Here is a 54,626-nt window from a genome sequence, read left to right on the forward strand (position 1 = left end):
TAACGACGCAGCACGACCCTAAAGTCTCGCGCTACACGCCGAGCCGCCGCCCGCATGTCCCTTCATCCAACCAACAATGAGAAAGAACCGCACCGGCGCCGATCCACCCCTCCCTTTCAGGAAGGATTTTTTTCGGTTCCGATGTAGCGGTAAACTGCGTTCCGCTAGAGAGCGAAGCGCCGTTGACGAGGGGCTATCTATGGCGGGAGGGCCGGCCCGTCAACCGCGTTTTGCAATTTTGTTGCGGCGCTCGACAAAAGCCCCGAAAACCGGGCTTTCTTAACGCCTCTCCGGGCATAGCCGCGTTCGGTACAACGGGAGAATCGGGTGTCTGCGATTCGTGAAGGCGTGGAATCGGGCCGCGAGGCGAGGGAATCGGTCAGTGGGATGACCGCCCGCATCCGCAGTGCGGTGATCTGGCGCTCCGGCAGCCAGATCGTCGGACAGATGGTTATGTGGGCGTCGACCTTCCTCGTGCTGCGCCTGCTGACGCCCGGCGACTATGGCCTGTTCGCGATGACCCAGGTGGTGATCGGCCTCGCCCAGCTGATGAACGGCTACAGCTTCGCCTCCTCGCTGGTGCAGGCCGAAGAGCTGGACGAGGTCCGCGCCGGCCAGGTGTTCGGCGTCCTGCTGCTGATGAACGGTGCGATCGCGCTGGCCCAGTTCCTGGTCGCCCCCCTCGCCGCAGTCTATTTCCATCAGCCGCAGCTAACCGCCATCCTGCGCGTGCAGAGCCTGCTGCACCTCACCACCCCCTTCATCATCATGCCGCAAGCCCTGCTGTCGCGGCGCATCGACTTTCGGACCCAGGGGCGTGCCAATCTGATGGGCGCGCTGGCCGGCGCGATCACCGCCCTCGCCTGCGCGCTGGCCGGGCTCGGCGTGTGGACATTGGTGCTGGCGCCGCTCGCCCTGTTCGGGACGCGGGCGCTGCTGCTCGGGATATTGGGCCGCTGGTGGATCCGGCCGCGCTTCGCCCTGGCCGGCGCCGGGGCGATGCTGGGCTTCGGCGGCACCGTGCTGATCAGCGACATCCTGTGGTTCGTGCAGAACCAGGCCGATGTGTTCATCGCCGGGCGCCGCTTTGACGCCCATATGCTCGGCCTCTATTCGGAGGGGCTGTTCCTCACCCAGATCCTCGTCAACAAGTTCGTGCCGGCGCTGAACGAGGTCGCCTTCCCCGCTTATGCCCGGATGCAGGCCGATCGCAGCGCGGTGGCGTGGAGCTTCGCCAAGGCGCTGTCGATCATCATGCTGGTGGCGATGCCCTTCTATGTCGGCCTCGCGACCACCGCCGAGCCGCTGATCCTGACGGTGATGGGCCCGAAATGGTCCGGCGCAGTGCCGCTCGTCCAGCTGCTGGCCTTCGCCATGCCGTTCGTGACCCTGCATGTCCTCTATCCGCCGGCGACCAATGCGCTCGGCCAGCCAAGGATCGGCGCCATCTCGTCCGCGGCCGGCGCGATCGTCCTGCCGATCGCCTTCTGGATCGGCGTGCCCCATGGCCCGATCGGGATGGCGGCGGCGTGGGTGGTCTCGATGCCGCTGCTGGTGCTGGTGTCATCCAGCCTGTCGCTGCCCGTGCTCGGCCTGAGCTGGGCGCGCCTGTGCCGGGCGGTCTTGCCGCCGCTGATCGCGGCGCTGGCGATGGGCGCGATCGTGGTCGGCGTCGATCGATGGCTCCCCCCGATCGCGCCGCCGCTGCGGCTGATGACGCTCGTGCCGATCGGCGTGCTGGCCTATGGCGCCTTCGTGCTGCTGTTCGCCCGCGATACCGCGCAACAGGCCTTCGCCATGGTGAGGGGCCGCGGCCGGGCCGCAACCCCCTGAGTGATCGCCCCCTGAGCGATCAGGTGCCGGCGATGTAGAGCCGCATCGCCTCGGCTTCCGCCTCGACCCGGTCGATCCGCAGCTTCACCAGATCGCCGATCGAGATGACACCGACGATCACGCCGCCTTCCACCACAGGCAGATGGCGGATGCGCCGCCTCGTCATCAGGGCGAGCGCCGACATGATCTTGGTGTCCCGCTCCACGGTGAGCGCGGGCGAGGTCATCACCTCGGAGACGCGGCGATCGAGCATCGCCGGGCCTTCCTTGGCAAGCCCGTAGATCACGTCGCGTTCCGAGAAGATGCCCTCGACCTGCCCGCCCGCGATCACCGGCACCGCGCCGATGCGCCGTTCCGCCAGCAGCTTCACCGCTTCGCTGACCCGTTGATCCGGCCCGACGGAGATGATCTCCCCGCCCTTGGCCTGGAGTATCGCCGCGATCGTCATGCAGGCCTCCTCTCATGTCGTGCGACCGGTCATTTCCGCCGGCCCACGCAATCATCCCACGTCCATCGGCCGATGAAAAGCCATGCCGACGCCTTATGCCGTGCCGCTCGGGCGCCTCGCCAGTGTCCAGGCCGCCACCGTGGCAAAGCGGACGTCGCCCGACGCGAAAAGGGCGCCGCTCCCGGCAGGAAGCGACGCCCTTTTCGTATCGGCTGTTTTTCTCTCGGCCGTGTCGGCGATCAGGCCGCGACATCCTCCGACGTGGTCGCCCGGCGAGCCCGCCGGCGACGGGGCGCGGGCGCCTCCTCGTCGGCTGCGCCGTCGCCATGACCGTTCGAGCCTTCGTCGCCCGTCGTCGAGAAGGACGGGGGCAGGCGATCGATCTCGATCTTGGGCGATCCCTCGCCGGCTTCGGCTTCGGCCTCGACCTTCTTGCGGGGCGGACGGCCACGGCGCGGACGCGGTGCCTCGGCCTCTTCCGGGGCGGCAGCGGCGGGCTGGCCGACCGGCGCCTGAACAGCGGCGCCCTCCTCCGTCGCGGCAGCGACAGGCTCGCGATAGTCGCGACGCTCGCGGCGATTGCCACGATCCTCGCGATTGCCCCGCTCCTGGCTGGCGCGCTCCGGATTGGCGCGCTCTGGCCGATCCTGATGGCCCTGGCTGACACGCTCCTCGCGATCGCCACGGTCGCGGCGATATGGCGGCGGTGCGGGTTCCTGCTCGCGCGGTTCGGACTCGCCGTTGTCGTAGCCGGTTTCGCCATCGTCGCCGTCGCCGTCGAAATCCTCGTTATCGTAACGCGGACGGCGCTGCTGGTTCGGATTCTGCTCTTCGAAGCGCGAGCGACTCTCGCTCAGCACGCGGAAATAATGATCCGCGAACTGGAGATAATATTCGGTCATCACACGATCGCCCTGGGTCTGGGCGTCACGCGCGAGATTCTTGTATTTCTCGTGGAGCTGGGCGGCGTTGCCACGCGCCCGGTTGTCGATCCGGTTGCCTCGATCATTGCCGTTGTTGGGGCCCCGCACCTGCGGACCGCCACCACGGCCACGGCGACGACCGTTCTGCCGATTGTTGATCAACGTCTGAGAGTCCTCGTTCTACGTGGCCTTGAAAGTCACCACTCCTGCCGGTCGCACATCCGGCCTGTTCGTCCGGGCCATCCCGGCGATTCGCTTGCGCCGTCCGATCCTGTGCGCCGCCCGGCAGATGCGCTTGTTCAGCGTATCATGCCCACGTCGCCGCCCTGTGAGGAGCAGCAGGTCATCGGTTTCGGCATGGGACTACGGCGTTGGAAACATATGTTCCGATGCTGAGTTGCCCCGGTTCCTGAACGACATGTAGTGCGGCCGGAAAGCAAAACCAAGTAAGAAATGCGTTCTATCGACGGGTCGCCACGACACAGCGTTCGCGTCCCGCCAGATCGTGGCGGATATGCACCACCAGCCCTTGCGAAGCCATGAACGAGGCGACCGCCGCGCCCTGCGTGGCCCCGATCTCGATACAGGCCACGCCCCCGGCCACGAGCTGGCCGGGCAGCAGCGGGGCAAGCGCGCGATAATCGTCCAGGCCGTCGGCACCGGCGAAGAGCGCGGAGTGGGGCTCGTGATCAGCGACATCGCCGGGCAGCTGTTCGTCCTCAGCGATATAGGGCGGGTTGCACAGGATCAGATCGAAGAGCTCGCCGGTGCCGCTCCAGCCGCCCTCGATCATGGCGGCGCGGCGCGCCATGCCGAGCGCGTCGGCGTTGCCTCGGGCGATCGCCAGGGCCGGCGGGGAGCGATCGATGCCGACGCCCGTCGCGGCCGGCCATTCGGCCAGCGCCGCCAGCAGCAGCGCGCCGGAGCCGGTGCCGAGATCCAATATCCGTTGCGGGCCGGGAGTGCCCGCGAAATGCGAAACCGCGGCCTCGATCAGCGTCTCGCTGTCGGGGCGCGGAATCAGCACGCCGGGCGCGACGTTCAGCCGGATCGTCCAGAAATCGCGATGCCCCACGATATAAGCAAGCGGCTCGCCCGCGGCGCGGCGGGCCACCAGGGGCGCGAAGCCTTCGGGCACGGGGCGATCGAGGCCGCCCAGCAGCAATGCTTCGCGTTCGATACCCAGCGCGTGGGCCATCAGCAATTCGGCATCGAGACGGGGCGTATCGGAATCGGGGAGACGGGCAGCCGCCTCGCCGATCGCGCGCCGCATATCAGGCGGCGACATCGTCCAGCGCCGCCAGGCGGCTCGCCTCGTCCTCGGAGATCAGCGCGCCGATCAGTTCGTCCATCTGGCCCTGGAGGATTTCCGGCAGGCGATGCAGCGTCAGGTTGATGCGGTGATCGGTGACGCGCCCCTGCGGAAAATTATAGGTGCGGATGCGCTCCGATCGATCGCCCGAGCCGACCATCGACTTGCGCGCGCCGGCCCGCGCCGAGGCCAGCCGCTCGCGCTCCTGCTCGTAGAGCCGCGCGCGCAGCACCTTCATGGCCTTGGCCTTGTTCTTGTGCTGGCTCTTCTCGTCCTGCTGGATGACGACCAGCCCGGTCGGCAAATGGGTGATCCGCACCGCGGAGTCGGTGGTGTTGACCGACTGGCCGCCCGGCCCCGACGAGCGATAGACGTCGATCCGCAGATCCTTGTCGTCGATCTTGACGTCGACCTCCTCCGCTTCGGGCAGCACCGCCACCGTCGCCGCCGAGGTATGGATGCGCCCGCCGCTTTCGGTGACCGGCACGCGCTGGACGCGATGCACGCCGCTTTCGAATTTCAGCCGCGCGAACACGCCCTGCCCGGTGACGCTCGCGACGACCTCCTTGAAGCCGCCCATCTCGGCCGCGCTCGCCGACATCATCTCGACCCGCCAGCCGCGTGCATCGGCGTAGCGCTGATACATGCGGAACAGATCGCCCGCGAACAAAGCCGCCTCGTCGCCGCCGGTGCCGGCACGGATTTCGAGGATTGCCGAGCGTTCGTCGGCGGCATCCTTGGGCAGCAGCGAGATGGCGAGGTGGCGCTCGGCATCGGGCAGGCGCTGCTTGATCGCCTCGGCCTCCTCCGCCGCCATCGCGCGGATATCGGGATCGGGATCCTCATCCATGCCGTTCAGCACGTCCAGCTCCGCCCGCAGCCGCCGGACCTCGGCGGCCGCCACGGCGACCGGCTCGATCTCGGCATAGTCGCGCGACAGCTTTACGAACTGCTCGGGCGGCAGATCGCCGCGCGCCATCGCCGCCTGCAGCTCGTCGCGCCGGCCTTCGATCTGGGCGATGCGGGCGGCGGAAATGGAGGTCATGCGATAGCGACGGGCGGTGACGCCACCAGAGCCGCCAGCCGCTCATCGAGACCGTCCCGATCGTGATCCAGCGTCTTCAGCCTCTCGACCGGCTGCCCATCCACCAGCCGGACGGACAGGATCGCGCGCGGATGGGCCTTCACGGCCTTGTCGAAGCGCTTCTTCACCGCGCCCGTCACCATCGGAATGGCCGAGACATGATGCTGGCGGAATGTCTGCGTGGCGGCGATCGCGTGCCCCGTCGCCGCCTCATCTTCGGCGACGACGATCACGTCGATCCGCTCTTCCTCGGGCGGGGCGATCAGCATGCCCAGCCGCTCGATCCCCGCCGCCCAGCCGACGGCCGGCGTCGCCGGCCCCCCGAGGCTCTCGATCAAGCCGTCATAGCGGCCGCCGGCCAGCACCGTGCCCTGCGCGCCCAACCGATCGGTGACGAACTCGAAGGCGGTGTGGCGATAATAATCCAGCCCGCGCACCAGCCGGGCGTTGCGGGTCCAGGCCACGCCGGCGGCGTCGAGCCCCTTGGTCACGGCCTCGAAGAACGCCCCCGCCTCGCTCGACATATGGTCGTCAATTCCCGGCGCGGCGTCCGCGATCGGGCGATCGCGCGGATCCTTGGAATCGAGAATCCGCATCGGATTCTTGTCGAGCCGGACGAGGCTGTCCTCGGACAATGCATCGCGATGCTGCTCGAAATGCGCGACCAGCGCGGTGCGCCACGCATCGCGGGTCTCGGCATCGCCCAGCGTGTTGAGCTGGAGCGTCACGCCATCCGATATGCCCAGTTCGTGGAGCAGCTGGTCGGCCAGCATCAGCAGTTCGACATCGGCGGTCGGCTCGGCCGCGCCGATCACCTCGGCATCGATCTGGTGGAATTGCCGGTAGCGTCCCTTCTGCGGCCGCTCGTAGCGGAACACCGGGCCATGGGTGGCGAGCTTGAGCGGCGCGAACTGCTGCCAGCCTTCGGTCAGATAGGCGCGCGACAGGCCGGCGGTGAATTCGGGCCTGAGCGTCAGCGAATCGCCGCCACGATCCTCGAACGTGTACATCTCCTTGGAGACGACGTCGGTGGTCTCCCCGATCGAGCGGGCGAACACCGCCGTCGCCTCGAAGATCGGGATTTCGACGCGCTGGAAGCCGTAGAGCCCCCGCACCCGATCGAACGCCGAAGCGACGGCGTGATGACGGCGCGCAGCATCCCCGAGGAGATCCTGCGTGCCACGAATGCGTTGGGGAGTTTCGGGTCGGCTCATGTGGCCGGCGTCCTAACCTAAAACGCGCAAACGGAAAATAACCTTCGCGACCGTGCCAAAAGACGCTTGTGGTTGACATATTCGGGCCGCTATCCCTTCGCGCGCTATGAACATCGATCTCATCCCCATCGGGGCCAATCCGCCGCACGAACTCAACGTCATCATCGAGGTGCCCGTGGGTGGCGAACCGGTGAAATATGAGTTCGACAAGAAATCCGGTGCGCTCTTCGTCGATCGCATCCTCCATACGCCGATGCGCTATCCGGCCAATTACGGCTTCGTGCCGCACACGCTGTCGCCCGATGGCGATCCGCTCGATGCGCTGGTGATCGCACGTTCGCCGTTCGTGCCCGGCTCGGTGGTGCGGGTCCGCCCGATCGCGGTGCTGCGCCTGGAAGACGAGGCCGGTGGCGACGAGAAGCTGATCACCGTCCCCGACGACAAGACCTTCCCTTATTATAGCGATGTCGGCGAGAAGGCTGATCTGCCCGAGATCGTGATGCAGCAGATCGAGCATTTCTTCACCCACTATAAGGATCTGGAAAAGACCAAGTGGGTGCGCATCGGCACCTGGGGCGACGCCGAGGAAGCCAAGGCGATCATCGTCGAGGCGATCGAGGCTGCCCAGAAGGCCAAGGCCGAAAAGGGCGACGACGCCGGCGCGAAGAAACTCTGAAATATTTGAAATAATATTGCGCGCTCTGGACTTGCCGTCCGGGGCGCGCAACAAATGTGACGTTCCCATGTATCGGAGACGTCACTTCCCATGTCATCCATCACCCGCGCGCTCTGTGGCGTCGCTTCGTTTGCGCTGATCGCGTCTGCCGCCCAGGCCCAGCTTCAGCCGGCCACCAACAGCCTTCCCCAGCCGGTCACGATCACCGACACCATCCCGCCCGCCCAGGACGTTCGCTATCCCGGTGGCACCATCTCGCTTGCGGTCGATGCCAGCGACGTGACCCGCGGCATCTTCTCGGTCAAGGAGGTGATCCCGGTTGCGCAGGGCGGCAAGTTCACCCTGCTGATGCCCAAATGGCTGCCCGGCAACCACAGCCCGACCGGCCAGATCGACAAGGTCGCCAACTTCGCCTTCTCGGTCGATGGCAAGACGATCCCGTGGGTGCGGGACACGGTGGACGTCACCGCCTTCCATCTCGATCTGCCGGCCGGCGCCAAGGCCGTCACCGTCAGCTTCCAATATCTCTCGCCGACCACCGGAAACCAGGGCCGGATCGTCGCCACGCCGGACATGCTGAGCCTGCAATGGGATTGCGTCGCGCTCTACCCGGCCGGCTATTTCGTCCGCCAGATCCCGTTCTCGGCCACCGTGCAATATCCCAAGGGCTGGAAATCCGCGACCGCACTCGCGCCGGGCCTGTCGGGCGATACCGTCACCTATCCGACGGTCGATTTCGAGACGCTGGTTGATTCACCCGCCATCGCCGGCCGCAACATGGTGAGCCATGAGCTGGCCCCCGGCGTCCATCTCGATGTCGCCGCCGACCGGCCCGACCAGCTCGTCGCCACGCCCGAGCAGATCGCCCCGCACAAGAAGCTGGTCGAACAGGCGGTCAAGCTGTTCGGCGCCCAGCATTATGATCATTACGACTTCCTCTTCACCCTGTCCGACACGCTGGGCGGCGAGGGTCTCGAGCATCATCGCTCGTCCGAGGATGGCACCGGCGCCGACTATTTCACCGACTGGGCATCGAACGCGCCCGATCGCAACCTGCTGGCGCATGAGTTCACCCATAGCTGGGACGGCAAGTTCCGCCGCCCCGCCGATCTGTGGACGCCGGATTATCGCACCCCGATGCAGGACACCTTGCTCTGGGTCTATGAGGGGCAGACCCAGTTCTGGGGCTATGTCCTGCAGGCGCGCTCGGGCCTCGGCACCAAGCAGGAGATGCTCGATTCGTTCGCGATGACGGCCGCCTATTACCAGAACAGCCCCGGCAAGACCTGGCGCTCGGTGGAGGATACCACCAACGACCCGATCATCGCGCAGCGCCGCCCGAAGGCCTGGACCAGCGACCAATGGTCCGAGGATTATTACGAGGCCGGCAAGCTGGTGTGGCTCGATGCCGATCAGCTGATCCGCGAGAAGACCGGCGGCAAGAAGTCGCTCGAGGATTTCGCCAGGCTGTTCTTCGGCGTGCGCGATCGCGATTGGGGCGTGCTGCCCTACACCTTCCAGGATATCGTGAACGCGCTCAACACGGTGATGCCCTATGACTGGGCGACCTTCCTCAACGAGCGGATCAATGCCCCCGAACCCGCCTTCCCGCTCGAAGGGATCACGCGTGGCGGCTACAGGCTGGTCTATAAGGACAAGCCGAGTGACTTCTGGAAACAGCGCGAAAATGGCCGCAAGATCGCCGACTTCAGCTATTCGATCGGCCTGACCATCGGCAAGGCCGGTGCGATCAGCGGCGTGTTCTGGGGCGGCCCGGCATTCGACGCCGGCCTGACCGCCGGCTCGACGCTGATCGCGGTCGATGGCCGCGATTACAGCAAGGATCTGCTGTCGAGCGCGATCACGGCGGCCAAGGGCGGCAACCAGCCGATCCACCTGCTGGTCAAGCAGAACGACCAGTATCGCGACGTCATGGTCAAGTGGAATGGCGGCCTGCGCTATCCGACGCTGGAGAAGGTCGGCAAGGGCGAAACCGGCCTCGACAAGCTGCTCGCGGCGAAGTGAGGCGCTGAACCGGGAGGGAGCGGTGCCGCCGCCCCCTCCTCTTTCCCGTTTACGCCGCGATCAGTGGCTGACCAGCTTGAGCCCGCCGATGCAGGCGACCAGCCCGAGGATCAACAGCAGCCGGGCCATGCCGAGCGGCTCCTCGAAGAACAGGATGCCGACCAGCACGGTGCCGAGCGCGCCGATGCCGCCCCACACTGCATAGGCGGTGCCCATCGGGATCGAGCGCGACGCGACCTCCAGCAGCCCCATGCTGAGCGCCACCGAGGCGAGGAAGCCGATCGTCCAGCCGGGATTCCTGAACCCGTCGACGAAACGCAGGCAGGTGGTGAAACCGACCTCGCCGAGTCCGCCCAGCAGCAACCAGATCCAGGCCATCGGCCCCGTCCTCCCCACCGAATAATTCGCACGACCGCGCCATGCGGCGCGCTATGCTCGCTGCATGGCCTTCAACCTCCACCTCGGCAAGCGTATCGCGCCGCCGCGCTTCGTCGCCTTCGTGCTGATCCTGATCGGCGGGCTGCCGATCCTGCAACCCCTGCTCGGCTGGCGGGAGGGCGCGATGGCGGCGTTCGATATCGCCGCCGCCGTCTTCCTCGCCTCGGTCTGGCCGCTGCTCCAGACCCCGCACGCCAAGGAGATGCGGGTTCAGGCCAGCCGCAACGATGCCAATCGCGCGGTGCTGCTCGGCGTCACCGGCGCGGTGATGCTGGTGATCCTCATCGCGGTCGGCTCGGAACTGGTCGAGAAGGGCTCGCCCAAGGCGCTGGCGGTGGTGCTGATCGTCGCTACGCTGATCCTCAGCTGGCTGTTCTCGAACATGATCTACGCGCTGCACTATGCGCACATGTTCTACGTCCAGAGCGATACCGACGGCGACGGCCAGAAGGAGGACAGCCGCGGCCTCGATTTCCCCAACACCCAGGAGCCCAATTATTGGGACTTCGTCTATTTCAGCTTCACGCTGGGGATGACCTTCCAGACCTCCGACGTCGACACCACCACCACCCGGGTCCGCATCGTCGCGATCTTCCACTGCCTGGCCGGGTTCATCTTCAACCTCGGCATACTCGCCTTCACGATCAACACGCTCGGCGGCGGCTGAGCGGTCAGCCCAGCGCGGCGATCGCCTGGCGGGTGCGGACGCGATATTCGGCATCGGCATAGCGATTGGTGCCGACGAAGTGGAGGAAGCAGGTCTCCGCCCCGATCGCCTGCTTCCAGTAATTGGCATAGCGGGCATAGGGCAACGGCTGCGTGCCCGGCTCGTTGGCGAGCAGGAAGCTGGAGGCGACCTGCTCGGTGCCCCATTCGCTCCAGCGCTCCTTGCCGACCAGCGCCTCGCCGGCGCACGAGAAGCGCTCGGCCTCGCTTCGTCCCGAAACGCCGCCGCGCGCGAAGCCGGTGAAGCCCGAACAGCCGCGCACATAATGATGCGCCGCCGCATCGGGATAACAGCCGAAATGCGATTCGATCGCCGCCTGGATGTGGGGACGGCCGGCCGGCACCCCATCCGGGTAGCGCCACGCGACGAACGCCGGCAGCGGCAGGAGGCCGACGCCTTCGCTCTCCGGGCCGCCGAGCAGGGTGAAGCTGCGATTGTCTGCGATCGCCGCCAGCACGTCGGGCACGTCGCCGATCGTCACCGTGTCCGAATCGAGCTGGATGACATAATCGTCGGCGCGCAGATCGAGCAGGGTGAGCAGCCGTTCCCAAGTGCCGCCCTGCGGACACAGCCCAGTGTCGACGTCGCGGATCGAGCGGATTGCGGGATCGCCGCAATGATGCGCCAGCACCGCCTTGTCCGCTTCCGTCAGCGAGCCATCGTCGAGGATCGCGATGCGGCCGATCCGCAACCGCGCGTGCAGCGTCTTCACCGCGACCAGATAGGGCAGCAGCACCCGCGTGCCGATCATCGAGAAGATCACCACGCGATCGGCGGTCGGCACGATCGGCGGCGTCCGCAACACGGCGCGGGCGGCGCGCAGATGCAGCGCCTCGCGGCCCTTGCGGAGGATGCGGTCGATCATCGGCCCTGCTTACGGTCGCAGACCTACTTCCCCGTTAACGCGAGGCGGGCGATGCCGTCGGCCTCCAGCCGCCACGGCTGCCAGCCGTCCGAGCGCCGCGCGCCGATCCGTTCGTAGAAGCGCATCGCTTCGCTGTTCCAGTCGAGCACCGCCCAGTCCATCCGCGCGCAACCCCGCGCCAGCGCCTCCTCGGCGAGCGCGACCATCAGCGCCCTGGCGACACCCGATCGCCGTTCCGAGCCATCGACGAAAAGATCCTCCAGATAGAGGCCGGGGCGCCCGGTCCACGTCGAATAGTTGAGGAACCACAAGGCCATGCCGACCGCACGACCGTCGCGCTCGGCGATATGGGCATGGACGTGCCCGCCTTCGCCGAACAGATTCTCGGCGAGCATCGCCGCGGTCGCGACGACCGCATCGGGCTCCCGCTCGAACGCCGCCAGATCCTTGATCATGCGGAGGATTTCTGGCTCGTCGCCGGGCTGGGCGGGGCGGATCGCGACGCTCATCGACCAGCATCCCGCGAAGTTGACGAAGTTGACAGCGAAAGAGGCAAAAAAACGAACTCCTGTCCCACGCCGCCCGGCACCGGCAGCCCCCCCCCGAATCGACACCAGCCCGACCCCGATCCCGAGTGGAAACGAAGCGGCCCCGCAACCCTGACAGGCGAAATCCTACTTTGGAAGGGGGCTAGACATTGGTGGAAGCCGGGCACCCCCAGCCGGCGCCGGTGACTTTCCGTTAAGCAGTCTCCCCCACGCCGGAACGGCAAGGAGGCTTCATGTTCAACTTCACGATCGATCCACATCGCAAACTGATCCGCACGACATTCTCCGGCTTCCTGACCGCCGACGAGGTGATGGAATGGTCACGCCAGGAGCAGGCGGCGGTGGTCGCGATGGGCTGCGGCTCGGGCGGCTTCCTGCTGCTCGTCGACAGCTCGGGCTGCGCGATCCAGACCCAGGAGGTGATCGGCCTGTTCCAGCAGCTCGTCGCGACGTCGGAATATAAAGCCCGCCGCATCGCGATCATGCGCGGCAGCTCGCTCACCCGGATGCAGACCCGCCGGATCGCAGGCGACAAGGATTATATCGGTCACTTCGAGACGATCACCGAGGCCGAGGAGTGGCTGTTCGCCGACATGCCCCGTGCGGTGCTCGGCCGCGCCACCGCCGGGGGCGACCCGAAGCCGGCGGTCAGGGCGCAGGCGGCTCGGAAATGAAGCCGATGCGGCCGTAGAAGCCGGCATGTTTCAGCGTGGTCATGATATCGGCCACGCAGCCATAGGGAATGACCAGCCCGCTCTTGCCGATCAGGCGGATCGCCGCTCCCTTGTCCGGCAGCGCTGCGACCAGCGCGTCCTGCCCCTCGTCGGTGGCGATATCGCCGGTATCGACGCCGTTGACCTGCGGCACGCAGCCCTTGCCATTGGCATCATGGCCGACGAACATCGTCTGCTGGCGCGGCGGCGGCGGCGCCACCGGCCCGACCGCCACCAGCACCGCCCACAACGCCGCGATCACGCGGCCGCGGCGGCCTCTTCCGCGGCGGCCTTGGCGGCTTCGATCTCGGCCGCCTTGGCCTCGACCAGCTTGACGACATGATCGACCATGCCCTCGTCGGCGATGGTGTGGTCGGTGATGCCCGACAGGTAGATCATGTGCTTGCCGTTGCCGCCGCCGGTGACGCCGATATCGGTCTCGCGCGCCTCGCCGGGGCCGTTGACGACGCAGCCGAGCACCGACAGCGACAGCGGCGTCGAGATATGCTTGAGGCGATCCTCGAGCTTCTCGACCGTGCGGATCACGTCGAAGCCCTGCCGCGCGCAGGACGGGCAGGAGACGACGCGCACGCCGCGGGTGCGGATGCCGAGCGCCTTGAGCATCTCGTAGCCGACGCGGACCTCTTCCTCGGGCTCGGCCGAGAGCGAGACCCGGATCGTATCGCCGATGCCGAACCAGAGCAGCGAGCCCATGCCGATCGAGGATTTCACGGTGCCGCCGATCAGGCCACCGGCCTCGGTGATACCGAGATGCAGCGGGCAATCGACCACTTCGGCGAGCTGCTGGTAGGCGGCGACGGCGAGGAACAGGTCGGAGGCCTTCACCGCCACCTTATATTCGTGGAAATCCTTGTCCTGGAGCAGCTTGATATGATCGAGCGCGGACTCGACCAGCGCTTCCGGGCAGGGCTCGCCATATTTCTCGAGCAGATCCTTCTCGAGGCTGCCGGCATTGACGCCGATGCGGATCGCGCAGCCATTGGCCTTGGCGGCGTTGACCACCTCCTGCACCCGCGCCGACGAACCGATATTGCCGGGGTTGATGCGCAGGCACGCCGCGCCGGCATCGGCGGCTTCGAGCGCGCGCTTATAGTGGAAATGGATGTCCGCGACGATCGGCACGCGCGCGGCGCGGACGATCTGCTTGAGCGCCGTGGTCGATTCCTCGTCGGGGCAGGAGACGCGGATAATGTCCACGCCCGCCTCCTCGCAGCGGCGGATCTGGTCGATCGTGCCCTTCACGTCGGTGGTCAGCGTGTTGGTCATGGTCTGCACGCTGATCGGGGCATCGCCGCCGACGGGCACGTTGCCGACCATGATCTGGCGGCTCTGGCGCCGGGTGATGTCGCGCCACGGACGAAGGGACATGGAGATACTCGCGGTTGTTGTGTGCTGCCTCTATAGGCGCTCGCAGGCGGATTGGTAAGCACCGCAAGCATGACAGGACGATGAACTATGGGCTGGACCCTGATGATCCACGGCGGATCGGGCTCGATGCGGCGCGGTCATTTGAGCGAAGCGGCCGACCAGGCCGGCCGTCAGGGCCTGCGCGCGGCGCTCGATGCCGGCGCCGCGATCCTCGGCGGCGGCGGCTCCGCGCTCGACGCGGTGGAGGCCGCGGTGCGGACGATGGAGGATGATCCCGCCTTCAACGCCGGGCGCGGATCGGTGTTCACCTGGGACGGCCGAATCGAATGCGACGCCGCGATCATGGACGGCCGCACCCGCGATGCCGGCGCCATCGCCGGCGCGACCGCGACGCGCCACCCCGTCACCCTCGCCCGCACGGTGATGGCGGAAAGCCCCCATGTCCTGCTGTCCGCGGCCGGCGCCGATGCCTTCTCGAAGGCGCACGGGCTGGAACAGGCCGAACAGGCCTGGTTCGCGATTCCCGAACGCCGCCGCCAGCTCGACGAGATCAAGGCCGACCCCGATGCGCCGTTCGATTCGGACATGAAATATGGCACCGTCGGCGCGGTCGCGGTCGATGAGGCCGGCCATGTCGCCGCCGCCACCTCGACCGGCGGGCTGACCGCCAAGCGCTGGGGCCGGATCGGTGATTCGCCGCTGATCGGCGCCGGCACCTATGCCGACGATCGTGCCGCCGCCATCTCCTGCACCGGCTCGGGCGAGCATTTTATCCGCATCGGCCTCTCCCACGAACTGTGCGCGCGGCTGCGCCTGTCCGGCGATTCGCTGGAGACCGCCGAGGCCGACCTGCTCGCCGAACTCGGCCAGCTGGGTGGCAAGGGCGGCTTCATCGCGGTGACGCCGGATGGCCAGGCGCAATGGTGCTTCAACACGCCCGGCATGTATCGCGGCGTGGTCGGCGATGGCCGGGCGGCGGAAGTGGCGATATACGGGGACGAATAATCTCTGATCCGGGAGCGTCCATGCGCCTGTTGCCGCTTGTCCTCAGCCTGCTGACGATCGCTGCGGCACCGCCCCCCGCCTCCACCCCGCCTCCCTCGCAAATCGCCGCGCATGTGAAGGATGGGCATTTCGATCCCGGCGACTATGGCTGGACACGGGGCGCCTTTCCGGGGGCAACGGCGCAACAGGCCGCCGACTGGAAGGCGATCGACAGCTTCGCCGTGCATTGCGCCGACGACGCACCGCACGATGAGGCGGCCTTGAAGGCGCTGGGCTACGATCATGCGCCCGCCGATTACTGGCGCCGCTATGCCGGCGATGTCTGTGGCGAGGCGATGATGGCCCGCCATCTGGTCGAGGGCTTCAAGGACTGGACGGTGTTCCGCCATGCGCTGGATACCGCTCTTCCAGCCTATCGCACCTATCTGTTCGCCGTGAATCGCGCCATTGCCATAGCGGCGCCGGACGAGGGCGATCTGCGCGATCAACTCCATATCCTCATCATACCGGACCAGATGCTGCGCGAGGCGCTGTCCTGGGGGCAGGGATCGGCCGCCGATGCGCCACCGCTCGATCCTGATGCACGGCGGATAGTATCCGGTCTGCTCTGGCCGGACATCCGGCGCCAGGACCACAGCAATACGGCGTGGCTCAAGGACGAGATCGCGCAGCATGGCTGGCCGACCATCTCGCAGGTCGGCAAGCTGGCAGCGCGCAACGCGTGGCTGCTCGTTCAACATGCCGACGATGATCCGCTCTTCCAGCTGCGGGTTCTGCGCCTGATGGAACCGCTGGTGGCGAAGGGAGAGGTCGATCAGGAAAGCTACGCGCTCCTGACCGACCGCGTGCTCCTGCCGCTGACCGGCAAGCAGCGTTACGGCACCCAATTCACCTGCGACAGCAAAGGCTGGCATCCGCTCGATCTGGAAGACCCCGATCATGTCGATGCCCGCCGCACTTCGCTCGGCATGTCCTCCATCGCAGACAACAAGGCCAGGATGATCCGCCTCTACGGCGCGCATTGTCGCCCCTGAAATTCCAGCCGATATGTCGGTTCGGCAATGTTTTTGACGCGCGGCTGGGCTAGGGCGGCCTGATGACCCGTATCCGCCTGTTGCTCGCTGCCCTGATCGCGACATTCCTCTCCGCATCCCCCGCCGCAGCCTGGTGGGAATATGGTCACCAGACCGTCGCCGCGATCGCGTGGCTGGAGGTGACGCCGCAGACCCGCGCCGGCATCGACCGGCTGCTGCGCCAGTCGAAGCTGCTCGACACGCCGACCTGCCCGGCCAAGACGATCGAGGACGCCTCGGTCTGGCCGGATTGCGTGAAGACGCTCGGCGACAGGTTCAGCTATGCCTATAACTGGCATTTCGTCGATACCGACGTGTGCAAGCCGTTCGATCCCAAGGGGCCGTGCGCCGGCGGCAATTGCGTGATCAGCCAGATCGAGCGCAACCAGCGGCTGCTCGCCAATCCCAGGCTCAACCCCCGCGAGCGGCTGATGGCGCTGGTCTTCCTCGTCCATTTCGTCGGCGATCTGCACCAGCCGCTCCACGCCTCCGAGCGCGACGGCGATCAGGGCGGCAACCGGCTGAAGGTCCATTACGGCGCGATGCCGCACAGCAACCTCCACTCGGTGTGGGACGGGCTGCTCGCCGATCGCGCGATCTCGAGCCCGCCGGGCGACGCGAAGGGCCTGCTGGCCGGCACCACGCCGGACAGCCGCGCGGCGATGGCGCAGGGTTCGGTGGTCGATTGGGCGAAGGAAAGCTGGCTGCTCTCGCGCGACGTCGTCTATCCGGCGGCGCTCCACGGGCCGGCCTGCCCGGTGACGGGGGCGAACAAGGCGCCAGCCGATGCCGGGCTGGACGAGGCCGCCATCCAGAGACTGGTGCCGGTCGTCCGCGACCAGGTGTTGAAGGGCGGGATCAGGCTGGCGAAGATGCTCGACGATGCGTTCGCCGGCCGGGTGTCGCTCAAGCCGAAATATAGCTGAGGCGACAAGGCCCTCTTCCGTCGTTCACGGGAGAGGGCCTTGTCGATGTGCTTACTGCGGCACCACCGTGACGGCGCGGCGATTCTGCGCCCAGGCGCTCTCGTCCGAACCCATCGCCACCGGACGCTCCTTGCCGTAGCTGAGCGTGCTCAGACGATCCGCCGAGACGCCGGCGCTGACCAGGAAGTTCTTGGCGGCGGTCGCACGGCGATCACCGAGCGCGAGATTATATTCGCGGGTGCCGCGCTCGTCGCAATGGCCTTCGATCGTGACGCGCACGGTCGGATGCGCGACCAGCCACTTGGCCTGGGCCGTCAGGATGCCCTGCGCCTCCTGATTGACGTCCGAATGATCGGTGTCGAAGTGGACGGTGTCGGTGCCGACCTGCTGGAGGAAATCCGCGCGCGACCCCGGCACGATGCCGTTGCCGACCGGGCCGCTGCCGACCGGGCCCTGATTGCCCGCATCGCTCGCCGGCCCCGGGGGCGGCGGCAGCTCGGCGGGCTTCTTCTTGGCGCAGCCCGCCAGCGCGATCATCGCGGCGACGGTGACGATCGTGCCCGTGCGGGCCATGGTTCTTGCAGTCATTCCACTCACTCCTTGTTATATGTGCCTGGCCCCTTCTTCACTCGGGGAAAGGCTGCGGGTCGTTTCGCTTGCGGTCAACCCCCGACGAGGAACGCGATTATTTGAGCAACGGCGACCAGGCCGGATCGGACCCGTCGAGCGGTGTCGGAATCTGGCGCTCGTTGACGCCGGTGAGATCGACCGACCAGAGATCGGCCTTGCCCGAGCCCTGGCCGGTGCGGAAGAACATGATGACGCGGCCATTGGGCGACCAGCTCGGCCCCTCATCCTGCCAGCCATGGGTCAGGATGCGCTCGCCGCTGCCATCCGGCGCCATCACGCCGACATCGAAGCCGCCGCCCATGCGGGTGAAGGCGATAAGGTCGCCGCGCGGGCTCCACACCGGCGTGCCGTGGCGGCCGGCGCCGAAGCTGATGCGATGCTGGTTCGATCCGTCGGCGTTCATCACGTAGAGCTGCTGGCCGCCCGAGCGATCGCTCTCGAACACGATCTTCGATCCGTCCGGCGAATAGCAGGGCGAGGTGTTGATGCCGGGCGCGTTGGTGAGGCGCGTCGGCGATCCGCCGCTGGCGGAGACCCTGTAGATCTGGGTGATGCCGCCGATCGACATCGAATAGACGATCGAGCGCCCGTCCGGCGAGAAGCGCGGCGAGAAGGTCATGTTGGGGGCGTCGACCACCAGCTTCTGGGTGCCGGTGGCGATGTTGTAGGTGTAGATGCGCGGGCGGTTGCCCGTGTAGCTCATATACACGATTTCCTGCTGGCTCGGCGAGTAGCGCGGGGTCAGCACGATCGCCTGGCCGTTGGTCAGGAAGTGATGGTTGGCGCCATCCTGGTCCATGATCGCCAGCCGCTTGGTGCGGCGATTCTTGGGGCCGGCCTCCGACACATAGGCGACGCGGCTGTTGAAATAGGGGCCTTCGCCGGTCAGCCGGGTATAGATGGTGTCCGAGCATTTGTGCGCGGCCTCGCGCCATTTGGCAGGCGGCGCGACGAAGCCCTGGCGGGTCAGCTCCTGCTTGGAGAAGACGTCGTAGAGATAGCAGCCGACGGTCAGCGTGCCGTCGCCATTGGCCTGCACGAAGCCTTCCACCAGCGCCGAGGCGCCGGTCGAGCCCCAATAGTCATATTCGGGCGCCGTCACCTGCGGATAGCTGACCGGGTGCGAGCCCGAGACCGGCTTGAACAGCCCCGATCCCTGGAGATCGTTGGTGACGATCTGCGCGACCTGCTGGCCGAGCGCGTCGGTCTGCCCGGCGGCGGTGTGGACGGAGGCCGGCGTCGGCATCACCGGGATCGCGATCGGCATCGGCTGCGAGATGCCGCCATTGATATCCACGACGATGCGCTGACCCGGCAAGGGTCCGGCGCCGGGCGCCGCCTGGGTGGCGGGCACCTGCGCCACGGCGGCGGTGGATGCCAGCAGCGCCACGGCTGCGGTGGTCCAGGCCTTCATCATTCTCTCCCTCTGAATCTGGCTCATTGCATCTGGTCCGGTCTGAAATTGAGGGTGATGTCCTGCCAGCCGCCTTCATAGAGCTCGGGCGGCAGATGGAGCGGCGACGAGCGACGGATCGCGCGGATCGCCGCCTCGTCGGCCTGGCGGACATAGGGGCTGCCGCCGCCGCTCGGATGGCCGACCACCTCGACGTTCGAGACGGTGCCGTCCCGCGCCATGGTGATGTGCAGCGTCGTCACGATCGAGGCGGCGTCGGCGCCGCCCGTCGGCGGATTATAATTGGGCTTCACCTGCTGCTTGATCAGCGCCCCGATGCCGGCGAGCGACTGCGCGCCGATCGCCGATGCCCGCGGTGTGGCGGCCTTGCCGGGCGCCTTGCTCGGCGACAGGCCCTTCAAGAAGTCGGCGCCGAGGCGCGAACCCTTGGGTTTGTCCTTGCCCGGCTTGTCCTGTGGCAGATCCTTCAGGAAATCCGAGGACAGCCCGGTCGCCTTGGTCGGCTTGGCGGGCGCGGCCTTGGTCGGCTTGTCCGGTTTCTCCGGCCTGGCTTTGTCAGGCCTGCTCTTGTCCGGTTTGGCCGGTTTTTCGGGCGCCGGCTTTTCGGGCTTGGGTTTCGGCTCTGGCTTGACCGGCACCGGCTTCGGTTCGGGTTTCGGCTCAGGCTTCGGCGGCGTGGGCTTGGCGGGTGCAGGTTTCGGCGCTGGCGTGGGCGGTGTCGGCCTGGGTTCGGGCTTCGGCACCGGCTCGGCCTTGGGCGGCGGCGGCGTCGGCGTCGTGTCCTCGGGCTGGCCCTGTTCGGGCGCCTGCGAGGGTGCCGGCGCCTCCTGGCTGACCTTGGGCGCGGCCGAGGTCAGCGCGACCTTGTCGACGAACTGCACGTCCATCGGATCGGCGACCGGCGGCTTGGGGACATGCGCCGAGAGCAGGCTGAGCGACAGCAGCACGAACAGGGCGACATGCCCCGCCGCCGCGATCCCGAGGCCAATGCGTTCGGCGCGATCCATGGTCTACGGGCGCTCGCTCGCCTGGGTGGAGACGATCGAGATCTTGTTGAGGCCGGCGCGGTTCAGCTCGCCCATGACCTGCATCACCTTCTCGAACTGGAGCGCGCGATCGGCCCGCAGGAAGACCTGCTGCGGCTCGGGGGCACCGGCGCTCTTGTCGGCGATGGTCTGGAGACGGCCGGGCAGTTCGGCATCCGATACCAGATCGTCATCGACATAGACCTGGCCCTGCTGGTCGATCGAGATCTGGGTCGGCTTCTTGGGCTGTTCGAGCGCCTTGGCGCGGCTGTCCGGTAGATTCACCGGCACGCCGGTCATCAGCAACGGCGCGGTGATCATGAAGATGATCAGCAGCACCAGCATCACGTCGACCAGCGGCGTGACGTTGATCTCCGCCATCGGCGTGCGCCGGCCGCCCCGGCCGCGTTGCGGGCCCATGCCCATCGCCATTATTCCGACTCCAGCTCGCGCGAGAGCGTCGCGTGGAAGCCGTCCGCGAAGCGATGGAGGCGGGCCTCCAGCTTGTTGATGCTGTGGCTGAGGCGGTTGTAGGCGATCACCGAGGGGATCGCCGCGAACAGCCCGAGCGCGGTGGCGAACAGCGCCTCGGCAATGCCGGGCGCGACCACGCCGAGCGAGGTGTTCTGCTGGGCGGCGATGCTGGTGAAGCTTCGCATGATGCCCCACACCGTGCCGAACAGGCCGACGAACGGCCCGACCGAGCCGATCGTGGCGAGGATGTTCAGCCGATCGGCCAGCTTGTCGATCTCGGCGGCGATCGCCGCGCCCATGGTGGTGGTGAGCCGCTCGCGCGTGCCCTCGCGATCGATCTTCTTGCCCGATGTCGAGCGCCGCCATTCGGTGACGCCGGCGCCCAGCACCTTGGCGCTCGGCAGCTCGGAATTGCGATTGGCGGTGTAGAAATTGTCGATGTCCTCGGCCGCCCAGAAGTCCCGCTCGAACTTGGCGGACTTGCGCGCGATGCTCTTGAGGCGGGCGCCGTGGCCGATGATGATCCCCCACGTCCAGACCGAGGCGGCGAGCAGGCCGACCATCACGATCTTCACGACGATATCGGCCTGGAGGAAGAGGGCGAGCGGCGACATGGTCGCGGCGTCGGTCGCCAATTGTGCGTTCATGATATCTCTTCTTCCCCTTGCAGTCGGCGAAATGCGTCGAGCCAGGCTGGCGGTTGCCGCCGCGGCCGCCCCTCCGGTGAGAGGAACGCCGCGGTGACGTCCGCCTCGGCAACCAACAGCCGCCCGCGCATGACTCTCTGCTGAATGACGCAGGAAACCGCCTTGGTATCCATCACCCGGCTGACGATCAGCAGATCGTCCTCCAGCCGCGCCGGCGCCTTGTAGCGGATCGCGAGCTGGGTGATCGCATAGACCCCCAGCCCGCTCTCATGCGCGCCGCGCTGGTCGATCCCGGCGGCGCGCAGCATGTCGGAGCGAGCGCGCTCCATGAAGCGCAGATAATTGGCATGATAGACCACGCCCGACAGATCGGTGTCCTCGAAATAGACGCGGCATGGGAAGCGATGCTCGCGGCCCACGAAACGGCCCGTCGCGGGGCGATCCTCACTCTCGTCCTTAACCATGGCGCCGGCCGGCATAACGGTTCGTCGCAAGGCCGCCAACCCCGACGCTTGACTCCGATGTCACCTAGAGGTTACTTGTCACCTGTGGGTTACACAGGGGTCTATCGATGTCCGAAGCCGATACCGCCGAGAGGATGAGCCGCACGCGCACCACCCTCTTCTATCTCTCCGCCGCCCTTTTCATCCTGATATCAGTGATGGACTTCCCTGTGCGCCGATCGCTCGCATTCACGGGTATCTGGGTGATCTGGGCGATGCTCCTGCTCGCCAACATCGCGGGTATCGGCGGCTGGCTGCACGCGAAGTCCACGCGCCGGCTGATGGAGGACGAGGGCACGCGCGCCAATCGTAGCAAGAGCCTGGCGATCGGCTATTTCGCCACCATGGCGTCCGCCCTGATCCTGACCGTGGTGGTGCGACTGGTGGAGGTCGATGTGCAGACGGCGATCCTCGCCGTGGCCACCGCCGGCATCTCGGCCGCGCTGATTTCCTTCGCCGCGCTCGAACGCCTGTCGATGCGCGATGCCTGAGGGCCTGTCCAATCGCCTGAAGGAGGAGCGTGCGCGGCGCGGCTGGACCCAGGCCGAGCTGGCCGATCGCGCGGGCGTCAGCCGCAAGACCATCAACACCGTGGAGAATGGCGTGTTCATACCCTCCACCATTCTTGCGCTGCGGCTGGCGCGGGTGCTGGCACGGCCGGTGGAGGAGTTGTTCGCGCTCGTCGACGAGGGGTCGGATTAGAGGTCGAACAGGCCGTCCTGCGCGCCCGCCGGCATCGGCAGGCCGAGATGCGCCCAGGCCCGCCCGGTCAGACAGCGGCCGCGCGCGGTGCGGGCGAGCAGCCCGAGCTGGATGAGATAGGGCTCGATCACCTCCTCCACCGTGTCGCGCGGCTCGGACAGGCCGGCCGCCAGCGTCTCGACGCCGACCGGGCCGCCACGATAGATGTCGGCGATCATCAGCAGATAGCGCCGGTCCATCGCATCGAGGCCGAGCACATCGACCTCGAGCCGGGTCAGCGCGGCATCCGCCACCTTCGCGTCGACCAGCGGGTCGCCGGCCATGTGCGCGAAATCGCGGACCCGGCGCAGCAGCCGGCCGGCGATGCGCGGCGTGCCCCGGGCGCGGCGCGCGATCTCGGTGGCGCCGTCGGTCGAGATGTCGAGCGCGAGCAGCCGCGCGGCGCGGCTGACGACGCGCTCCAGCTCGTCCACCGTGTAGAATTGCAGGCGCACGGGAATGCCGAAGCGATCGCGCAGCGGCGTCGTCAGCAGCCCCTGGCGGGTGGTCGCACCGACCAGGGTGAAGCGCGGCAGCTCGATCCGCACCGAGCGCGCCGACGGCCCCTCGCCGATCATCAGATCGAGCACGCGATCCTCCATCGCCGGATAGAGCACCTCCTCGACGGCGGGCTGGAGGCGGTGGATCTCGTCGATGAAGAGGACGTCGCCCTCTTCCAGATTGGTCAGCAAAGCGGCGAGATCGCCCGACTTGGCGATCACCGGGCCGGAGGTGGCGCGGAAGCCGACGCCGAGCTCGCGCGCGACGATCTGGGCGAGCGTGGTCTTGCCGAGGCCGGGCGGGCCGAAGAACAGCACATGGTCCATCGCCTCGCCGCGGGCCTTGGCGGCGCCGATGAACACGCGCAGATTCTCGCGCGCCGCCTTCTGCCCGACGAAATCGTCGAGCGACTTGGGGCGCAGCGCCGCATCGATGTCCTCGGGCTTGCGATCGGCGGCGATAAGGCGGTCTGGTTCGGCCATCGATGTTCCCTAGCCGTTCCGCCGGTGCCGGATCAAGGCGCCGAGCGAGATCAGGGCAGGCGCGCGATCATCACCGGAATCGAATCGCCCTCCACGGCGCTGATCTGGAGGATGTAGGTGCCGGCCGCGAGCTGGAAATCGACCGTCTTGGCGATGCCGGCACATTGTGGCCCTGGCGAATGGGCGATCGAGGCGAGCGGCGTCTGCCCCTTCGCGACGTCGATCCAGCCATGCCCGCCGAGCGCGATGCGATAGGTGCCGGACAATGCCGCGCGGAAGGTGACCAGGCCGCCTTTGTCGTCCGGCCCCGGCGCCTTGCCGAGCGGGACGACGGGCGCGAGTCGATCGAGCGGCACAAGCGCCAGGTCCACCGCCTCGCCGACCGACAGAAGCGGCACCGGGTTGCCACCGAAATGCCCAGCGGCGGCAACCGCATGGCGCTGCGACCAGCCGGCGAGTTCATGCGGCAGGGCGCAGCGTTCGGGCATCGTCTGCGCGATCGCCGGTAGTGCCATCCCGATCGCCAGCATCGTCGCCGCCATCGCCCCGATCACGCGCATCGCATCCCTCCCCTTATTCGCGCCGGCCGATGCCGGCGCTGCATCACGCCTTGGATGCCTTGCGCAGCGCGAGGCGGACCAAAGTATCGAGCGTGGCGGCGTCGCCCAGCTCCTCGGCCGCCGCGCCGACCGCGGCCGACGCTTCGGCCGGGCGGAAGCCGAGATTGGCAAGCGCCGACAGCGCATCGCCCTCGACGCTGCCCTTCGGCGCCGCCGCTCCGCCTGCCGCCGGCCCGAGCGCGGGGCCGGCCTTGTCCTTGAGCTCGGTGACGATGCGCAGCGCCAGCTTCGGCCCGACGCCATTGGCGCGCGCCACCATCGCCTTGTCGCCGGACGCGACCGCGCGGGACAGTTCGTCCGGCGCCAGCACGGTCAGGATGGCGAGCGCGACCCGCCCGCCGACGCCCTGCACCTGGGTGAGCAGCCGGAACCAGTCGCGCTCGGCGACCGAGCCGAAGCCGAACAGCGTGATCGCATCCTCGCGCACCTGCATGTCGGTGAGGATCTTCACCTCGGCCCCGACGCCGCCCAGCGCCGCCAGCGTCTTGCCGGAAAGCTGGACGAGATAGCCGACGCCATGGACGTCGATCACGGCATGATCGCCGGCCGCTTCCGCCAGAATACCGGTCAGCCGTGCGATCATCATGACACTCTCCGCAACATCGCGCGCTGGCTGGCGAGGTGATGGGCATGGGTGATCGCCACCGCCAGCGCATCGGCGGCGTCGGCGCCGGTCAGCTTCACGCCGGGCAGCAGCCGCGCGACCATCGCCTGCACCTGCGCCTTGGCCGCCCCGCCGGTGCCGACCACCGCCTTCTTGACGATCGAGGGATGATATTCGCCGATCACCAGCTCGGCCTGCGCCGCCGCCAGCAGCGCCATGCCGCGCGCCTGGCCCAGCTTCAGCGTGGATTGCGCATTGCTGTTGCCGAGCACCTCTTCCACCGCCGCGCCCTCGGGCCGGTGGGCGCGGATCACCTCGACGATGGCGCCGTGGAGCAGCGCCAGCCGGCGCGGCAGCGGCATCGAGGGATCGGTGCGGATCTGGCCGTTATCGACATGGGCGAGGCGATTACCGTCGGCGCGGATCATCCCCCAGCCGGTGGTGCCGAGGCCGGGATCGAGCCCGAGGATCAGCATGGCGCACGCGCAACCGACCATAACCCGTTCGTGTCGAGCGCCGTCGAGACACGCGCCCCAAGCGCCGCCGCCTGCCGCACGTCCCTCGACTGCGCTCGGGACGAACGGAGCGAGGGCGTCAGGTCGTCGTTCAGCCCAGTTTCTCCATGATCTCGTCGGGCACGTCGTAATTGGCCCACACGGTCTGGACGTCGTCATCCTCGTCGAGCGTGTCGATCAGCTTCATCAGCAGCGCCGCTTCGTCTTCGGAGGTGAGCGTCACCTGGGTCTGCGGGCGCCAGGCGAGCTTGATGCCCTCGGCCTCGCCGAGCACCGGCTCGAGCGCCTTGGCGACCTCGTGGAGCGAATCGATCGCGGTCCAGATCTCATGGCCGTCCTCGGACGAGGCCACGTCCTCGGCACCGGCCTCCAATGCCGCCTCGAACACCTTTTCGGCGTCACCGGCCTTTTCGGGATAGTTGATCAGGCCCATCCGGTCGAACGCATGGCTCACCGATCCGCCGGCGCCGAGATTGCCGCCATTCTTGGAGACGGCGGTGCGGACGTTGGTGGCGGTGCGGTTGCGGTTATCGGTCAGCGTCTCGATGATCAGCGACACGCCGCCCGGCCCGAAGCCCTCGTAGCGGACCTCTTCATAGTTCGCGCCATCATTGCCCGATGCCTTCTCGATCGAGCGCTTGATGTTGTCATTGGGCATCGACTGCGCGCGCGCCGCGATGATCGCGGAGCGCAGCCGCGCGTTCATCGCCGGATCGGGCAGGCCCATCTTGGCCGCCACGGTGATCTCGCGGCTGAGCTTGGAGAAGAGCGAGGAGCGCTTCTTATCCTGCGCACCCTTGCGGTGCATGATGTTCTTGAACTTGGAATGGCCGGCCATCGCCTGCTTCTCTTGTCTGTGACTGGAACTGCCGGCGTCTCTAGGCCGCGGAGACGGGGGGGATCAAGCCCCGCCCCGTCCGGATGCAGGCCGCTGCGGGCCGATCAGCCGAGGCCGAGCGCCGCCTTGTAGGTATCGAGCAGGGCTTCCGCCTCGTCGCGGGCGTTCTTCTCCATCTTGCGCAGGCGCACGATGGTCCGCATCGTCTTGGGGTCGTAGCCCTGCGACTTGGCTTCCAGATAGACGTCCTTGATGTCGTCCTGCATGCCCTTCTTCTCTTCCTCGAGCCGCTCGATGCGTTCGATGAAGAGGCGCAGCTGATCGGCTGCGACGTTGCCGTCACTCATGGGGTTCCCGCTCCCGAATCGAATAAGAAGGCGGCGGGATAGAGGAGGCTCTCCTCCTCCTCAACCCCGCTCCGCCGGCTTCGCGATTCAGGCGGGCGGATTGCGCTTCAGGCTCTCCGCCATGCGGGCGAGCTGCTCCGGAGTCGCGGCGCCCTGATGCTGGGCCTTCCATTCCCCATAAGGCATCCCGTAGACCGCCTCGCGCCCCCGATCCTTGTCGATCGCGCCGTCGGACGCCTCGGCCGCCCAGTCGCCCAGGCAGTTGCGGCAGAAGCCGGCGAGGCCCATCAGGTCGATATTCTCGGCGTCGCTGCGGTGGCGCAGATGCAGCACCAGCCGGCGGAACACCCTGGCGGCCGTCGCATCATCGATGTCGTCCAAATGCATAGCGCTGTCATTCCCGGTTGATCATTGTGCTGCTAGGGCTATGGGCAACGCGCCACCTGCCGACAAGATGACGCTGTCCAAGGAGAGATTATGTCGATCAGCACCAGCGCGTTCGCGCCCCGCAAGCGGAAAGTCCGCGTTCTCGCGACGCTCGGGCCTGCCAGCCGCTCGCCGGAGATGATCCGCAAGCTGTTCGTGGCCGGCGCCGACGCCTTCCGCGTCAATATGAGCCATGGCGCGCATGAGGACCATGCCCAGGCGATCGCGGACATCCGCGCGCTGGAAAAGGAGCTCAACCGGCCGACCACCATCCTCGCCGATCTCCAGGGGCCAAAGCTGCGCGTCGGCACCTTCGCCGACGGCATCGTGACCATCAAGAAGGGCGATGCGTTCCGGCTCGACCGCGACACCACGCCCGGCGACGCCACCCGCGTCTGCCTGCCGCATCGCGAGATCTTCGAGGCGCTGGAGCCGGGCACCCGCCTGCTGGTCGACGACGGCAAGCTGGTGCTGCGCGTGCAGACGGTCAGCCACGACCAGATCGACACGCTGGTCGAGGTCGGTGGCGCGATCTCGGATCGCAAGGGCGTCAACGTGCCCGACGTGGTGGTGCCGCTGCCGGCGCTGACCGAGAAGGACCGCAAGGATCTCGCCTTCGCGCTGGAGCAGAATGTCGACTGGATCGCGCTCAGCTTCGTGCAGCGCCCGGATGATGTCGCCGAGGCGCGCCGCCTGGTCGCCGGCAAGGCGGCCATCCTCTCCAAGATCGAGAAGCCCGCCGCGATCGACCGGCTCGACGAGATCATCGAGCTGTCGGACGGCGTGATGGTCGCGCGTGGCGATCTCGGCGTCGAGCTGCCGCCCGAAATGGTGCCGCCGATCCAGAAGCGCATCGTCGAAACCTCGCGCCGACTCGGCCGCCCGGTCGTCGTCGCGACGCAGATGCTCGAATCGATGATCAAGTCGCCCTCGCCGACCCGCGCCGAGGTCTCCGACGTCGCCACCGCGATCTACGACGGCGCCGACGCGATCATGCTGTCGGCCGAGAGCGCCGCCGGCGACTGGCCCGAGGAAGCGGTGGCGATGATGGACCGCATCGCCATCTCGGTGGAAGGCGACCCCGCCTACAAGGCGCGCATCCACTTCACCGAGACCCGGCCCGATCACACCACCGCCGATGCGATCGCCGCTGCCGCCGCCGAGATCGTCGACACCATATCGGCCGCAACGATCATCTGCTTCACCTCGTCCGGCTCGACCGCGCGGCGGGTCGCGCGCGAGCGCCCCGCGGCGCCGCTGCTGGTGCTGACCCCCGATCTCCAGACCGCGCGCCGCCTCGGCCTGCTGTGGGGCGCCCATGCCGTCCACACCCGCGACATCGACAGCTTCGAGGAGATGGTGGCGAAGTCGAAGCGGATGGCGCTGCGCGCGCGCGTCGCCGGTGCCGGCGATTCGGCGGTGATGATGGCCGGCGTGCCGTTCGGAACGCCGGGATCGACCAACGTCCTCCACGTCGTCCGCCTCACCGGCGACGAACTGCGCGACTATACCGGCAGCGCCGACTGATCCTGCCCGATCCTGCCGGGAGCGTCCGTGCCGATCGCATCGGACGGACGCTCCACTCTGCCCTACCCCATCCTTCTGATTGGCTCAGCCCGCCGGATAGACGGTGAACTGCTCGATCCTGCCCCCCGCCCCCGGCTCGGCGCGCAGCACGATCCGAAGCGTGCGATGCGGGTAGGTCACCCGATATTGTTCCGCGGTGAAGCCCCCGCGCAGGCCATTGCCGGTCTGCACGATCGACTGCGGCGCCCCCAATGGCGCGAGGCTGGCCTTGTAATCGGCGATCGCGGTCGGCGTGAAATAGAAGTTGCCGTTGGTGGTGAACAGCGTGCGATCGAGCCGCCCGGCCCGCAGCATGTCGAACACGGACGTGGCGCGCGCCAACCCGCCGGCCGCCTGAGCATCGGGCTTCGCGTCGGGCAGCACCAGCGCCATCACCTTCTTCGCGATCACCGACTGGGCGTCGCCGAAATCGGCATTGTCGAGGACCACGACCGCCACGCCGTCATCGGGCGCGATCACATTGTCGGACAGGAAGCCGACCGCCTCGCCGCCATGTTCGAGGATGCGGTGCGAACCCCATTGCAGCACGTCGATGCCGAGCCCGTAATGGCTGTCTTCCCCGCTGCTGAGCTTCACCGAGGTCTGCTGCGCGGCATAGCCGGCCTGGCTGAGCAGCTTGTGATCCATCATCCCGATGTCCCACCGGGCGAGATCGCTGGCCGTCATCGCGAGCTGGCCGGCACCAAACAGCCAGCCGGGGGCAGCGGGAGTCGCGACGCGCACCGGGCCCAGCGCATAACGCTCATGCGGCGCTGCATCGGCGGTGGTCATGCCGAAATCCGCGTCCACCGCGCTGGTCATGCCGAGCGGCGTGAAGATGCGCTGCGACAGGAACTGCATCAGCGGCTGGCCGGAAACCGTCTCGATGATCCGCCCGGCGATGACGAAGCCGGTGTTGGAATATTGCCATTGGCTGCCGGGCGGGAAATCCAGCGGCGCCTTGCCCCAGCGCGCGAGAATCGCATCGGGCTTCACCGGATGGGCCATATCGGCGAAGGAAAAGTCCTGCGGCCAGAAATCGCGATAGCCCGAGGTATGGCTGAGGATCTGGCGAATCGTCACATGGTCGCCACTGGTCAGGCCGGGCACATATTTGCCGACGGCATCGTCCAGCGACAGCTTGCCCTCGTCGGCCAGCATCAGGATCGCGGTGGCGGTGATCTGCTTGGAGATGGACGCGATCGGATAGCGCGCATCGGCGACCGCGGGCTTGCCCGGCCCCTGCTCGCCATAGGCCTTGGCGAAGACGATCCGGCCACCCTGCACCACCGCCACCGAGGCCGACGGCACCTGCGTGGTCTTCAGCGCATCGGCGACGACGCGATCGATCGCGCCGGTATCGAGGGGTTGGGGGGCCGAGAATGCGGCGGTGGCCGGCATCAGGGCCAGCGCGGCGACGGTCAGAAGGGCTTTATGCATGGCGGCGAGCCTAGGCACGCCACCCCCTATAGCAAGCCATATCCTTCGAGCGCGCCGCGCAGCGTGGTGGCGTCGCGGAAAAGGTGGCCGGGAAAGCCCGCCTGCTCGCCCGCCGCGATATTGTCGGCGCGATCGTCCACGAACAGCCCCTCGCCCGGCGCCAGGCCGAAACGCGTGAGTGCCAGCGCGTAGATCGCCGGATCGGGCTTGATCAGCCTCACCTCGCCCGAGACGAGGATGTCGCGGAAACGATCGAACAAGGCCGCCTCGCGCGCCCGGAAAGGCGGCCAGAATTCGTGGCTGAAATTGGTGATCGCGTAGAGCGGCACCCCCGCCGCATCGAGATCGGCGACGAGTTCGGCCATGCCCGGCAGCAGAGCCCCGATCGTGTCGCCGAATGCCTCGCCCCAGCGGCGGATATTCTCCGCCTCGTGCGGATAGCGCGCGATCAGCTCCGCCGAGGTTTCGGCGAAGTCGCGGCCCGCATCATGCTGGGTATGCCATTCGAGCGTCGCCACCTCGCCGAGGAAGCGATCCAGCCGGTCGGTATCGGGAATATGCCGCGCGAAAAAGGCGCGCGGATTCCAGTCGACAAGCACGTTGCCGACATCGAACACCACTGCGATGGGCCTCGCCGCGAGCGACGAGCCCATGCTCCCGGAAGCCGGCGAGAAAACGCCGGCCACCGAATCAGCCCTGGCGGGCCTTGAAGCGACGGTTGGTCTTGTTGATGACGTAGGTGCGGCCGCGGCGGCGGATCACGCGGTTATCACGGTGACGTCCCTTGAGCGACTTGAGCGAGTTACGGATCTTCATGGGACTGGCCCTGCTGCTTTCTCTGTGGGCGCGGGGCCCGGAAAAATTGAGGCGCCCGCCTATGAGACACGCGGCCCCGAGTCAAGGCCGCAGCGGGGCCGGCCTATCGTTCAGCCGTTGGAAAGCGACGGCAGATGAAGCAAAAGCGTTGGTCGGAACGTTACATCCCTGCATCCTATCCCGCATCGTCCGCTTGAGAGGCCTGTCATGTCCCATATGCGCATTCCCTTCCGCCTCGCCGCGATGATCGGCGGCACCCTGGCCCTGGCCGGTTGCTCCACCACCGGCGGCCGCCCGACTCAGGTGACCCGCTTCCACCTCGCCCAGCCGATCGCACCGGGCAGCTTCTCGATCGAATCGGTGCCGATGATGGGGCCGGGATCGCCGGTCGCGCCCGACAGCATCGAACTCGCCAGCTATAGCGATATCGTCGCCGGCGAACTGACCCATCTCGGCTTCACCCGCGCCGCTGGCGCCGGTTCGTCCGAACTGACCGTCAGCGTGCTGGTCGATCGCGGCACCCGGCCCGATCCCCATGCCGGCGGCGCGTCGGTGAGCCTCGGCATCGGCGGCGGGGGCTTCGGGCGCCATGTCGGTGGCGGCGGCGAAGTCGGCACCACCATTCCGATCGACCAGCATCCGCGCTTCCTGATCGGCACCCGGATGCAGGTGCAGATCAAGCGCCGCTCGGACGGGACCGCGATCTGGGAAGGCCGCGCCATGACCGAGGCAAAGGGCCAATCGCCGGACGCCTCGCCGCAGGCCGCCGTCGCCAAGCTCGCCCATGCGCTGTTCACGGGCTTTCCGGGGGTGTCGGGAACCACTATCACGGTGAAATGAGCATCCTGATTTCCGCCGCCTTCGACAGCGGCAATATTCGCCCGACCGCCATCCTCGACGACCGCGTGACCCTCGAAATCGCGCACGACAAGGATTCGGACTTCTATCAGTGGTTCCACTTCCGCGCGCTCGGCGTGCGGGGGCGGCCGATCACCTACGCGATCACCAATGCCGGCCAGTCCGCCTATCCGGGCGGCTGGCCGGATTACCACGCCTGCTGGTCCGAGGATCGGGTGACGTGGCGGCGAGTGGCCGACACCAGCTATGCCGACGGCGTGCTGCGCTTCACCCACGAAGCGCAGGGTGATGCGGTGTGGTTCGCCTATTTCGCGCCTTACTCGATGGAGCGGCACCATGATCTGGTCGCCCGGATCGCGGCGCAGCCCGGCGTCGCCCTCGCCTCGCTCGGCCAGACGCTCGACGGGCGCGAGATGGATTGCCTGACGCTCGGCGACGGGCCGAAGCAGGTCTGGCTCTACGCCCGCCAGCATCCCGGCGAATCGATGGCCGAATGGTGGATGGAAGGCGCACTGGAGGCGCTGACCGATCCCGCCGATCCGATCGCGCGCTCACTGCGCCAGAAGGCGACCTTCCACATCGTCCCCAATATGAACCCGGACGGCAGCTATCGCGGCCATCTGCGTACCAATGCCGCCGGCGTGAACCTCAACCGCGAATGGCATGAGCCGACGCCGGAGAAATCGCCGGAAGTGCTGTGCGTCCGCAACGCGATGGACGCCACCGGCGTCGACTTCGCGATGGACGTGCATGGCGACGAGGCGATCCCCTATGTGTTCCTGGCCGGATTCGAGGGCATTCCTTCGCTGACCGACAAGCAGGTCTCGCTCTACGCCGCCTATCAGGACGCGCTCGTCGCCCGCACGCCCGATTTCCAGAAGGCCAAGGGCTATGCGACCGCCGGCAAGGGCTGCGCCAATCTCTCCATGTCGACCAATCAGGTGGCCGAGCGCTTCGGCTGCGTGGCGATGACGCTGGAGATGCCGTTCAAGGATAATGACGATCTCGCCGATGCCGAGTTCGGCTGGTCGCCGGAGCGCAGCAAGAAGCTCGGCGCGGCCTGCCTCGCCGCGCTGCACGACGTGATCGCCCGAATCTGATCTCAAAACCCGTTCCCGCCCGTGGCGGGGATGACGAAGCCATGCGCCTCGGCTAGGCGATGGCCCGAGCTATACGGAGACGCTTATGCCCCGCCTCGTCCTGATCCGCCACGGCCAGTCCGACTGGAACCTCGAGAACCGCTTCACCGGCTGGTGGGACGTGAACCTCACCGCGCTGGGCATCGAGGAAGCCAAGGCGGCCGGCCGGCTGCTGGCGGAGAAGGGCTTCGATTTCGATCAGTGCTTCACCAGCGTGCAGACCCGCGCGATCAAGACGCTCAACCTCGCGCTGGAGGAGATGGGCCGGCTGTGGCTGCCGGTGGAGAAGGACTGGCACCTGAACGAGCGCCATTATGGCGGCCTCACCGGGCTCAACAAGGCCGAGACGGCGGCCAAGCATGGCGACGAGCAGGTCAAGATCTGGCGCCGCAGCTTCGACACGCCGCCGCCGCCGCTGGAAGCCGGCTCGGAGTTCGATCTTTCGCAGGATCGTCGCTATGCCGGCATCCCGATCCCCAATACCGAGAGCCTGAAGGACACGATCGCCCGCGTCCTGCCTTATTGGGAAAGCCGGATCGCGCCGGTGCTGAGCGCCGGCAAGCAGGTGGTGATCTCCGCCCACGGCAATTCGCTGCGCGCGCTGGTCAAGCATCTCTCGGGCATTCCCGACGACGAGATCGTCAGCCTCGAGATCCCGACCGGCCAGCCGATCGTCTACGAACTGGATGACGCGCTGCAGCCACTCGATCGCTATTATCTGAGCGAGCGCTAATTTTCCCCGGAGTCTTGCGCGGAATCGTTGCGGAACAGCGGGGCCGTCGCTAAGCGTCCCGCTTCCTTTTTTCTGCCGGGCAGATCGATGAACGACCAGCCGACCGTGGGCATCATCATGGGCAGCCGCTCCGACTGGGAGACGATGCGCCACGCGTCCGAGACGCTGACCGCGCTCGGCGTGCCGCACGAGACCAGGGTCGTCTCCGCGCATCGCACGCCGGATCGGCTCTACGACTATGCGAAAGCCGCGCAGGGCCGCGGGCTCAAGGTGGTGATCGCGGGCGCCGGCGGCGCCGCCCACCTGCCCGGCATGTGCGCCGCGATGACCGCGCTGCCGGTGCTCGGCGTACCGGTCGAATCGAAGGCGCTCTCCGGCATGGATAGCCTGCTGTCGATCGTGCAGATGCCCGGCGGCATCCCGGTCGGCACGCTGGCGATCGGCAAGCCGGGCGCGATCAACGCCGGGCTGCTGGCCGCCGCGATCCTCGCCACCCATGACGAGGCGCTCGCCGGCCGGCTGGCCGACTGGCGCGCCAGGCAGACCCAGGCCGTGGACGAATCCCCCGAATGAGCATTGCACCCGGTTCGACCATCGGCATCATCGGCGGCGGCCAGCTCGGCCGGATGCTCGCGATCGCGGCGGCCCAGCTCGGCTATCGCAGCCATATCTATGCGCCCGAGGCGAGCGGCCCCGCCGCCGAGGTCTGTGCCGTCTGGACGCAGGGCGACTATGAGAATGCCGACGCGCTGCGCCGCTTCGCCGAAGCCTGCGACGTCGTCACCTACGAGTTCGAGAATCTGCCGGTCGCGGCGCTGGCGCAGACCGAGGGCGTGCGCGCCTTCCACCCCTCCGTCGAGGCGCTGCGGATCGCGCAGGATCGCGCGCTGGAGAAGGGCTTTGCCGGCCGCCACGACATCCCGACCGCGCGCTGGTCGGCGATCAACACGCTGGACGAGCTGCGCGATGCGGTCGCCGGCATCGGCACCCCCGCGATTCTGAAGACGCGGCGCTTCGGCTATGACGGCAAGGGCCAGGTGCGCCTGCAGTCGCCCGACGATGTCGAGGCGGCATGGCAGGCGATCGGCGGACAGCCTGCGGTGCTCGAAGGCTTCGTGCGCTTCGACGTCGAATATTCGGTGATCGTCGCGCGCGGCCGGGATGGCGAGAGCGTGGCGTGGGATGTCGTCACCAACGTCCATGACGACGGCATCCTGGCGCTATCCACGGTGCCGGCCGAGGGGCAGGTCGCGGCCCAGGCCGCCGAAGCCGTGGCGCACAGCCGGCGACTGGCGGATGCGCTCGATTATGTCGGCGTGCTGGCGGTGGAATGGTTCGCCGGCGCGCACGGCCCGATCTTCAACGAGATGGCGCCGCGGGTCCACAATAGCGGCCACTGGACCATCGAGGGTGCCACCACCTCGCAGTTCGAGAATCATATCCGCGCGATCTGCGGCCTGCCGCTGGGATCGACCGCGCTGACCGGCCGCCGCGTGGCGATGGAGAATCTGATCGGCGCACAGGCCGATCGCTGGCCGGCGATCCTCGCCGAGCGCGACGCCCACCTGCATCTCTACGGCAAGAGCGTGCGCCCGGGCCGCAAGATGGGCCATGTGACGCGGGTCACGCTGTAGGAACCATCCTCCCCGAGCCTGGGCTCGGGGAGGACGAGGATCACGCCTTGCGCGTCGCCTTGACCGGGAATTTGCCGAAGGCGCCAGTGTCGATCGTGCCTTCCATCGTATCGCCGTCCAGACGCCCCTCGACCGTCAGCATCATCGGGAAGGGCACCTTCAGCTCCATCTTGAAGGTCACCAGATCGCCGGAGACCTGGCCGTCGGTGACGTCGAGCGACCCCATCGGGCCGCTGTTGGTGCCCGCGAAGCTGCCATCGGGCTTGCTGGTGAGGGTCAGCACCGAAACCTGCTCCCCCATCGGAGACTGGGCCACGCTGTCCCACTGACCGTCGATATCTGCCATCTTGCCATCCTTCCGTTTACGTCAGCTTGATCACGCTCACTGCGCGCCTGTCTACTTTGCCGGCGCCGCCTTGACCACCTCCACCGGCAGCCCGAGCGTATCGAGCTGCGGTTTCACCTTGGCGGCATCGCCCACCACCACCCAGACGAGCTGCTCCGGCTTGATATCCGCCCGCGCCACCGCATTGAGCTCGGCGGTGGTCAGCGCGCGATAGGTGTCGGCGATGTGCGCGTAATAATCGTCGGGCCGCTGGAGCAGATCGTTGCGCTGCATCGCGTCGAGCAGCTCGTTGCCGGTCTCGAAGCTGCCCGGCAGCTGACGGACGCTGCGCTCCACGGTGCGTTCGCGCTCCTCGTCGGTGATGGGCTGGGTGGTCAGAAACGCCTTCATGTCGCCCAGCATCGCCTGGATGGCAGGCCCGGTCTTGTCGGTCTGTACCGGCGCCGCGACCAGATAGGGGATCCGCCCGGCATAGCGCGAAATCCCCGACGAGACGCCATAGGACCAGGCCTTGGTCTCGCGGATGTCCATGTTGAGACGCGACAGGAAGCTGCCGCCCAGCGCATCGTTGGCGGCGATCAGCGGCAGCAGCTCGTCGGTGCCCTTGGCGGTCAGCACCTCGCCCGCCTCGATCACCGATTGCGGAGAACCGGGGCGATCGACCAGCACGATGCGCGGCCGGGGCGCCGGCACCGGCGTATCCAGCGCCTTGGTGCCCGCCGGGCCGACCGCCTTCCAGCCCGCGAAGCGCGCCTCCAGCATCGGCTGGATGGTGGCGAGCGGCAGATCGGACACGATGAAGATGCTGCTGTCCGTCGGCCGCAGCCAGCGATTCTTGTAGGCGACGAGATCGGCCTTGGTGAGCTTCGCCACCGCCGCCGGATCGCCCAGGCCGCCGCCCGGCACCGCATAGGGGTGGCCGGCACCATAGATCAGCCCCGGCAGCATCCGCCCGGCCAGCCCTTCCGGATCGGAGAGCTGGGACTGGATGCCGGCGAGCTGCTCGCCCTTCACCCGCTGGATATCCGCGAAGGTCGGGTTGAGGGTCACGTCGGCGAGCAGATCCATGCCCGGCGCGAGATTGGGGGTGACGACGACCAGATCGATCTCGGCGCGGTCCATCGAGCCGCCGGCGGCGATCCGCGACCCGAGATGCTCCTGATCGGAGGCGATCTCGGCCGAGGAGCGGGTCGTGGTGCCTTCGTCGAGCAGGCTCAGCATCAGCGATCCGGTGCCCAGTGCCGCCTTGGGATCGGCCGAAAAGCCGCCGTCGAAGGTGATGGCGAGGCTGGTCAGCGGCAGGCCGGTGCGCTGGGCATAGACCAGCTTCACACCGTTGGAGAGCGTGGTGCGGGTGATCGCCGGATAGGTGAGGTTGGAGATGTCGCCGACCGGCGGCGCCACCCGCTTCGGCCCCATGACGGGGGCATCGCCGCTCGCGGCGACCTCCTTGGTGCCGGCAATCGGCTTGGTCGCCGCCTGCCCGGCCTTCGCCTCCTCATAGGGCGCGCGCGGCCCCGGTGCGACGGTGAGCGCGTAGACCGGGCGGGTCAGCCATTTCTGCAATGCGGCGGTCACGCTGGCCGGGGTCGCCTGGGCATATTGCGCCAGCTGCTTCTGGTAGAAGCCCGGATCGCCGGTATAGACCGCGCCCTGCGCCAGCACCGCCGCGCGGCCGGACAGGCCGCCGACCTTCTCCAGCCCGAAGATGCGACCGGCGATCTCCTGCGTCACGGCGCGCTGGATCTCGTCCGCCGTCGGCCCGTGCGCGACCAGATCGGCGATGATCGCATCGAGCCGCCGGCCGACCAGCTGGGGATCGACGCCGGGCTTCACATCCACCTGCACCTCGAACTGGCTGACCCGCTCGAGCGGCTCGACGCCGGCGCTGACCGACACCGCCAGCCCCTCCTTGCGGATCAGCGCGTTGTCGAGGCGCGAACTGGCGAGGCCGCCGAGCACCGACGAGGCGATGTCGAGCGGCACGATATCGGGATCGGCGAGGCCGGGGATCGCCCAGGCGCGATACAGCCGGGTCGTCGCCACCTGGTCGTGGATCGTCTCGTCCTTGCGCGCCGGCAAGGTCGGCACCGCGGCGAGCGTCGGCGTCGGCTGCGGCCCGCGGGCGATATCGCCGAAATATTTCTCGACCAGCGGCCGGGCGGTGGCGGCGTCGATATCGCCGCTCAGCGCCAGCACCGCATTGTTGGGGCCATAATGGCCGCGAAACCACTCGCGCACGTCGCCGAGGCTGGCATGATCGAGATCCGCCATCGAGCCGATCGTGGTGTGCTGATAGGGATGGCCATCCGGGAACAGCGCCTGCTGTTCGGCATATTGGACCAGACCATAGGGCTGATTGTCGTCCTGCCTCTTCTCGTTCTGAACCACGCCGCGCTGGCGATCGAGCGTCGCCTGCCCGACCGCGCCGAGCAGATGGCCCATGCGATCGCTCTCGAGGAACAGGGCCAATGGCAGCGCCGCGGTCGGCACCGTCTCGAAGAAGTTGGTGCGATCGAAGCTGGTGGTGCCGTTATAGTCGGTCGCGCCGACGCTCTCGAGCGGCTTGAAGAAGTCGCCCGGCGCATTCTCCGATCCGTTGAACATCAGATGCTCGAACAGGTGGGCGAAGCCGGTCTTGCCGGCGGGCTCGTCCTTGGAGCCGGCATGATACCAGACCGACACCGCCACCACCGGCGCCTTGCGATCGGTCGAGACGATCACCCGCAAGCCATTGGCCAGCGTGAACTCCTGATAGGGAAGCGACACGCGCGCGGCCAGTTCGGGCAGCGGCACCGGCTTGGCGAGCGGCGCGGCGGAGAGCGGCGAGAGGGCGGAAGCAAGCAAAAGCGCGGAAATCGCAAGGCGCATCAGGATTCATACCTCGGCAGGGGATGATCGCAGCATAGGGCCGTCCCCACGCACCGCAACGGCTTGGCGGCGGGCGTGGTTTGGCGCAGTCCCTTGCCCATCCGTTTTCAGGAGTCGCTCATGGCCCTTCGCCATCTTTCATTGCCCGAGCTTGCCCGCCGCTATCTCGCCAAGGATCCCCTCAGCCTCGACGCCGAGGAACGCAAGGTTCTCGAAAGCTTCAAGGAGCGGCGGCCGATCAGCCAGGATTCGGTCGAGATCGAGGAGGCGCAGGCGAGCTTCGGCGATCGGCTGGCCGACCAGGTGGCGGCGATCGGCGGATCATGGGGCTTCATCATCAGCTTTGGCGTCATCCTGTTCGGCTGGATGCTGCTCAACAGCGACATCCTCTCCCATTGGAACCTCGCCTTCGATCCCTACCCCTATATCTTCCTCAACCTGATGCTCTCGATGCTCGCCGCGATCCAGGCACCGGTGATCATGATGAGCCAGAACCGCCAGGGCGACCGCGATCGGGTCGCCGCCAGCCACGATTACGAGGTCAATCTGCGCGCCGAGATCGAGATCATGCGCCTGCACGAGAAGATGGATGCATTGCTGGAGCGGCTCGACCGCGACGACGCCCAAATCTCGCGATAGCCTCTTGTGTTGCATATAAGTCACACCATATCGCGGCGGACCACTCTTTAGGGGAGCTTGCATTGGACCTCGAAAAATTCACCGATCGCGCCAAGGGCTTCCTCCAGTCCGCGCAGACCGTCGCGATCCGCATGAACCACCAGCGCATCGCGCCCGAGCATCTCCTGAAGGCGCTGCTCGAGGATGAGCAGGGCATGGCCTCCGGCCTGATCGCCAAGGCCGGCGGCGACGCCAAGGTCGCGTTGCGCGAGACCGACGCGGCGCTCGCGAAGATCCCGGCCGTCTCGGGCGGCGGCGCGCAGCAATCCCCCCAGCTCGACAACGACACCGTGCGCCTGCTCGACCAGGCCGAGCAGATCGCCAAGAAGGCGGGCGACAGCTTCGTCACCGTCGAGCGCCTGCTGCTCGCCTGCGTGCTCGCCGCCGCCACCGCAGCCGGCAAGGCCCTGGCGACGGCAGGCGTGAAGGCCGACGCGCTCAACGCCGCGATCAACGATCTGCGCGGCGGCCGCTCCGCCGACACCGCCTCGGCCGAGGATCGCTATGACGCGCTCAAGAAGTTCGCCCGCGACCTCACCGAGGCGGCGCGGGCCGGCAAGCTCGATCCGGTGATCGGCCGCGACGAGGAGATTCGCCGCACCATCCAGATTCTCGCCCGGCGCACCAAGAACAATCCCGTGCTGATCGGCGATCCCGGCGTCGGCAAGACCGCGATCGCGGAAGGGCTCGCGCTGCGCATCGCCAATGGCGACGTGCCCGATACGCTCAAGGACCGCCAGCTGATGGCGCTCGACATGGGCAGCCTGATCGCCGGCGCCAAATATCGCGGCGAGTTCGAGGAGCGGCTGAAGGGCGTGCTCGACGAGGTAAAGGGCGCGGAAGGCCAGATCATCCTGTTCATCGACGAGATGCACACGCTGATCGGCGCGGGCAAGGGCGATGGCGCGATGGATGCCGGCAACCTGCTCAAGCCCGCGCTGGCGCGCGGCGAGCTGCACTGCATCGGCGCCACCACGCTCGACGAATATCGCAAATATGTCGAGAAGGATCCGGCGCTCCAGCGGCGCTTCCAGCCGGTGTTCGTCGGCGAGCCCACGGTGGAAGACACCATCTCGATCCTGCGCGGGCTCAAGGAGAAATATGAGCTGCACCATGGCGTGCGGATCACCGACGGCGCGATCGTGGCGGCGGCCACGCTCTCCAACCGCTACATCACCGATCGCTTCCTGCCCGACAAGGCGATCGACCTGATGGACGAGGCCGCCTCGCGGCTGCGCATGGAGGTGGAGAGCAAGCCCGAGGAGATCGAGACGCTCGATCGCCGCATCATCCAGCTCAAGATCGAGCGCGAGGCGCTGCGGCGCGAGACCGACAAGGCGAGCGCCGACCGGCTCGGCAGCCTCGAATATGATCTGGCCCGGCTGGAGGAGGAATCGCACGCCCTCACCCAGCGCTGGCAGGCCGAGAAGGAGAAGATCGCCGGCCAGGCCAAGATCAAGGAGCAGCTCGACGCCGCGCGCCTCCAGCTCGAGCAGGCGCAGCGTTCCGGCGATCTCGGCAAGGCGGGCGAGCTCTCCTACGGCGTCATCCCGACGCTGGAAAAGCAGCTGAGCGACGCCGAGCAGGCCTCGCAGGGCGCGATGCTGCGCGAGGAGGTGACGTCGGAAGACATCGCCGCGATCGTCGCGCGCTGGACGGGCATCCCGATGGAGCGGATGCTGGAGGGCGAGCGCGACAAGCTGCTCAAGATGGAGGAGATCGTCGGCCGGCGCGTGATCGGCCAGTCCGAGGCGGTGGTCGCGGTGTCCCGCGCCATCCGCCGCGCCCGCGCCGGCCTGCAGGATCCCAACCGGCCGCTCGGCTCCTTCCTGTTCCTCGGGCCGACCGGGGTCGGCAAGACCGAACTGACCAAGGCGCTGGCCGGCTTCCTGTTCGACGACGACAGCGCGATGGTCCGCCTCGACATGTCCGAATATATGGAGAAGCACAGCGTCTCGCGGCTGATCGGCGCGCCGCCGGGCTATGTCGGCTATGACGAGGGCGGCGCGCTGACCGAAGCGGTGCGGCGCCGGCCCTATCAGGTGGTGCTGTTCGACGAGGTGGAGAAGGCGCATCCCGACGTCTTCAACATCCTGCTCCAGGTGCTCGACGATGGCCGCCTGACCGACGGCCAGGGCCGCACGGTGGATTTCACCAACACTTTGATCATCCTGACCTCGAACCTCGGCTCGCAATTCCTCACCTCGCTGGGCGAGGACCAGCCGGTCGCCGACGTCGAGCCGCAGGTGATGGAGATCGTCCGCTCGCACTTCCGGCCGGAATTCCTCAACCGGCTCGACGAGATCATCCTGTTCCACCGGCTCGGCGCGGCGCACATGGCGCCGATCGTCGACATCCAGGTGGCGCGCATCCAGAAGCTGCTCAAGGATCGCAAGATCGCGCTCAGCCTCACCGATGCGGCCCGCGCCTGGCTGGGCCGGGTCGGCTATGATCCGGTCTATGGCGCACGCCCGCTGAAACGCGCGGTGCAGCGCTACCTCCAGGATCCGCTCGCCGAGATGATCCTGCAAGGCGAGGTGCCGGACGGATCGCTGGTGAACGTCGACGAGGGCGACGGGGCGCTGAAGCTGGCGGTAGGCTGATTGATCAGGGGCGAGCGATGTCGAACGCGACCGTCATGCGTTCGCCCGCCGGAAAAGGGCGCGTTCCGTGCCACATCGTGGATGGGAACAAGACCAGTCGTCCAGCTGCGGGTTCGACCTGACGGAAACCATCGAGTGTCGGCAGGATATCTCGGCACTCGCCAAAGGCGAGCCAACCCTCTTGGCTCGCTTGGTTCGTGCCATTGGGCAGGGCGACGTAAAATGCCGAACTGAGCCAGCCCTGCGGATGAACATGGTCGACATGGAAACCAGCACCCGAAAGGCGGACCGACCATGCGCCCGCAATTCTCACCGGCGCTCGCGGGTCGATCAGCGTTGGATGTCCCACAACTGCTGGCGGTAGCTGCGCGATATGGGCCGACACCGCTTCCAGCAGCACATCGCGGAGCTGGCGGATCTCCGGTTCGGCGCGGGCGAGGAGGTTGCCGTCGGTCTGGGTGCCGCCGCGCACCGACTGATCGAGAAATTCGCCTGAGCGACGATGCAGCGCCCGCAGCATATCTGCCAATGCGGCGATCTCCTGGGCGGACAGACCCAGATCATACACGCCGACCAGCCTGGGATTGCCCTCAAGCCAGTGCCACCGATCATCCTCGACTAACCGCCAAAGCAGGCTGCGATAGGGCCAGAGTATGACCTCCTCCTGCATCGGAAAGGCCCGCTCGGCCATGGCAGTCGCCTCATCGAAGCGCCCCATGCGAATGAGATTGCGAAGCGGACGGATAAGCCCCGCAGCGGAGTTAGTGAGAGTAAGCCGATCGAACAAGCGCTGCGCGGCCTCCGCTTCGCCAGCCTCACTGAGCCCAATCGCCTCGACCCGGCGCCATTCCTGCTGTTCGCCCAGCCGGGAGCTGGCAGCACGCGCCATCTCGGTTGCCTCGACATACCGACGTGCATCAAGCAGCATGCTCAGCAGAAGCCGCCATAACGAAGGATCGCCCGGATAACGCGCCAGCGCTGCCCGAACCGTGGCGGTCCCGTCACCCGTCATCCTCGAAGCGGCATGAATCCGTGCATACGCCGCATGACCTTCGTGCCAACCGGGATTTTCCTCCAATATGCTGGTCATCGCAGCGATCGCATCGTTTCCACGTTGTTCGGCGACGAGGGCGGCCGCCCGGCCGACCAGCATGCTCGCATCCGTCGGCGCCAGCCTGAGAGCCCTGTCATAGAAAGCCGTTGCCGGGATCCCCGCTTCCCAAGTCGACCGTGCGAGGCCATGGGCGACGAGCGCATCCTTCGGCGCAAGACGAACGGCATGCTCGAATGCCGCCACTGCCCCCCGTCCGTCCAGAACCCCCCGGCGCGCCAATCCGAGGATCTGGTATAGCCGTGCGTCCTTGGCACCAGCAGCAATCGCTTGCGTGATCCGAGCCGTGATCGCCTCGAAAAGCCCATGGTCGAGGGCATCAAGAGAGAGATCGGCCAGCGCCGATACCGATAATGGCCTCGGATCGGCCAATCGTCGTTCGATCTGGCGGCGTTCGTTCATATCTTTTGCCTAGCAAAATGCGGCTTCAGGACAAGAGCAAGGCCCTTGGATCGGCACTGGCGAGCCGCTAGAGAGGATTTATGCTGGACGAAATCGCCGAAATCGAACGCGCTCTGGACCGCGAAGACCTTCCATCGGCCGCCGCCTTGGCATCACGCGCGCTAGCGAAGGGCATCCGTCAACCATTGGTGTTCAATCTGGTGGCATGGCGCCATGAGGAGGATGGTCGCCTCGAAGAAGCCGAGGCTGTGATCCGCGATGCTCTCGCGACATGGCCCACCGACCCCTCGCTCCATCTTGCGCTGGGCGTCGTTCTACGCAAAGCGGGCGGATTGCGCTCGGCAGTCGAATCGTTCCAGCGCGCCATCGAACTGGACGCCAGCTATGCCGCTGCTTGGTTCGAGCGCGGCTCGACCTTCGAGCGCGGCGGTGCGTTGGCCGATGCGGCGGACGATTTTCGTCGTGCCATCGAGCTTGAGCCGGGCAATGCCGCCGCCCATGCTTCGCTCGGCGCGAGCCTTGCCCGACGCGGCGACCGGGAAAGCGCAACGCACCATGCGACGCAGGCGCTGCGGCTTGATCCGGGCAATGTCACCGCTCACAATGCACTCGCGCTGGTGGCAATAGAGGAAAAACGTTTCGTCGACGCCATCGCCCTGCTCGAACCCGTGACCATTGGCAGCTTGGACGATCGCGAGATATTGGTCAGCACCCGCACCCTGCTGGGCGATGCGTATGAAGGGGCTGGCCGCTATGACGACGCCTATCTGACATATGCCGCCGCGCAGACCCTGTTCCACACCGAGAACAGCGCACGTTTGGGCAAAAATCATCACGACGCGCTGGACGCGGCTCAGAAAACTGGCGATTCTCTGGAAGCAGCGGATCCGGCGCTCTGGCGCGGCACGCCGACGTCGACTGGCCCTGCCGCAATCCATGTCTTCCTAACCGGCTACCCGCGTTCAGGCACGACACTTGCCGAGAATATCCTGGCGACGTTGCCGGGAGCGGTTGCGATCGAGGAACGGCGGACGCTGGGTATGGTTGATCGCGCCTATCAAGAGGATACCGACGGCCTATCGCGCTTCGCCTCGCTACCCGAAGAACAACTCGCAGTCTTCCGCGAAGCCTATTGGACCCACGCCACGGAAGCGGCCAGGGAATCGCTGACCGGCAAACTGTTCGTCGACATGGACCCGTTCAAAGGCGGCCGGCTGCCAATCATCGCCAAGCTGTTTCCTGACGCCAAGACGGTAATCATGCGTCGCGATCCGCGTGACGTCGTGTGGAGCTGTTTCCACACGAGCTTTGCCTTCAATGCTGGCACCATGGCCTTCGCCACGCTGGAAAGCACTGCGAAACACTATGCGCTGACTCAGCGGGTTATCGAACGGTCTCTCGCAACCCTCCCAATCAATGCCTTCGAACTGCGCTACGAGCTGCTGGTCCGCGATTTCGATGCGACCACGCAGGCTCTGTGCAGCTTCCTCGGCGTGCCTTGGGAGGAGGAATTGCGCCGCTTCGACCGCACCGCCAACCGGCGAGGCGTATCGACCGCCAGCACCACCCAGGTCCGCAAGGGGCTCTATGATGGCTCCGGCGGTTGGCGTCGTTACGAACGCCAACTCGCCACTGTCGAACCGATCCTCAAGCCGTGGATCGAACGCCTCGGCTACGCCTGAACCTACCGGCCGTTAGGCTGGCTATTGTAAGTCTCCTGATGCTCTGCCCATTGCCCGGCATGAAACGCGCGATCACGCCATTGTGCGGCGGTCAGGCAGACCTTGGTCGTAGCAATTCTCGATCCGATCTGATCCTCGGTCTTGCAGATGATCCGGTTGGGATCTTTCGCGTCCTTGGTTGCCGGAATAGCGGGGGAGGCGACCGGCGTTACAGCGTCATCCGCAAGAGCAGCGACCGGGATGGACAACAATGCACATGCAAATATGACATCAGCGAGCTTCATTTCACAAACTCCTGCCCTGATGAGAGACCCACTCATTTTTTTCCAGCATTGGGAAGTGCCATCTTAGCAGGCCAAACCTGTTCATGACCAGATGATGAGTAAATATCGATCGCAATCACAGTCCGCCCAAATTTCTTCCCGTGGCCTGAGCTTGCATCAAATCCTGGACGATCGCACGATCCTGATCATCCAGCTCAGGGCGCCAGAGGTCGCCGATCAAGACGACCCTAAGTTCATTACTGTCGTTCCACGCTTCGTGCTCGATGGTATCGTCGAATATCCATGGCTCACCAGCTTGCCACTCACGGGTGTCCCCGCCGACTCTAAAGCGGCAGCCGGGAGGAATGATCAACGGCAGGTGGCAAACGACGCGGAAGTTCGCCACGCCGTGGTGGCTTGGGATATGAGTGTGCGGCGCAAGCAGCGAGAACATGAGGTTAGGGCCGAGCCCCGGAATGACCGCCTGCTCCTGGCCCGCAAAGGCGGCGATCGTCCGCGGGCAGGCAGCCGCATTCACCGGATCATGATCGCCGTAACGGATGAGATGGAACGCATTCCAGTCCGTCGAACGGTTGAGAGCCGACCATTGCGCGGCAGGCTGCCCTGGCGCAAGATCCACATACGGACGCTGCCGATCGGCATGGGCGACCGCGAGCGCATGAAATTCGGCGAGGATGTCGGGGAAAGCGCGCCGTAGCCGATCGCGCAATTCGCCGTGATTCGTATCGAAGAACTCGATATCGGAAAGGCCGGGATAACGATAATGCGTCGGCTCCTGATGATAGGCCGGCCGCCGGTCTAGGACATTGTCGGCGAAACGACGCGCTCGCATGCGGTGGGCGTCATCGAGTGTATCAGTGAGAGCAAGCCGCGATTCGACATTGGCTCTATGGCGCTCCAAAAAAACGTTAATTCTTTGGAGTTGCGCTTTCATTGCCGCGGGCAATTGCACTTCGGCTCTGCCGTGAAAAACTACCGCTCGATAGATTTCCGCAGCGCGATCTGCATCCCCGAGTTGCTCATGCAGACTGCCTTTGAGAAGCAATCCCACGAAATCATTCGGACGCGCGGCGAGCGCCGCATTGACCGCATCGAGAGCGCTGGGCATCTGGCCGGTGCGTCGCCGCAGTGCCGCCAGTTTCATCCAACCCGCGAAATCGCCGGGCGCCGTGAGCAATCCCTCTTCAAGGAGCGCCACGGCCTGCATCACCTGCCCCCGGGCGAGTGCGGCGTCGGTCGCACGGTGAAGATCCGGGTTCATTTCGCCCAATACTCGCTTCGCAAATAAAAAGGGATGGCGCATCTTTCGACGCGCCATCCCCCGATATCAGCTTCCGATCGAGATCAGAAGTTCAGCTGGATCGCCGCGTAGATGTAGCGACCGAGCGAGTCATAGACCTGAGCGTAGGTGTTCGAACCGTTGTTCGAATAATTGGAGTCGAGGATCGGCGGATCCTTGTCCAACAGATTCTGCGCACCGACACGGAGGGTGTAGTTGTCACCGATCCGCGAGACCACCGACAGATCGAAGTAGCTCTGCGGCTTGATCTTCGAGACGGCCTTGTTGACGCAGCCATCCGGGTTCGCAGTACCATCGACGCAGACGGCGAGATGATCGATCTTGATCTCGTCGTTGGTGGTGCCGCTGAAGAAGCGCCATGCACCCTGGATCCCGATCGCATCGTTGATCTGGTACGTCAGGCGAGCGGTGTGGCGCCACTTGGGCAGCGGCGTGCCGCAGTAGCTGAAGCCGAATGCGCCAGCGCAATCATAGCTCGTGCCGCCCGGAACCGGGAGGATCTTGAACTGATCGAGATAGGTGCCGTTCAGCGAGAAGCTGATCGAGGAGTGCGAGAAGACATTGACCTTATAGTTGACGGCCACGTCCACACCACGGGTCTTCTCAGAACCGAGGTTCAGCGTCGGGTTGGCGACGTAGCTGGCACCCGTCCACAGCGAACCATCACCACCGCGATGGATCAGGCCACACACCGAGGTATCGCCCGCGGTGCACTGGTTGAGGATATACTGGGCACCCATCGTGCCGATCTCGTTCTTGACCTTGATGCTGTAAAAGTCAGCGGACATGGTCAGGTTACGGATCGGGTTGAGCACGACACCGGCGGTGATCGTGTCGCTCTTTTCGGGCTTCAGGTTGGCATTGCCGGACGTCTGCTGGTTGTACTGATTGGCCGCATTGTCATCGATGTTGCCATATTCAGACGCCGTCACGCCAGAGAGCTGACATGCGGCGAGGCTGGCAGAGGGGCTAGCGCCGGCGCAGGGGTCTTGACCGCTGAAGAGGACCACGGACGGTGCTGCGAAAAGCTCGATCGTGTTCGGCGCACGAACCGCACGGCTGTAGCCCGCGCGGAAGCGGATCTGCTTGATCGGGGCATATTCGCCCGAGATCTTGTACGTGTTGGTCGTACCCTGGAGGCTGTAGGACGAGTAGCGATAGGCAGCGTCGAAAGCGAGCGTCTCGATCAGCGGCTTGTCGTTCACGACCGGCAGCGAGAATTCGGTGAAGCCTTCCTTCACGTCATAGCTGCCGCTGACATCAGGCAGACCGAATGGCGTGCCCTGGCCGGCGAGATCGCCCGTCAGGAATTCCGCGTCACGGTTGAGCGCGATGCTCTCCTTGCGATACTCGCCGCCGAACACGGCCTGAACACCGCTGTTCGCCCAAGGCGACTGAAGACCATATTGGCCGAAATCGACCGAGATGGTGCCGCTGGCGACATATTCGGTGTTGCTGCCGCTCTGGAAGCCCGGAGTCTGCAGATAGTTGAGTGCCGCCTGCGTGACGCCGCCAGTCGAGAAGATGTTGTAGGGAACGCAATTCGGATCGGTGTTGTTCACCACCGACTGGCAGGTCGCCACGCCATTGACGTTGACGACGTCGAGAGCGCGATTCAGGCGAACGCGCGAAAAGTCGTTCTTATACTCCTCGCTGAGGAGCGACTTCCAATATTGGCCATAGACATCGTAGGTGATGCCCTTGGCGATTTCGCCCTTGGCGCCCAGCACGGCACGGTAGTCGGTGTGGCGCAGATCGTCGACGCGGCCACCGCCCTCGACGTTACGACGGCCGATGTAGAGCGACTGGAGGGTCGAGGTGCCGGCGTTGGATCCGCAAAGCTGCGAAGCCTGGCCCGAGGTGAGCAGCGGGTTGTCGCAGTTCACGAGGAAGTCGGTGCCATAGAACGCACCCGACGCGGCGATCTGCGCCTCGGTGTGATCGTCCATGAACATGAATTCCATGTACGGCTTGAACGCGTCGCTCACGTCATAATTGGCAAACAGGCCCGCGGTCACGCGCGTGTCGGGACGCTGGAAATAGTTGACCGGGTTGAAATTATAGCCGTCGCGCGCGGAGCTGTAGGTGCCGAAACCACCCGGGACCGTCGACGTCGCGGCGGGGTTGGCGGTGAAGCTGGCACCGGTCGGGCTGTAGATCGGCGCACCGGTGATGGTGGTGCCGGTCTGCACGGTGCGACGGAAACGGCCGTAAGCCGAGGTCGAGGAACCACCGCAGGTGTGGTACGGGCTACCGCCCGAGGTTTCGGCAGAAAAGCCGCAATAGCTGTAATCGCGATCACCCTGGGTGATCGCGTTCACCTTGCGCCAGCTGGCATAGCCCGTGACATGGCCACGGCCATCATCCATGCCCGCACCAAAGGTGGCGGTCACGGTCTTGATCGATCCGTCCGTGGTCATGCCCTTGGGCGGAGTGAAGCCGCGCGCTGCAAGATCACCATTATAGTCGGCGTTGTTGTAGTTGTTGTCGTGATTATAGAAGGAGTTCTGCGCGTCGAGCTGAAAACCTTCGAAATCGGTATTGAGGACGAAGTTGACGACGCCCGCGAGCGCGTCCGAACCGTAGGTCGCCGAGGCGCCGCCGGTCAGCACGTCGATGCGCTTGATCAGCGAGCCCGGAATGAAGTTGAGATCCGATGCGATGTCGGTCGGGTCGCCAGCGCCGAGACGGCGGCCGTTGATCAGGACGAGCGTGCGCGAGGTGCCGAGATCGCGAAGATCGACGGTCGCAATGCCCGATGCGCCGTTGGCGTCGGTCGAGCCCTCGCTTGCGAACACCTGCGGCAGCGAGTTCAGCATGTCTTCGATGCGAACATTGCCCTGCGACTTGATTTCAGCCGAGCTCACCGCGGTGACCGGCGTCATCGACGTCAGGTTCGGGTTGGAGATGCGCGAACCGGTGACGACGATCTCGCCACCCGATGTCGGAGCGGCAGCGGCGGCAGGCGCGCTGCTGATCGTGCTGGAGGCGGCAACCGGCGGAGCATCGGTCGCGGCAGGAGCAGCCTGGGCGAAGGCCGGGGCCGAGATGAGCGCCGAACCGGCGACGATGGTAGACGCAAGCAGGCGCCCGCGGAAATCGAGTGACATAGGTGACGTCCCCTTGGTTACGCGATCACGCCTCATTTTCCCCATGGGCGTTTTGGTTGACCGTCTGTGCAACAGTTATGCGGGAGGGAAACATTGTCGCAAGATTTTATTCGCAGTCGCAAACCGTTGAAATTCTGCTGTAGCAAATGAGACACAGTGCCACTGCCCGCTGGACAAATCCGCAGTTTTGCACTGGATATGGCGCCAAGCTGGAAACGGGAGGCATTCGAGATGAGAGCTGTGTTGCTGATGTGCAACGGCATGGCACTGCTGCTCTGCAGCGCAGCTGGTGCCCGCCAGCCGAACATGCCGCCCGCCGCCGAAGTCGCGCCCGTGAAAGAACTGGCCCGCTGCAAGGCGATCGTGGACAGTCCCTCCCGGCTTGCCTGCTACGATCAGGCGGCCGACCAACTGCTGACGGCGGAAAAGAAGGCGGATATCATCGTCGTCGATCGGCAGGAGATCGAGAAGACCAACCGTTCGTTGTTCGGCTTCGGCCTGCCAGACCTTTCGATCTTCCGTAGTCACGGAGCATCCATGCCAGCCGTCAACCAGATCGACGGCGTCATCGCATCGGCGCAGTCCGATGCCAGCGATCAGTGGACCTTCCACTTGCAGGATGGCGCCGTGTGGCAGCAGATCGATACCAATAACCTGTCGCGCTCGCCGCGTTCCGGCGATCCGGTGGTGATCAAGCGCGCCTCGCTCGGCAGCTATATTCTCAGCGTATCCCGCGCGCCGGGCGTCCGCGTGCGCCGGGTCGGCTGAGCAGCGGCCTCACTTCGGCGATGTGGCCAATTCCTCCATCGCCGGCGCCACCAGCTTGGGATCGATTCGCTCGCCGCGCCAGGTGAGCGCCCAGTGGAGATGCGGGCCGGTGGCGCGGCCGGTCATGCCGCTCTCGCCGATCACCTGGCCCTGGCGCACCACATCGCCGACCTTCACGTCGATGTGGCTGAGATGCAGGAAGGCACTGTCCAGGCCCATGCCGTGGGCGACCATCAGCAGATGCCCCTCCAGCGTGAAGGGGGCGCCGGTGGCGGCGAGGATCACCACGCCGTCGGCCGGCGCACGCACCGGGGTGCCGGTCGGCACGGCGATGTCCTCACCCGAATGGAAACTGCCCTTCTCGCCATTATAGACGCGCTGGGCACCGAAGGCACCAGAGATGCGGCCGTTCGCCGGCCACAGGAACGCCTGCCGCCAGCCGTCGCTCCGCACCGTCTCCGCAGTCTCGCGCGCAGCTTTGATCTGGGCGAGTTCGCCGGCGCGGATCTTGAGGAATTCGGCCTCGGGCTGCTGATATTTGGGGATCGGCAGCGCCTCGATCCGATAGGTGCCGGGCGCGATCACCAGATGATCGGTGACGCGCGCGCCGTCCGCGCGCGCGGCGATCAGCGTCGCAGCCGGCCCATGGTCACGGCCGAAGGCGATCAGGAAGCGCCCGTCGCCCGCCATCGGTACATCGGCCCCATCGAGGGTGAGCGACACGGTGCCCCGCGGCGCGATGCCGATCAGCATCCCACCCTGGCGCATCGTGCCGGTGAACGCAAAACCGGCCGATGGGCCGGGCGAGGCCGGCAGCGCGACACCGGGACGCAGTTCGGGCGCGGGCGCGGTCCCGGGCACCACCGGCCGGGACAGCGGTGCAGCGCCATGCGGCGGCGCGACGCAACCGCCGAGCGCGAGCAGCAGCGCACCACCCGGTCCCCAGCGCCCGGCTGGCCTCATCGCGTGGCGAACTCGGCCTTCGCGGACAGTTCGGCCGAGGCATAGGGCTCCTGCCGCTCGACGCTCCAGTAGCGCAGACGGTCGAGCGGGATCCGCTCGCCGGACACCGCGCAGGTGACATGATCGCCGGGCACCAGCACGCGGAAGCTGTTGGCCATATAGCGCAGCCGCGCCTCGCGATCGCTTTGCGACATCAACATGGGCATATTCCTTCCTGTCCCCCCTCTACAGCAGGCGCGGCTGAAGGGAAGATGCCGGGGCCGGCGCGGAGGCCGGCGCCGGCCTGGGCTTCGTGCGCGGCGACGGCGTGTCGGTGGCGACGACATCGACCCCACCATCGGCGAACACCAGCCGCATCGCCCCGACCTCGCGCGCGCGCGCGGCGCTGGCGACGACATGCCCGTCCGCCTCGACGCGGGCATAGCCGCGCTGGAGCACGAGATCGGGGTTGAGGCTCTGCGCGACCCGCCACAGTGCATCGAGCCGGGCACGGCCGTCGGCGATTCGCGCCGTCACCAGCTGCGGTCGCAGCCCGACCCGATCGAGCGCCGTCCGCTCCTTCTCGACCCGCGCCGCGAGCAGGCGCGGGCGCAGCGCGCCGGCCGCCCGGGCCAGCTCCCCCCCCGCCACCGCCAGCCGGCGGGACAGCGCGCGCGGCAATCGATCGCCGAGATCGTCGAGCTTCTGCCGCTGTGGGCCGAGCAGCGTGTCCGGCGTCGGCAGGCGGCGGGCGGTGGCGGCAAAGCGTTCCTGCGCGCGCTCCCGATAGCGGCGCGCATACGCCCCCGTCCGGCCGCCGAGCGTGCCGATATGCGCGAGCAGATCGGCACGCACCGGCACCGCCATCTCGGCAGCCGCGGTCGGCGTCGGCGCGCGGCGATCGGCGGCGAAATCGCAGAGCGTGGTGTCGGTCTCATGGCCGACCGCCGAGATGATCGGGATCGTGCAGCCGGCGACGGCGCGGACCACCACCTCCTCGTTGAACGCCCACAGATCCTCGATCGAGCCGCCGCCGCGCGCGACGATGACGAGATCGGGGCGCGGCACCGGGCCATCCGCGGGCAGGGCGGAGAAGCCATTGACCGCCGCCGCGATCCTGTCGGCCGCGCCCTCGCCCTGCACCGGCACGCCCCACACGATCACCCGGCTCGGGAAGCGATCGGCCAGCCGGTGGAGGATATCGCGAATCACCGCGCCGGTGGGCGAAGTCACCACGCCGATCACGCGCGGGATGAAGGGCAGCGCGCGCTTGCGGTCCTCGTCGAACAGGCCTTCGGCGGCCAGCGCGCGGCGCCGCTTGTCGAGCAGCGCCATCAGCGCGCCCTGCCCGGCCAACTCCATCCGGTCGATGATGATCTGATATTTGGAGCGCCCCGGATAGGTGGTGAGCCGGCCGGTGCAGATCACCTCGGCGCCATCCTCGGGCCGGAAGCGAAGCGATCCCGCCTGCCCCTTCCAGATCACCCCGTCGATCACCGCCTTGTCGTCCTTCAGCGCGAGGTAGCAATGGCCCGACACATGTCGCTTGAAACCGGAAATCTCACCCCGCACGCGGACATGGCCGAAGCGATCCTCCACCGTCCGCTTGAGCGCGCCGGACAGATCCGACACCGACAGCGCAGGTGCGTTGTCGCCCGGCGCCTCCTCGGCTAGGAGCGCGGCGTCATCATATGGAGCGAAGGGGTCGGCCATGAATGTCCTGTTGTTGGGCTCGGGGGGCCGTGAACATGCGCTCGCCTGGAAGCTGGCGCAATCGCCGGCGCTGACCAAACTCTATGCCGCACCCGGAAATCCCGGCATCGGCCACCATGCCGCGCTGGTGCCGCTGGCGCTGTCCGACCATGATGCGATCCTCTCCTTCGCCCGCGAGGCGGCGATCGATCTGGTCGTCGTCGGGCCGGAGCAGCCGCTGGTCGACGGCCTCACCGACAAGCTGCGCGATGCCGGCTTCGCGGTGTTCGGCCCGTCGGCGGCGGCGGCGCAGCTCGAGGGCTCCAAGGGCTTCACCAAGGCGCTGTGCGACCGGGCCGGCGTGCCGACTGCCGGCTATGCCGCCTTCACCGACGCGAGCGAAGCCAAGGCGGTCCTGCCGCGCTTCGGCGTGCCGGTGGTGATCAAGGCCGATGGCCTCGCCGCCGGCAAGGGCGTGATCATCGCGACGACCACCGCCGAGGCCGAGGCCGCGATCGACGACATCCTCGGCGGCCGCTTCGGCGCGGCCGGTGCCAGCCTGGTGATCGAGCAGTTCCTCGAGGGCGAGGAGGTCTCCTTCTTCGCGCTGTCGGACGGCAAGACGGTGCTGCCGCTCGGCTCCGCCCAGGATCACAAGCGCGTCGGCGACGGCGACACCGGCCCCAACACCGGCGGCATGGGCGCCTATTCCCCGGCCCGCGTGCTGACCCCCGCGCTGGAGGCCCAGGTGATGGCGGAGATCGTCCGCCCCTCGATCGCCGGCATGGCGGCGGCCGGCACACCCTTCACCGGCGTGCTGTTCGCCGGCCTGATGCTGACCGAGACCGGCCCGCAGCTGATCGAATATAATGTCCGCTTCGGCGATCCCGAATGCCAGGTGCTGATGCTGCGCCTGGACGAGGATCTGCTCCCCCTGCTCCACGCCGCCGCCACCGGCACGCTGGCGGAGCGCCCGGTGCGCTGGAAGGACGAGGCGGCGCTGACCGTCGTGATGGCAGCCAAGGGCTATCCCGATGCGCCGCAGACCGGCGGCACCATCGCCGGCATTGCCGCCGCCGAGACAGACGGCGCGCATGTCTTCCACGCCGGCACGCGCAACGATGCCCAGGGGCTGGTCTCCGCCGGTGGGCGCGTGCTTGCGGTCACGGCGAGCGCGGCCACCGTCGCCGAGGCCCAGGCAGCCGCCTATCGCGCCGTCGATGCGCTCGATTTCCCGACCGGCTTCTGCCGCCGGGATATCGGCTGGCGGGAGGTCGCGCAGGGCTGACCCGCGCGGCGTAGCGGGTCGTTCAGGGCGTGTCGGGATCGTCGCCCATGATGATCTCGACCAGCCGCTTGCCCTTCGCGGCCGACTCGATCGGATCGCAGCCCATCCGGCATCCGAGCCGTTGCTCGAAGGCGGCGGCGGAATCGGAGCGCCGGTCCGATGGCGCGACGCGCGCCGGTCGCTCGTCGCGCAGAGGGAGCCGGGGCGACGGATGCACAGCCATGCCGCATACGAGGATTTCATCCGGGTGCCCCGCGCAATCCGCCGGGCGGCCGACATGGACCCGCACGCTCCTGTCGTAGGTGGCCATCGCGGTTTCGGCGCTTACGGGTGCGGGCGTCGCCAGCAGCATGCCCAGCAAGGCGGTCACCGCCGCCACCGGCGTTACTGCGCCACC

General features: G+C 66.9%; 58 protein-coding genes (1 of these 58 only partly in view). 21 read left to right on the forward strand and 37 right to left on the reverse strand.

The features are described 5' to 3' along the window. Positions 1–327: 327 nt before the first annotated feature. Entirely contained in the window at positions 328–1,833 is a 1,506-nt protein-coding gene (locus PBT88_RS19745) for an oligosaccharide flippase family protein (RefSeq protein WP_270076987.1), read from the forward strand. Between the two features lie 19 nt (positions 1,834–1,852). Here the strand turns inward: PBT88_RS19745 and PBT88_RS19750 are convergent, their stop codons facing one another. From PBT88_RS19750 to hisS, 5 genes are all read right to left on the reverse strand, one after another. After that, positions 1,853–2,281: a CBS domain-containing protein gene (locus tag PBT88_RS19750; RefSeq protein WP_270076988.1), complete on the reverse strand. Its 429-nt coding sequence runs from the start codon at positions 2,279–2,281 to the stop codon at positions 1,853–1,855. A 239-nt stretch (positions 2,282–2,520) separates the two neighbouring features. Further along, the gene (locus PBT88_RS19755) at positions 2,521–3,312 is read right to left on the reverse strand and encodes a DUF4167 domain-containing protein (RefSeq protein ID WP_326521588.1); all 792 of its coding nucleotides are present in this window, start codon (positions 3,310–3,312) and stop codon (positions 2,521–2,523) included. 352 nt (positions 3,313–3,664) lie between these two features. Continuing rightward, positions 3,665–4,477 carry a peptide chain release factor N(5)-glutamine methyltransferase gene (gene prmC, locus PBT88_RS19760; protein WP_270076990.1) on the reverse strand — a complete coding sequence of 271 codons (813 nt, stop codon included), beginning with the start codon at positions 4,475–4,477 and terminating at the stop codon, positions 3,665–3,667. 1 nt (position 4,478) lies between these two features. Beyond that, positions 4,479–5,561: a peptide chain release factor 1 gene (prfA, locus tag PBT88_RS19765; protein WP_270076991.1), complete on the reverse strand. Its 1,083-nt coding sequence runs from the start codon at positions 5,559–5,561 to the stop codon at positions 4,479–4,481. Continuing rightward, complete coding sequence (gene hisS, locus PBT88_RS19770) at positions 5,558–6,814, reverse strand: histidine--tRNA ligase (RefSeq protein ID WP_270076992.1); 1,257 nt, start codon at positions 6,812–6,814, stop codon at positions 5,558–5,560. The genes prfA and hisS overlap by 4 nt, the downstream gene beginning before the upstream one ends. A gap of 106 nt (positions 6,815–6,920) precedes the next feature. Here hisS and ppa point away from each other — a divergent pair, with 106 nt between their 5' ends. Both ppa and PBT88_RS19780 read left to right on the forward strand, forming a co-directional pair. Continuing rightward, complete coding sequence (gene ppa / locus PBT88_RS19775) at positions 6,921–7,490, forward strand: inorganic diphosphatase (protein WP_270076993.1); 570 nt, start codon at positions 6,921–6,923, stop codon at positions 7,488–7,490. 90 nt (positions 7,491–7,580) lie between these two features. Then, positions 7,581–9,515, forward strand: coding sequence for a M61 family metallopeptidase (locus PBT88_RS19780; protein WP_270076994.1), 1,935 nt, complete (start codon positions 7,581–7,583; stop codon positions 9,513–9,515). 60 nt (positions 9,516–9,575) lie between these two features. Here PBT88_RS19780 and PBT88_RS19785 read toward each other — a convergent pair whose 3' ends face one another. Beyond that, positions 9,576–9,893: a DMT family transporter gene (locus tag PBT88_RS19785; RefSeq protein ID WP_270076995.1), complete on the reverse strand. Its 318-nt coding sequence runs from the start codon at positions 9,891–9,893 to the stop codon at positions 9,576–9,578. Between the two features lie 64 nt (positions 9,894–9,957). Between PBT88_RS19785 and PBT88_RS19790 the strand changes: the two genes are divergently transcribed. Next, positions 9,958–10,620: a DUF1345 domain-containing protein gene (locus PBT88_RS19790; protein ID WP_270076996.1), complete on the forward strand. Its 663-nt coding sequence runs from the start codon at positions 9,958–9,960 to the stop codon at positions 10,618–10,620. 4 nt (positions 10,621–10,624) lie between these two features. Here the strand turns inward: PBT88_RS19790 and PBT88_RS19795 are convergent, their stop codons facing one another. Together PBT88_RS19795 and PBT88_RS19800 are read right to left on the reverse strand one after the other, a co-directional pair. Further along, a complete protein-coding gene (locus PBT88_RS19795; RefSeq protein WP_270076997.1) occupies positions 10,625–11,545 on the reverse strand; it encodes a hypothetical protein in 921 nt (306 codons plus the stop codon). A gap of 23 nt (positions 11,546–11,568) precedes the next feature. After that, the gene (locus tag PBT88_RS19800) at positions 11,569–12,054 is read right to left on the reverse strand and encodes a GNAT family N-acetyltransferase (RefSeq protein ID WP_270076998.1); all 486 of its coding nucleotides are present in this window, start codon (positions 12,052–12,054) and stop codon (positions 11,569–11,571) included. 272 nt (positions 12,055–12,326) lie between these two features. Here PBT88_RS19800 and PBT88_RS19805 point away from each other — a divergent pair, with 272 nt between their 5' ends. After that, positions 12,327–12,767: a hypothetical protein gene (locus PBT88_RS19805; RefSeq protein ID WP_270076999.1), complete on the forward strand. Its 441-nt coding sequence runs from the start codon at positions 12,327–12,329 to the stop codon at positions 12,765–12,767. Here PBT88_RS19805 and PBT88_RS19810 read toward each other — a convergent pair. Both PBT88_RS19810 and ispG read right to left on the reverse strand, forming a co-directional pair. Further along, the gene (locus PBT88_RS19810; RefSeq protein ID WP_270077000.1) at positions 12,742–13,068 is read right to left on the reverse strand and encodes a hypothetical protein; all 327 of its coding nucleotides are present in this window, start codon (positions 13,066–13,068) and stop codon (positions 12,742–12,744) included. The two genes, PBT88_RS19805 and PBT88_RS19810, sit on opposite strands and share 26 nt — an antisense overlap. Further along, on the reverse strand, positions 13,065–14,195 hold the full coding sequence (gene ispG, locus PBT88_RS19815; protein WP_270077001.1) for a flavodoxin-dependent (E)-4-hydroxy-3-methylbut-2-enyl-diphosphate synthase: 1,131 nt from the start codon (positions 14,193–14,195) through the stop codon (positions 13,065–13,067). The genes PBT88_RS19810 and ispG overlap by 4 nt, the downstream gene beginning before the upstream one ends. 87 nt (positions 14,196–14,282) lie before the next feature. Here ispG and PBT88_RS19820 point away from each other — a divergent pair, with 87 nt between their 5' ends. The 3 genes from PBT88_RS19820 (at position 14,283) to PBT88_RS19830 (ending at position 17,199) form a co-directional block, all read left to right on the forward strand. Further along, a complete protein-coding gene (locus tag PBT88_RS19820) occupies positions 14,283–15,200 on the forward strand; it encodes an isoaspartyl peptidase/L-asparaginase family protein (protein ID WP_270077002.1) in 918 nt (305 codons plus the stop codon). A gap of 20 nt (positions 15,201–15,220) precedes the next feature. After that, positions 15,221–16,234 carry a DUF6624 domain-containing protein gene (locus PBT88_RS19825; protein WP_270077003.1) on the forward strand — a complete coding sequence of 338 codons (1,014 nt, stop codon included), beginning with the start codon at positions 15,221–15,223 and terminating at the stop codon, positions 16,232–16,234. A 62-nt stretch (positions 16,235–16,296) separates the two neighbouring features. Next, positions 16,297–17,199, forward strand: a complete 903-nt coding sequence (locus PBT88_RS19830) for a S1/P1 nuclease (protein WP_270077004.1) — start codon at positions 16,297–16,299, stop codon at positions 17,197–17,199. A gap of 51 nt (positions 17,200–17,250) precedes the next feature. Here PBT88_RS19830 and pal read toward each other — a convergent pair whose 3' ends face one another. From pal to PBT88_RS19860, 6 genes are all read right to left on the reverse strand, one after another. Further along, positions 17,251–17,787, reverse strand: a complete 537-nt coding sequence (pal, locus tag PBT88_RS19835; RefSeq protein WP_270077005.1) for a peptidoglycan-associated lipoprotein Pal — start codon at positions 17,785–17,787, stop codon at positions 17,251–17,253. 97 nt (positions 17,788–17,884) lie between these two features. Beyond that, complete coding sequence (gene tolB / locus PBT88_RS19840) at positions 17,885–19,246, reverse strand: Tol-Pal system beta propeller repeat protein TolB (RefSeq protein ID WP_270077006.1); 1,362 nt, start codon at positions 19,244–19,246, stop codon at positions 17,885–17,887. Positions 19,247–19,266: 20 nt separating this feature from the next. Then, the gene (locus PBT88_RS19845) at positions 19,267–20,250 is read right to left on the reverse strand and encodes a TonB C-terminal domain-containing protein (protein ID WP_270077007.1); all 984 of its coding nucleotides are present in this window, start codon (positions 20,248–20,250) and stop codon (positions 19,267–19,269) included. Positions 20,251–20,253: 3 nt separating this feature from the next. Continuing rightward, positions 20,254–20,700: a protein TolR gene (tolR, locus tag PBT88_RS19850; RefSeq protein ID WP_270077008.1), complete on the reverse strand. Its 447-nt coding sequence runs from the start codon at positions 20,698–20,700 to the stop codon at positions 20,254–20,256. Continuing rightward, positions 20,700–21,389 (reverse strand): protein TolQ, encoded by a 690-nt coding sequence (gene tolQ / locus PBT88_RS19855; protein WP_270077009.1) that lies wholly within the window; start codon positions 21,387–21,389, stop codon positions 20,700–20,702. The genes tolR and tolQ overlap by 1 nt, the downstream gene beginning before the upstream one ends. Then, positions 21,386–21,853 (reverse strand): YbgC/FadM family acyl-CoA thioesterase, encoded by a 468-nt coding sequence (locus PBT88_RS19860; protein WP_270077010.1) that lies wholly within the window; start codon positions 21,851–21,853, stop codon positions 21,386–21,388. The genes tolQ and PBT88_RS19860 overlap by 4 nt, the downstream gene beginning before the upstream one ends. Before the next feature lie 107 nt (positions 21,854–21,960). Here PBT88_RS19860 and PBT88_RS19865 point away from each other — a divergent pair, with 107 nt between their 5' ends. Beyond that, positions 21,961–22,383, forward strand: a complete 423-nt coding sequence (locus tag PBT88_RS19865; protein ID WP_270077011.1) for a hypothetical protein — start codon at positions 21,961–21,963, stop codon at positions 22,381–22,383. Next, positions 22,376–22,594 (forward strand): helix-turn-helix transcriptional regulator, encoded by a 219-nt coding sequence (locus PBT88_RS19870; protein WP_270077012.1) that lies wholly within the window; start codon positions 22,376–22,378, stop codon positions 22,592–22,594. Before PBT88_RS19865 ends, PBT88_RS19870 begins: the two co-directional genes overlap by 8 nt. Here PBT88_RS19870 and ruvB read toward each other — a convergent pair. The 7 genes from ruvB to PBT88_RS19905 all read right to left on the reverse strand — a co-directional run bounded on the left by ruvB (position 22,591) and on the right by PBT88_RS19905 (position 26,927). Then, positions 22,591–23,616, reverse strand: a complete 1,026-nt coding sequence (gene ruvB, locus PBT88_RS19875) for a Holliday junction branch migration DNA helicase RuvB (RefSeq protein ID WP_270077013.1) — start codon at positions 23,614–23,616, stop codon at positions 22,591–22,593. The two genes, PBT88_RS19870 and ruvB, sit on opposite strands and share 4 nt — an antisense overlap. A gap of 50 nt (positions 23,617–23,666) precedes the next feature. After that, positions 23,667–24,176 carry a homogentisate 1,2-dioxygenase gene (locus PBT88_RS19880; protein WP_270077014.1) on the reverse strand — a complete coding sequence of 170 codons (510 nt, stop codon included), beginning with the start codon at positions 24,174–24,176 and terminating at the stop codon, positions 23,667–23,669. A gap of 43 nt (positions 24,177–24,219) precedes the next feature. Then, a complete protein-coding gene (gene ruvA / locus PBT88_RS19885) occupies positions 24,220–24,819 on the reverse strand; it encodes a Holliday junction branch migration protein RuvA (protein WP_270079329.1) in 600 nt (199 codons plus the stop codon). Further along, positions 24,819–25,316: a crossover junction endodeoxyribonuclease RuvC gene (ruvC, locus tag PBT88_RS19890; protein ID WP_270077015.1), complete on the reverse strand. Its 498-nt coding sequence runs from the start codon at positions 25,314–25,316 to the stop codon at positions 24,819–24,821. The genes ruvA and ruvC overlap by 1 nt, the downstream gene beginning before the upstream one ends. Positions 25,317–25,446: 130 nt before the next feature. Next, positions 25,447–26,193 carry a YebC/PmpR family DNA-binding transcriptional regulator gene (locus PBT88_RS19895; protein ID WP_270077016.1) on the reverse strand — a complete coding sequence of 249 codons (747 nt, stop codon included), beginning with the start codon at positions 26,191–26,193 and terminating at the stop codon, positions 25,447–25,449. Between the two features lie 104 nt (positions 26,194–26,297). Next, complete coding sequence (locus tag PBT88_RS19900; RefSeq protein ID WP_270077017.1) at positions 26,298–26,540, reverse strand: DUF2312 domain-containing protein; 243 nt, start codon at positions 26,538–26,540, stop codon at positions 26,298–26,300. 87 nt (positions 26,541–26,627) lie between these two features. Further along, a complete protein-coding gene (locus tag PBT88_RS19905; RefSeq protein WP_270077018.1) occupies positions 26,628–26,927 on the reverse strand; it encodes a DUF1244 domain-containing protein in 300 nt (99 codons plus the stop codon). Positions 26,928–27,017: 90 nt separating this feature from the next. On the opposite strand from PBT88_RS19905, the gene pyk reads away from it, so the two are divergent. Further along, positions 27,018–28,493 (forward strand): pyruvate kinase, encoded by a 1,476-nt coding sequence (gene pyk, locus PBT88_RS19910; RefSeq protein WP_270077019.1) that lies wholly within the window; start codon positions 27,018–27,020, stop codon positions 28,491–28,493. A gap of 84 nt (positions 28,494–28,577) precedes the next feature. Here pyk and PBT88_RS19915 read toward each other — a convergent pair whose 3' ends face one another. From PBT88_RS19915 to ykgO, 3 genes are read right to left on the reverse strand one after another with little or no spacing between them, the layout of a single operon-like run. Continuing rightward, on the reverse strand, positions 28,578–29,972 hold the full coding sequence (locus PBT88_RS19915; protein ID WP_270077020.1) for a serine hydrolase domain-containing protein: 1,395 nt from the start codon (positions 29,970–29,972) through the stop codon (positions 28,578–28,580). Between the two features lie 26 nt (positions 29,973–29,998). Further along, complete coding sequence (locus PBT88_RS19920) at positions 29,999–30,625, reverse strand: HAD family hydrolase (protein WP_270077021.1); 627 nt, start codon at positions 30,623–30,625, stop codon at positions 29,999–30,001. A 37-nt stretch (positions 30,626–30,662) separates the two neighbouring features. Next, positions 30,663–30,788 carry a type B 50S ribosomal protein L36 gene (gene ykgO / locus PBT88_RS19925; RefSeq protein ID WP_004210176.1) on the reverse strand — a complete coding sequence of 42 codons (126 nt, stop codon included), beginning with the start codon at positions 30,786–30,788 and terminating at the stop codon, positions 30,663–30,665. A 207-nt stretch (positions 30,789–30,995) separates the two neighbouring features. Between ykgO and PBT88_RS19930 the strand changes: the two genes are divergently transcribed. The 5 genes from PBT88_RS19930 (at position 30,996) to PBT88_RS19950 (ending at position 35,152) form a co-directional block, all read left to right on the forward strand. Further along, positions 30,996–31,628, forward strand: a complete 633-nt coding sequence (locus PBT88_RS19930) for a DUF4136 domain-containing protein (protein WP_270077022.1) — start codon at positions 30,996–30,998, stop codon at positions 31,626–31,628. Next, the gene (locus PBT88_RS19935) at positions 31,625–32,746 is read left to right on the forward strand and encodes a M14 family metallopeptidase (RefSeq protein WP_270077023.1); all 1,122 of its coding nucleotides are present in this window, start codon (positions 31,625–31,627) and stop codon (positions 32,744–32,746) included. The genes PBT88_RS19930 and PBT88_RS19935 overlap by 4 nt, the downstream gene beginning before the upstream one ends. A gap of 85 nt (positions 32,747–32,831) precedes the next feature. Next, the gene (gpmA, locus tag PBT88_RS19940; RefSeq protein ID WP_270077024.1) at positions 32,832–33,518 is read left to right on the forward strand and encodes a 2,3-diphosphoglycerate-dependent phosphoglycerate mutase; all 687 of its coding nucleotides are present in this window, start codon (positions 32,832–32,834) and stop codon (positions 33,516–33,518) included. A gap of 87 nt (positions 33,519–33,605) precedes the next feature. Beyond that, positions 33,606–34,091, forward strand: a complete 486-nt coding sequence (purE, locus tag PBT88_RS19945; RefSeq protein ID WP_270077025.1) for a 5-(carboxyamino)imidazole ribonucleotide mutase — start codon at positions 33,606–33,608, stop codon at positions 34,089–34,091. Next, positions 34,088–35,152 (forward strand): 5-(carboxyamino)imidazole ribonucleotide synthase, encoded by a 1,065-nt coding sequence (locus tag PBT88_RS19950; protein WP_270077026.1) that lies wholly within the window; start codon positions 34,088–34,090, stop codon positions 35,150–35,152. Before purE ends, PBT88_RS19950 begins: the two co-directional genes overlap by 4 nt. A gap of 40 nt (positions 35,153–35,192) precedes the next feature. Here PBT88_RS19950 and PBT88_RS19955 read toward each other — a convergent pair whose 3' ends face one another. Both PBT88_RS19955 and PBT88_RS19960 read right to left on the reverse strand, forming a co-directional pair. Then, the gene (locus PBT88_RS19955) at positions 35,193–35,498 is read right to left on the reverse strand and encodes a hypothetical protein (protein WP_270077027.1); all 306 of its coding nucleotides are present in this window, start codon (positions 35,496–35,498) and stop codon (positions 35,193–35,195) included. A gap of 51 nt (positions 35,499–35,549) precedes the next feature. Further along, complete coding sequence (locus PBT88_RS19960) at positions 35,550–38,369, reverse strand: M16 family metallopeptidase (RefSeq protein WP_270077028.1); 2,820 nt, start codon at positions 38,367–38,369, stop codon at positions 35,550–35,552. A gap of 120 nt (positions 38,370–38,489) precedes the next feature. Here PBT88_RS19960 and PBT88_RS19965 point away from each other — a divergent pair, with 120 nt between their 5' ends. Both PBT88_RS19965 and clpB read left to right on the forward strand, forming a co-directional pair. Next, positions 38,490–39,008, forward strand: coding sequence for a DUF1003 domain-containing protein (locus PBT88_RS19965; protein ID WP_270077029.1), 519 nt, complete (start codon positions 38,490–38,492; stop codon positions 39,006–39,008). A 62-nt stretch (positions 39,009–39,070) separates the two neighbouring features. Beyond that, on the forward strand, positions 39,071–41,650 hold the full coding sequence (gene clpB / locus PBT88_RS19970) for an ATP-dependent chaperone ClpB (protein ID WP_270077030.1): 2,580 nt from the start codon (positions 39,071–39,073) through the stop codon (positions 41,648–41,650). A gap of 4 nt (positions 41,651–41,654) precedes the next feature. Here the strand turns inward: clpB and PBT88_RS19975 are convergent, their stop codons facing one another. Beyond that, entirely contained in the window at positions 41,655–43,163 is a 1,509-nt protein-coding gene (locus PBT88_RS19975) for a putative 2OG-Fe(II) oxygenase (protein WP_270077031.1), read from the reverse strand. Positions 43,164–43,243: 80 nt separating this feature from the next. Here PBT88_RS19975 and PBT88_RS19980 point away from each other — a divergent pair, with 80 nt between their 5' ends. Beyond that, on the forward strand, positions 43,244–44,845 hold the full coding sequence (locus tag PBT88_RS19980; protein ID WP_270077032.1) for a tetratricopeptide repeat-containing sulfotransferase family protein: 1,602 nt from the start codon (positions 43,244–43,246) through the stop codon (positions 44,843–44,845). Between the two features lie 2 nt (positions 44,846–44,847). Here PBT88_RS19980 and PBT88_RS19985 read toward each other — a convergent pair whose 3' ends face one another. From PBT88_RS19985 to PBT88_RS19995, 3 genes are all read right to left on the reverse strand, one after another. Further along, the gene (locus PBT88_RS19985; protein WP_270077033.1) at positions 44,848–45,129 is read right to left on the reverse strand and encodes a hypothetical protein; all 282 of its coding nucleotides are present in this window, start codon (positions 45,127–45,129) and stop codon (positions 44,848–44,850) included. Between the two features lie 115 nt (positions 45,130–45,244). Then, positions 45,245–46,432: an aspartyl/asparaginyl beta-hydroxylase domain-containing protein gene (locus tag PBT88_RS19990; protein ID WP_270077034.1), complete on the reverse strand. Its 1,188-nt coding sequence runs from the start codon at positions 46,430–46,432 to the stop codon at positions 45,245–45,247. A gap of 41 nt (positions 46,433–46,473) precedes the next feature. Next, a complete protein-coding gene (locus PBT88_RS19995) occupies positions 46,474–49,539 on the reverse strand; it encodes a TonB-dependent receptor domain-containing protein (protein ID WP_270077035.1) in 3,066 nt (1,021 codons plus the stop codon). Between the two features lie 231 nt (positions 49,540–49,770). Between PBT88_RS19995 and PBT88_RS20000 the strand changes: the two genes are divergently transcribed. Continuing rightward, positions 49,771–50,307 carry a hypothetical protein gene (locus PBT88_RS20000; RefSeq protein WP_270077036.1) on the forward strand — a complete coding sequence of 179 codons (537 nt, stop codon included), beginning with the start codon at positions 49,771–49,773 and terminating at the stop codon, positions 50,305–50,307. Positions 50,308–50,316: 9 nt separating this feature from the next. On the opposite strand, the gene PBT88_RS20005 is transcribed toward PBT88_RS20000, so the two are convergent. Genes PBT88_RS20005 through xseA form a run of 3 tightly spaced genes read right to left on the reverse strand, consistent with a single transcriptional unit; the run spans position 50,317 to position 52,962 of the window. After that, entirely contained in the window at positions 50,317–51,270 is a 954-nt protein-coding gene (locus PBT88_RS20005) for a M23 family metallopeptidase (protein ID WP_270077037.1), read from the reverse strand. After that, a complete protein-coding gene (locus tag PBT88_RS20010) occupies positions 51,267–51,470 on the reverse strand; it encodes a DUF2093 domain-containing protein (protein ID WP_270077038.1) in 204 nt (67 codons plus the stop codon). The genes PBT88_RS20005 and PBT88_RS20010 overlap by 4 nt, the downstream gene beginning before the upstream one ends. Positions 51,471–51,495: 25 nt before the next feature. Beyond that, a complete protein-coding gene (xseA, locus tag PBT88_RS20015; protein WP_270077039.1) occupies positions 51,496–52,962 on the reverse strand; it encodes an exodeoxyribonuclease VII large subunit in 1,467 nt (488 codons plus the stop codon). Between xseA and purD the strand changes: the two genes are divergently transcribed. After that, positions 52,961–54,229, forward strand: coding sequence for a phosphoribosylamine--glycine ligase (gene purD / locus PBT88_RS20020; RefSeq protein ID WP_270077040.1), 1,269 nt, complete (start codon positions 52,961–52,963; stop codon positions 54,227–54,229). The two genes, xseA and purD, sit on opposite strands and share 2 nt — an antisense overlap. 22 nt (positions 54,230–54,251) lie before the next feature. Here purD and PBT88_RS20025 read toward each other — a convergent pair whose 3' ends face one another. Further along, positions 54,252–54,599 (reverse strand): hypothetical protein, encoded by a 348-nt coding sequence (locus PBT88_RS20025; protein ID WP_270077041.1) that lies wholly within the window; start codon positions 54,597–54,599, stop codon positions 54,252–54,254. A gap of 14 nt (positions 54,600–54,613) precedes the next feature. Beyond that, positions 54,614–54,626 carry the end of a hypothetical protein gene (locus PBT88_RS20030; protein WP_270077042.1) on the reverse strand. Its footprint extends 497 nt past the window's final position, so only the last 13 of its 510 coding nucleotides appear in the window; the start codon falls outside the window, past its right edge; its stop codon occupies positions 54,614–54,616.

This window comes from Sphingomonas abietis (assembly GCF_027625475.1).
Taxonomy (GTDB): domain Bacteria; phylum Pseudomonadota; class Alphaproteobacteria; order Sphingomonadales; family Sphingomonadaceae; genus Solisphingomonas; species Solisphingomonas abietis.

Excerpts from the sequence above, each read along its gene's own strand:
- PBT88_RS19750 (WP_270076988.1), bottom strand. The coding sequence starts at position 2,281 with ATGACGATCGCGGCGATACTCCAGGCCAAGGGCGGGGAGATCATCTCC.
- prmC (WP_270076990.1), bottom strand. The coding sequence starts at position 4,477 with ATGCGGCGCGCGATCGGCGAGGCGGCTGCCCGTCTCCCCGATTCCGAT.
- prfA (WP_270076991.1), bottom strand. The coding sequence starts at position 5,561 with ATGACCTCCATTTCCGCCGCCCGCATCGCCCAGATCGAAGGCCGGCGC.
- hisS (WP_270076992.1), bottom strand. The coding sequence starts at position 6,814 with ATGAGCCGACCCGAAACTCCCCAACGCATTCGTGGCACGCAGGATCTC.
- ppa (WP_270076993.1), top strand. The coding sequence starts at position 6,921 with ATGAACATCGATCTCATCCCCATCGGGGCCAATCCGCCGCACGAACTC.
- PBT88_RS19780 (WP_270076994.1), top strand. The coding sequence starts at position 7,581 with ATGTCATCCATCACCCGCGCGCTCTGTGGCGTCGCTTCGTTTGCGCTG.
- PBT88_RS19785 (WP_270076995.1), bottom strand. The coding sequence starts at position 9,893 with ATGGCCTGGATCTGGTTGCTGCTGGGCGGACTCGGCGAGGTCGGTTTC.
- PBT88_RS19790 (WP_270076996.1), top strand. The coding sequence starts at position 9,958 with ATGGCCTTCAACCTCCACCTCGGCAAGCGTATCGCGCCGCCGCGCTTC.
- PBT88_RS19795 (WP_270076997.1), bottom strand. The coding sequence starts at position 11,545 with ATGATCGACCGCATCCTCCGCAAGGGCCGCGAGGCGCTGCATCTGCGC.
- PBT88_RS19800 (WP_270076998.1), bottom strand. The coding sequence starts at position 12,054 with ATGAGCGTCGCGATCCGCCCCGCCCAGCCCGGCGACGAGCCAGAAATC.
- PBT88_RS19805 (WP_270076999.1), top strand. The coding sequence starts at position 12,327 with ATGTTCAACTTCACGATCGATCCACATCGCAAACTGATCCGCACGACA.
- ispG (WP_270077001.1), bottom strand. The coding sequence starts at position 14,195 with ATGTCCCTTCGTCCGTGGCGCGACATCACCCGGCGCCAGAGCCGCCAG.
- PBT88_RS19820 (WP_270077002.1), top strand. The coding sequence starts at position 14,283 with ATGGGCTGGACCCTGATGATCCACGGCGGATCGGGCTCGATGCGGCGC.
- PBT88_RS19825 (WP_270077003.1), top strand. The coding sequence starts at position 15,221 with ATGCGCCTGTTGCCGCTTGTCCTCAGCCTGCTGACGATCGCTGCGGCA.
- PBT88_RS19830 (WP_270077004.1), top strand. The coding sequence starts at position 16,297 with ATGACCCGTATCCGCCTGTTGCTCGCTGCCCTGATCGCGACATTCCTC.
- pal (WP_270077005.1), bottom strand. The coding sequence starts at position 17,787 with ATGACTGCAAGAACCATGGCCCGCACGGGCACGATCGTCACCGTCGCC.
- tolB (WP_270077006.1), bottom strand. The coding sequence starts at position 19,246 with ATGATGAAGGCCTGGACCACCGCAGCCGTGGCGCTGCTGGCATCCACC.
- PBT88_RS19845 (WP_270077007.1), bottom strand. The coding sequence starts at position 20,250 with ATGGATCGCGCCGAACGCATTGGCCTCGGGATCGCGGCGGCGGGGCAT.
- tolR (WP_270077008.1), bottom strand. The coding sequence starts at position 20,700 with ATGGCGATGGGCATGGGCCCGCAACGCGGCCGGGGCGGCCGGCGCACG.
- tolQ (WP_270077009.1), bottom strand. The coding sequence starts at position 21,389 with ATGAACGCACAATTGGCGACCGACGCCGCGACCATGTCGCCGCTCGCC.
- PBT88_RS19860 (WP_270077010.1), bottom strand. The coding sequence starts at position 21,853 with ATGGTTAAGGACGAGAGTGAGGATCGCCCCGCGACGGGCCGTTTCGTG.
- PBT88_RS19865 (WP_270077011.1), top strand. The coding sequence starts at position 21,961 with ATGTCCGAAGCCGATACCGCCGAGAGGATGAGCCGCACGCGCACCACC.
- PBT88_RS19870 (WP_270077012.1), top strand. The coding sequence starts at position 22,376 with ATGCCTGAGGGCCTGTCCAATCGCCTGAAGGAGGAGCGTGCGCGGCGC.
- ruvB (WP_270077013.1), bottom strand. The coding sequence starts at position 23,616 with ATGGCCGAACCAGACCGCCTTATCGCCGCCGATCGCAAGCCCGAGGAC.
- PBT88_RS19880 (WP_270077014.1), bottom strand. The coding sequence starts at position 24,176 with ATGCGCGTGATCGGGGCGATGGCGGCGACGATGCTGGCGATCGGGATG.
- ruvA (WP_270079329.1), bottom strand. The coding sequence starts at position 24,819 with ATGATCGCACGGCTGACCGGTATTCTGGCGGAAGCGGCCGGCGATCAT.
- ruvC (WP_270077015.1), bottom strand. The coding sequence starts at position 25,316 with ATGCTGATCCTCGGGCTCGATCCCGGCCTCGGCACCACCGGCTGGGGG.
- PBT88_RS19895 (WP_270077016.1), bottom strand. The coding sequence starts at position 26,193 with ATGGCCGGCCATTCCAAGTTCAAGAACATCATGCACCGCAAGGGTGCG.
- PBT88_RS19900 (WP_270077017.1), bottom strand. The coding sequence starts at position 26,540 with ATGAGTGACGGCAACGTCGCAGCCGATCAGCTGCGCCTCTTCATCGAA.
- PBT88_RS19905 (WP_270077018.1), bottom strand. The coding sequence starts at position 26,927 with ATGCATTTGGACGACATCGATGATGCGACGGCCGCCAGGGTGTTCCGC.
- pyk (WP_270077019.1), top strand. The coding sequence starts at position 27,018 with ATGTCGATCAGCACCAGCGCGTTCGCGCCCCGCAAGCGGAAAGTCCGC.
- PBT88_RS19915 (WP_270077020.1), bottom strand. The coding sequence starts at position 29,972 with ATGCATAAAGCCCTTCTGACCGTCGCCGCGCTGGCCCTGATGCCGGCC.
- PBT88_RS19920 (WP_270077021.1), bottom strand. The coding sequence starts at position 30,625 with ATGGGCTCGTCGCTCGCGGCGAGGCCCATCGCAGTGGTGTTCGATGTC.
- ykgO (WP_004210176.1), bottom strand. The coding sequence starts at position 30,788 with ATGAAGATCCGTAACTCGCTCAAGTCGCTCAAGGGACGTCACCGTGAT.
- PBT88_RS19930 (WP_270077022.1), top strand. The coding sequence starts at position 30,996 with ATGTCCCATATGCGCATTCCCTTCCGCCTCGCCGCGATGATCGGCGGC.
- PBT88_RS19935 (WP_270077023.1), top strand. The coding sequence starts at position 31,625 with ATGAGCATCCTGATTTCCGCCGCCTTCGACAGCGGCAATATTCGCCCG.
- gpmA (WP_270077024.1), top strand. The coding sequence starts at position 32,832 with ATGCCCCGCCTCGTCCTGATCCGCCACGGCCAGTCCGACTGGAACCTC.
- purE (WP_270077025.1), top strand. The coding sequence starts at position 33,606 with ATGAACGACCAGCCGACCGTGGGCATCATCATGGGCAGCCGCTCCGAC.
- PBT88_RS19950 (WP_270077026.1), top strand. The coding sequence starts at position 34,088 with ATGAGCATTGCACCCGGTTCGACCATCGGCATCATCGGCGGCGGCCAG.
- PBT88_RS19955 (WP_270077027.1), bottom strand. The coding sequence starts at position 35,498 with ATGGCAGATATCGACGGTCAGTGGGACAGCGTGGCCCAGTCTCCGATG.
- PBT88_RS19960 (WP_270077028.1), bottom strand. The coding sequence starts at position 38,369 with ATGCGCCTTGCGATTTCCGCGCTTTTGCTTGCTTCCGCCCTCTCGCCG.
- PBT88_RS19965 (WP_270077029.1), top strand. The coding sequence starts at position 38,490 with ATGGCCCTTCGCCATCTTTCATTGCCCGAGCTTGCCCGCCGCTATCTC.
- PBT88_RS19975 (WP_270077031.1), bottom strand. The coding sequence starts at position 43,163 with ATGAACGAACGCCGCCAGATCGAACGACGATTGGCCGATCCGAGGCCA.
- PBT88_RS19980 (WP_270077032.1), top strand. The coding sequence starts at position 43,244 with ATGCTGGACGAAATCGCCGAAATCGAACGCGCTCTGGACCGCGAAGAC.
- PBT88_RS19985 (WP_270077033.1), bottom strand. The coding sequence starts at position 45,129 with ATGAAGCTCGCTGATGTCATATTTGCATGTGCATTGTTGTCCATCCCG.
- PBT88_RS19990 (WP_270077034.1), bottom strand. The coding sequence starts at position 46,432 with ATGCGCCATCCCTTTTTATTTGCGAAGCGAGTATTGGGCGAAATGAAC.
- PBT88_RS19995 (WP_270077035.1), bottom strand. The coding sequence starts at position 49,539 with ATGTCACTCGATTTCCGCGGGCGCCTGCTTGCGTCTACCATCGTCGCC.
- PBT88_RS20000 (WP_270077036.1), top strand. The coding sequence starts at position 49,771 with ATGAGAGCTGTGTTGCTGATGTGCAACGGCATGGCACTGCTGCTCTGC.
- PBT88_RS20005 (WP_270077037.1), bottom strand. The coding sequence starts at position 51,270 with ATGAGGCCAGCCGGGCGCTGGGGACCGGGTGGTGCGCTGCTGCTCGCG.
- PBT88_RS20010 (WP_270077038.1), bottom strand. The coding sequence starts at position 51,470 with ATGTTGATGTCGCAAAGCGATCGCGAGGCGCGGCTGCGCTATATGGCC.
- purD (WP_270077040.1), top strand. The coding sequence starts at position 52,961 with ATGAATGTCCTGTTGTTGGGCTCGGGGGGCCGTGAACATGCGCTCGCC.
- xseA (WP_270077039.1), bottom strand. The coding sequence starts at position 52,962 with ATGGCCGACCCCTTCGCTCCATATGATGACGCCGCGCTCCTAGCCGAG.